General features: G+C 62.6%; 51 protein-coding genes (1 of these 51 cut by a window edge). 39 read left to right on the top strand and 12 right to left on the bottom strand.

Going from position 1 to position 57671, the window contains the following annotated elements; all coding sequences use genetic code 11:
* The 24 genes from ASD52_RS07660 to ASD52_RS07775 all read left to right on the top strand — a co-directional run.
* Window positions 1-69: the 3' end of an ABC transporter permease gene (locus tag ASD52_RS07660; protein WP_025429657.1), read on the top strand. The gene continues 831 nt to the left of window position 1, outside the view; 69 of the gene's 900 nt are visible here — the last part of the coding sequence; the start codon falls outside the window, past its left edge; the stop codon is at window positions 67-69.
* Between the two features lie 2 nt (window positions 70-71).
* Window positions 72-917 (top strand): ABC transporter permease, encoded by an 846-nt coding sequence (locus ASD52_RS07665; protein WP_025429658.1) that lies wholly within the window; start codon window positions 72-74, stop codon window positions 915-917.
* A complete protein-coding gene (locus tag ASD52_RS07670) occupies window positions 917-1663 on the top strand; it encodes a 3-oxoacyl-ACP reductase family protein (protein WP_057223767.1) in 747 nt (248 codons plus the stop codon). Before ASD52_RS07665 ends, ASD52_RS07670 begins: the two co-directional genes overlap by 1 nt.
* Before the next feature lie 14 nt (window positions 1664-1677).
* On the top strand, window positions 1678-2451 hold the full coding sequence (locus ASD52_RS07675) for an SDR family NAD(P)-dependent oxidoreductase (protein ID WP_057223768.1): 774 nt from the start codon (window positions 1678-1680) through the stop codon (window positions 2449-2451).
* A gap of 80 nt (window positions 2452-2531) precedes the next feature.
* Window positions 2532-3764: an extracellular solute-binding protein gene (locus ASD52_RS07680; protein WP_025429661.1), complete on the top strand. Its 1233-nt coding sequence runs from the start codon at window positions 2532-2534 to the stop codon at window positions 3762-3764.
* 74 nt (window positions 3765-3838) lie between these two features.
* Window positions 3839-4945 (top strand): ABC transporter ATP-binding protein, encoded by a 1107-nt coding sequence (locus ASD52_RS07685; protein WP_057205859.1) that lies wholly within the window; start codon window positions 3839-3841, stop codon window positions 4943-4945.
* A 91-nt stretch (window positions 4946-5036) separates the two neighbouring features.
* Window positions 5037-5918 (top strand): polysaccharide deacetylase, encoded by an 882-nt coding sequence (locus tag ASD52_RS07690; protein ID WP_057223770.1) that lies wholly within the window; start codon window positions 5037-5039, stop codon window positions 5916-5918.
* A 59-nt stretch (window positions 5919-5977) separates the two neighbouring features.
* Window positions 5978-6310 carry a hypothetical protein gene (locus ASD52_RS07695; protein WP_057223772.1) on the top strand — a complete coding sequence of 111 codons (333 nt, stop codon included), beginning with the start codon at window positions 5978-5980 and terminating at the stop codon, window positions 6308-6310.
* Window positions 6303-7382, top strand: coding sequence for a GTP-binding protein (locus ASD52_RS07700; RefSeq protein WP_057205863.1), 1080 nt, complete (start codon window positions 6303-6305; stop codon window positions 7380-7382). Before ASD52_RS07695 ends, ASD52_RS07700 begins: the two co-directional genes overlap by 8 nt.
* A complete protein-coding gene (locus ASD52_RS07705; RefSeq protein WP_057212682.1) occupies window positions 7379-8599 on the top strand; it encodes an extracellular solute-binding protein in 1221 nt (406 codons plus the stop codon). The genes ASD52_RS07700 and ASD52_RS07705 overlap by 4 nt, the downstream gene beginning before the upstream one ends.
* Before the next feature lie 11 nt (window positions 8600-8610).
* Window positions 8611-9978 carry an amidase gene (locus ASD52_RS07710; RefSeq protein ID WP_057212684.1) on the top strand — a complete coding sequence of 456 codons (1368 nt, stop codon included), beginning with the start codon at window positions 8611-8613 and terminating at the stop codon, window positions 9976-9978.
* A 240-nt stretch (window positions 9979-10218) separates the two neighbouring features.
* A complete protein-coding gene (locus tag ASD52_RS07715; RefSeq protein WP_057205869.1) occupies window positions 10219-11190 on the top strand; it encodes a helix-turn-helix domain-containing protein in 972 nt (323 codons plus the stop codon).
* A gap of 125 nt (window positions 11191-11315) precedes the next feature.
* Window positions 11316-13355, top strand: a complete 2040-nt coding sequence (locus ASD52_RS07720; RefSeq protein ID WP_057205871.1) for a hydantoinase/oxoprolinase family protein — start codon at window positions 11316-11318, stop codon at window positions 13353-13355.
* The gene (locus tag ASD52_RS07725) at window positions 13348-15303 is read left to right on the top strand and encodes a hydantoinase B/oxoprolinase family protein (RefSeq protein WP_057205873.1); all 1956 of its coding nucleotides are present in this window, start codon (window positions 13348-13350) and stop codon (window positions 15301-15303) included. Before ASD52_RS07720 ends, ASD52_RS07725 begins: the two co-directional genes overlap by 8 nt.
* Before the next feature lie 55 nt (window positions 15304-15358).
* Window positions 15359-15802 carry a GNAT family N-acetyltransferase gene (locus ASD52_RS07730; RefSeq protein WP_057223775.1) on the top strand — a complete coding sequence of 148 codons (444 nt, stop codon included), beginning with the start codon at window positions 15359-15361 and terminating at the stop codon, window positions 15800-15802.
* A gap of 41 nt (window positions 15803-15843) precedes the next feature.
* Entirely contained in the window at window positions 15844-17205 is a 1362-nt protein-coding gene (locus ASD52_RS07735; RefSeq protein ID WP_057223777.1) for an aspartate aminotransferase family protein, read from the top strand.
* Window positions 17206-17750: 545 nt separating this feature from the next.
* A complete protein-coding gene (locus ASD52_RS07740) occupies window positions 17751-19379 on the top strand; it encodes an ABC transporter substrate-binding protein (RefSeq protein ID WP_244497439.1) in 1629 nt (542 codons plus the stop codon).
* 20 nt (window positions 19380-19399) lie between these two features.
* On the top strand, window positions 19400-20383 hold the full coding sequence (locus ASD52_RS07745; RefSeq protein ID WP_025429674.1) for an ABC transporter permease: 984 nt from the start codon (window positions 19400-19402) through the stop codon (window positions 20381-20383).
* On the top strand, window positions 20380-21282 hold the full coding sequence (locus ASD52_RS07750; RefSeq protein WP_025429675.1) for an ABC transporter permease: 903 nt from the start codon (window positions 20380-20382) through the stop codon (window positions 21280-21282). The genes ASD52_RS07745 and ASD52_RS07750 overlap by 4 nt, the downstream gene beginning before the upstream one ends.
* Window positions 21279-22094, top strand: a complete 816-nt coding sequence (locus ASD52_RS07755; protein WP_025429676.1) for an ABC transporter ATP-binding protein — start codon at window positions 21279-21281, stop codon at window positions 22092-22094. Before ASD52_RS07750 ends, ASD52_RS07755 begins: the two co-directional genes overlap by 4 nt.
* A 5-nt stretch (window positions 22095-22099) precedes the next feature.
* On the top strand, window positions 22100-23029 hold the full coding sequence (locus ASD52_RS07760; protein ID WP_025429677.1) for an ABC transporter ATP-binding protein: 930 nt from the start codon (window positions 22100-22102) through the stop codon (window positions 23027-23029).
* Window positions 23030-23051: 22 nt separating this feature from the next.
* Entirely contained in the window at window positions 23052-23528 is a 477-nt protein-coding gene (locus ASD52_RS07765; protein ID WP_025429678.1) for a GNAT family N-acetyltransferase, read from the top strand.
* A gap of 17 nt (window positions 23529-23545) precedes the next feature.
* Window positions 23546-25570: a beta-N-acetylhexosaminidase gene (locus ASD52_RS07770; protein ID WP_057223779.1), complete on the top strand. Its 2025-nt coding sequence runs from the start codon at window positions 23546-23548 to the stop codon at window positions 25568-25570.
* A gap of 143 nt (window positions 25571-25713) precedes the next feature.
* Window positions 25714-27336 (top strand): ABC-F family ATP-binding cassette domain-containing protein, encoded by a 1623-nt coding sequence (locus ASD52_RS07775; protein ID WP_025429680.1) that lies wholly within the window; start codon window positions 25714-25716, stop codon window positions 27334-27336.
* A 134-nt stretch (window positions 27337-27470) separates the two neighbouring features.
* Here the strand turns inward: ASD52_RS07775 and pepT are convergent, their stop codons facing one another.
* The gene (gene pepT, locus ASD52_RS07780; RefSeq protein WP_057223782.1) at window positions 27471-28703 is read right to left on the bottom strand and encodes a peptidase T; all 1233 of its coding nucleotides are present in this window, start codon (window positions 28701-28703) and stop codon (window positions 27471-27473) included.
* Window positions 28704-28911: 208 nt separating this feature from the next.
* Window positions 28912-30447 carry an MFS transporter gene (locus ASD52_RS07785; protein ID WP_051509261.1) on the bottom strand — a complete coding sequence of 512 codons (1536 nt, stop codon included), beginning with the start codon at window positions 30445-30447 and terminating at the stop codon, window positions 28912-28914.
* Window positions 30448-30618: 171 nt separating this feature from the next.
* Here ASD52_RS07785 and ASD52_RS07790 point away from each other — a divergent pair, with 171 nt between their 5' ends.
* Window positions 30619-31527, top strand: coding sequence for a LysR family transcriptional regulator (locus ASD52_RS07790; protein WP_025429683.1), 909 nt, complete (start codon window positions 30619-30621; stop codon window positions 31525-31527).
* A 133-nt stretch (window positions 31528-31660) separates the two neighbouring features.
* On the opposite strand, the gene ASD52_RS07795 is transcribed toward ASD52_RS07790, so the two are convergent.
* The 4 genes from ASD52_RS07795 to ASD52_RS07810 all read right to left on the bottom strand — a co-directional run bounded on the left by ASD52_RS07795 (window position 31661) and on the right by ASD52_RS07810 (window position 35632).
* The gene (locus ASD52_RS07795; protein WP_156612943.1) at window positions 31661-32053 is read right to left on the bottom strand and encodes a hypothetical protein; all 393 of its coding nucleotides are present in this window, start codon (window positions 32051-32053) and stop codon (window positions 31661-31663) included.
* Between the two features lie 200 nt (window positions 32054-32253).
* Entirely contained in the window at window positions 32254-33522 is a 1269-nt protein-coding gene (locus tag ASD52_RS07800) for a saccharopine dehydrogenase family protein (protein ID WP_057223785.1), read from the bottom strand.
* Between the two features lie 143 nt (window positions 33523-33665).
* The gene (nspC, locus tag ASD52_RS07805; protein WP_057223786.1) at window positions 33666-34763 is read right to left on the bottom strand and encodes a carboxynorspermidine decarboxylase; all 1098 of its coding nucleotides are present in this window, start codon (window positions 34761-34763) and stop codon (window positions 33666-33668) included.
* Between the two features lie 50 nt (window positions 34764-34813).
* The gene (locus ASD52_RS07810; protein ID WP_057223788.1) at window positions 34814-35632 is read right to left on the bottom strand and encodes a hypothetical protein; all 819 of its coding nucleotides are present in this window, start codon (window positions 35630-35632) and stop codon (window positions 34814-34816) included.
* Window positions 35633-36393: 761 nt separating this feature from the next.
* Here ASD52_RS07810 and ASD52_RS07815 point away from each other — a divergent pair.
* The 8 genes from ASD52_RS07815 (at window position 36394) to ASD52_RS07850 (ending at window position 46435) form a co-directional block, all read left to right on the top strand.
* Window positions 36394-37440 carry a LacI family DNA-binding transcriptional regulator gene (locus tag ASD52_RS07815; RefSeq protein WP_057223790.1) on the top strand — a complete coding sequence of 349 codons (1047 nt, stop codon included), beginning with the start codon at window positions 36394-36396 and terminating at the stop codon, window positions 37438-37440.
* Between the two features lie 2 nt (window positions 37441-37442).
* On the top strand, window positions 37443-38420 hold the full coding sequence (locus tag ASD52_RS07820; protein WP_057212705.1) for an ABC transporter permease subunit: 978 nt from the start codon (window positions 37443-37445) through the stop codon (window positions 38418-38420).
* Entirely contained in the window at window positions 38420-39316 is an 897-nt protein-coding gene (locus ASD52_RS07825) for a carbohydrate ABC transporter permease (protein ID WP_057223792.1), read from the top strand. The genes ASD52_RS07820 and ASD52_RS07825 overlap by 1 nt, the downstream gene beginning before the upstream one ends.
* Before the next feature lie 49 nt (window positions 39317-39365).
* A complete protein-coding gene (locus ASD52_RS07830; RefSeq protein WP_244497437.1) occupies window positions 39366-40790 on the top strand; it encodes an extracellular solute-binding protein in 1425 nt (474 codons plus the stop codon).
* On the top strand, window positions 40777-41961 hold the full coding sequence (locus ASD52_RS07835; protein ID WP_057223797.1) for an ADP-ribosylglycohydrolase family protein: 1185 nt from the start codon (window positions 40777-40779) through the stop codon (window positions 41959-41961). Before ASD52_RS07830 ends, ASD52_RS07835 begins: the two co-directional genes overlap by 14 nt.
* Before the next feature lie 17 nt (window positions 41962-41978).
* Window positions 41979-44087 carry an ADP-ribosylglycohydrolase family protein gene (locus ASD52_RS07840; RefSeq protein WP_244497438.1) on the top strand — a complete coding sequence of 703 codons (2109 nt, stop codon included), beginning with the start codon at window positions 41979-41981 and terminating at the stop codon, window positions 44085-44087.
* Between the two features lie 78 nt (window positions 44088-44165).
* Window positions 44166-45221, top strand: coding sequence for a sn-glycerol-3-phosphate ABC transporter ATP-binding protein UgpC (ugpC, locus tag ASD52_RS07845; RefSeq protein ID WP_057223799.1), 1056 nt, complete (start codon window positions 44166-44168; stop codon window positions 45219-45221).
* Window positions 45218-46435 (top strand): CoA transferase, encoded by a 1218-nt coding sequence (locus ASD52_RS07850; protein ID WP_057223800.1) that lies wholly within the window; start codon window positions 45218-45220, stop codon window positions 46433-46435. Before ugpC ends, ASD52_RS07850 begins: the two co-directional genes overlap by 4 nt.
* A gap of 38 nt (window positions 46436-46473) precedes the next feature.
* On the opposite strand, the gene ASD52_RS07855 is transcribed toward ASD52_RS07850, so the two are convergent.
* The gene (locus ASD52_RS07855; RefSeq protein ID WP_057223847.1) at window positions 46474-46884 is read right to left on the bottom strand and encodes a VOC family protein; all 411 of its coding nucleotides are present in this window, start codon (window positions 46882-46884) and stop codon (window positions 46474-46476) included.
* Window positions 46885-46886: 2 nt separating this feature from the next.
* Window positions 46887-47903, bottom strand: coding sequence for a threonine/serine dehydratase (locus ASD52_RS07860; protein ID WP_057223803.1), 1017 nt, complete (start codon window positions 47901-47903; stop codon window positions 46887-46889).
* Window positions 47904-47989: 86 nt separating this feature from the next.
* Between ASD52_RS07860 and ASD52_RS07865 the strand changes: the two genes are divergently transcribed.
* Window positions 47990-49324: a PLP-dependent aminotransferase family protein gene (locus ASD52_RS07865; protein ID WP_057223805.1), complete on the top strand. Its 1335-nt coding sequence runs from the start codon at window positions 47990-47992 to the stop codon at window positions 49322-49324.
* A gap of 119 nt (window positions 49325-49443) precedes the next feature.
* On the opposite strand, the gene ASD52_RS07870 is transcribed toward ASD52_RS07865, so the two are convergent.
* Window positions 49444-49881, bottom strand: a complete 438-nt coding sequence (locus ASD52_RS07870) for a hypothetical protein (RefSeq protein ID WP_057212715.1) — start codon at window positions 49879-49881, stop codon at window positions 49444-49446.
* A 223-nt stretch (window positions 49882-50104) separates the two neighbouring features.
* On the opposite strand from ASD52_RS07870, the gene ASD52_RS07875 reads away from it, so the two are divergent.
* The 3 genes from ASD52_RS07875 to ASD52_RS07885 all read left to right on the top strand — a co-directional run bounded on the left by ASD52_RS07875 (window position 50105) and on the right by ASD52_RS07885 (window position 53154).
* Window positions 50105-50440, top strand: coding sequence for a hypothetical protein (locus tag ASD52_RS07875; protein ID WP_025429700.1), 336 nt, complete (start codon window positions 50105-50107; stop codon window positions 50438-50440).
* 509 nt (window positions 50441-50949) lie between these two features.
* Complete coding sequence (locus tag ASD52_RS07880) at window positions 50950-52902, top strand: hypothetical protein (protein WP_057223807.1); 1953 nt, start codon at window positions 50950-50952, stop codon at window positions 52900-52902.
* A 33-nt stretch (window positions 52903-52935) separates the two neighbouring features.
* On the top strand, window positions 52936-53154 hold the full coding sequence (locus ASD52_RS07885; protein ID WP_057205904.1) for a hypothetical protein: 219 nt from the start codon (window positions 52936-52938) through the stop codon (window positions 53152-53154).
* Between the two features lie 213 nt (window positions 53155-53367).
* On the opposite strand, the gene ASD52_RS07890 is transcribed toward ASD52_RS07885, so the two are convergent.
* Window positions 53368-53835, bottom strand: a complete 468-nt coding sequence (locus ASD52_RS07890; protein ID WP_057223809.1) for a GNAT family N-acetyltransferase — start codon at window positions 53833-53835, stop codon at window positions 53368-53370.
* A gap of 480 nt (window positions 53836-54315) precedes the next feature.
* Window positions 54316-55674 carry a dicarboxylate/amino acid:cation symporter gene (locus ASD52_RS07895; RefSeq protein ID WP_025429704.1) on the bottom strand — a complete coding sequence of 453 codons (1359 nt, stop codon included), beginning with the start codon at window positions 55672-55674 and terminating at the stop codon, window positions 54316-54318.
* Here ASD52_RS07895 and ASD52_RS38210 point away from each other — a divergent pair.
* The gene (locus ASD52_RS38210) at window positions 55631-55924 is read left to right on the top strand and encodes a hypothetical protein (RefSeq protein WP_107027870.1); all 294 of its coding nucleotides are present in this window, start codon (window positions 55631-55633) and stop codon (window positions 55922-55924) included. The two genes, ASD52_RS07895 and ASD52_RS38210, sit on opposite strands and share 44 nt — an antisense overlap.
* 72 nt (window positions 55925-55996) lie before the next feature.
* On the top strand, window positions 55997-56428 hold the full coding sequence (locus ASD52_RS07900; RefSeq protein WP_025429705.1) for an OsmC family protein: 432 nt from the start codon (window positions 55997-55999) through the stop codon (window positions 56426-56428).
* A gap of 192 nt (window positions 56429-56620) precedes the next feature.
* On the opposite strand, the gene ASD52_RS07905 is transcribed toward ASD52_RS07900, so the two are convergent.
* Window positions 56621-57643, bottom strand: a complete 1023-nt coding sequence (locus ASD52_RS07905; protein WP_057223811.1) for an LLM class flavin-dependent oxidoreductase — start codon at window positions 57641-57643, stop codon at window positions 56621-56623.
* Window positions 57644-57671 lie beyond the last annotated feature (28 nt).

A 57671-nucleotide genomic window follows, 5' to 3' on the forward strand; every position in this document is an offset into this window, starting at 1 on the left:
CTTACCATCCTGATGGGCGCGGTCGTGGCCGCGCTGCTCAGGGTCGTCGATCTCAGGAAGGAGCTCTGATCATGAATGCCAGCGGCATGAAACTCAGCCTTGGCGCCTACACAGCGCTCTTCCTCGTCTTCCTCTATGGCCCACTCGTCGTGCTTGCCATCCTGTCCTTCCAGACGGGGCCGGAAGGCGGGCCGCAGTTTCCGATCATCGAATGGTCGACCTATTGGTACAAGCACCTCTTCGGCCTGACGCCGCCGTCGCGCATCGCACCGTTGCCGATCGAGCAGGCGCTGGTCCGCTCGCTGGGGCTGGCGGTGATGACCATGATCGTCTCGACGGTGTTGGGGGTCTCGGCGGCCCAGGCCTTCCGCCGCAAGTTCCGCGGCTCGGGCGTGGTCTTCTACCTCATCGTTCTCGGCATGATGGTGCCCGGCGTGCTGGTCGGTCTCGGCATGGCGCTCGTCGCCAATACGCTCGGCGTCGACCGCCACTGGTGGAGCACCGCTTTCGTTCTGCACGTGGTCTACACCTTTCCCTTCGCCTTCCTGGTGATGCTGGCGATCTTCAACCGCTTCGATCCGAGCATGGAGGAGGCGTCCTGGTCGCTCGGGGTCACGCCGGCGCGCACCTTCCGCAAGGTGACGTTCCCGCTGATCTTCCCCGGTGTGCTCTCCGCCATGCTCTTTGCGTTCACGCTCTCCTATGACGAGTTCTCGCGCACGCTCTTCGCTTCCGGCCGCGACTTGACGCTGCCGCTGGCAATTTACGGCACCTTCTCCGTCGAAGTGCATCCGAACGTCTTTGCCTTCGGCGTGTTGACGACGCTGTTCTCCTTCGCGCTGCTCGGCACCTATGCGGCGCTGATGATGCTTTCGGTGCGCCGCGCCAAGCGTATGGCGATCCAGGAGGAGGCGTGATGGCCAGCTCGGCTCTTGGTTCGGCAATCGTCACGGGTGCCGGTTCCGGCATCGGTCGCGCCATCGCGCTTCGGTTGGCGGCCGACGGTTATGCCGTCGTCGTCAATGATCTGTCGCCGGAGCGCTGCGAAGCGGTTGCAGACGAGATCGCTGCTGCCGGCGGAGTGGCGCTCGCGATATCAGGCGACGTCTCAAATGAAGCCGACGTCGCCGCGACGGCCGAGAAGGCAGCGCAATTCCACGGCCCCGTGGCGCTGCTCGTCAACAATGCCGGCATCGCCCATCAGGCGCTGTTCGAGAATCTCGAGGTCGCCGATTTCGACCGGATGTTTGCGGTGCATGTGCGCGGCACCTTCCTGATGACCAAGGCGGTGCTGCCGGCCATGCTTGCCCGCGGCGAGGGCGTTATCGTCAACATGGCCTCGCAGCTCGGCCAGATCGGCGGCGTCGAGCTCGTGCATTACTCGTCGGCCAAGGCTGCGATCATCGGCATGACCAAGGCGCTCGCGCGCGAAGTTTCGAGCCGCGGCGTGCGCGTCAATGCGGTCGCGCCCGGTCCTATCAACACGCCGCTCGTCATGGGGCTGTCCGAGGATTGGCGGGCCGCCAAGAAGGCGCAGCTGCCGCTCGGGCGTTTCGGCGAGCCGGACGAAATCGCCGCGACGGTCGCGTTTCTGGCCTCGCCGTCGGCGAGCCTGTTCGTCGGCCAGACGCTCGGACCGAACTCCGGCGACGTGATGCTCTGACAGGAAAGATGAAAATGCAAAATCCTCCCAAGACGTCCCGCATTGTCATCGTCACCGGTGCCGGCATCGGCATTGGCCAGGCGACCGCCAGAGCTTTTGCCGCCAAAGGCGACCATGTCGTCGTGACCGATATTCTCGAGCGTGAGGCATCGGCCACGGTCGACGCCATCCGGCATGCCGGCGGCTCCGCCGAGTTCGCCTACTACGACGTCCGCTCGACGTCGGCGACCGACGCGCTGGTCACTGATCTGGAAAAACGCCACGGTCGCATCGATGTCGTCGTCGCCAATGCCGGCATTGCCCATCGCACCCCGCTTGCCAGGCTGACCGACGACAAGTGGGATCTGACCTTCGACATCGACCTCAAGGGCATCTTCCGACTGGCGCGTGCCGTCGCACCCGGCATGCGCCAGCGCGGCGAGGGCAGCATCGTCGCGCTCTCCTCGATCATGGGCGTTGCCTATGGCTGGGACGAGCACGTGCATTACTCCGCCGCCAAGTCCGGCGTCGTCGGTCTAGTGCGTGGGCTTGCCGTTGAGCTTGCCGGCGACGGGGTTCGCGTCAACGGCGTTGCGCCTGGCTACATCCGCACAGCCCAGCTGCTTTCGGAGGAAAACTCGCTCGGGCCTGACGGCGCGGAAGCCGCTGCCGCCTTCATCCCGATGAAAAGGCTCGGAACGCCTGAGGATATCGCCGACGTGATCGCGTTCCTGGCATCCGACGGCGCGAGATACATGACCGGCCAGGTGCTGGTCGTGGATGGGGGCCTCCTGGTGGGGCGTTACTGAAACGCCGCGCACCGCGGCGAATGAACAAGGGGCGCGTGGCAAACGGGCTCCGGGGAACAACAACAACTGGAGAAGAGACAATGCCAAATATGGAACTCAATCGCCGCTCCCTCCTCAAACGGTCCGCCGGGATGATGGCGCTGGCGATGGGCGGCGGCACGCCGTTCCTGTCGTCGCGCGCCGCCTTCGCGCAGGCCGCCGATCTGGCGGGCCAGCAGCTGCGCACCATCGGTCTTTCGGTCACCGTTCAGGAGCGCATCCTCGAGCAGTTCAAGGCTGCTGCCGGCGTCGGCGGCACCTCCGGTACGGCGGCGACCTTTCCGGACGCCCAGACGAAGATCCTCTCCGGCTCCAAGGACTATGATTGCTGGGAGATCATCGCCGAGCGTCTGCCGTCGATCGTCATGACCAACAATGTCGAGCCCATCCCGGCTTCGGCGCTGAAGAACTGGGCCAACATCCGCGATACGTTCACGACGGCCAGCGACAAGTGGGATCGCTCCGCCCAGATCATCGGCCAGATCTGGACCGATGAAAGCCAGACGGCGCTGAACATGGTGCCCGCCGTCTATAATTACGATTCGATCGGCTACAATCCCGATGTGCTGTCGGCCGAGGAGGCCAACAGCTGGACCGCGATCTTCGATCCGAAGTGGAAGGGCAAGTCCGGCATCAACACCGACCCGCTGATCGCGATCGGCCAGGCGATGATGGCGATGAACTCGCTCGGCCTTTCCGACGTCAAGAACCCGGGCAATGCGACCGCAGCCGAAATCGACGAGGCTGCCGCCTTCCTGATTTCCAAGAAGAAGGAAGGCCAGTTCCGCGCGCTCTGGGGCGATTTCGGTGAACTCGTCAACCTCATGGCGTCGGGCGAAATGGTCGTCTGCGACGCCTGGCAGCCGGCGGTCATGGCGGTCAAGGCGCAGGGCAAGCCCTGCCGCTACGCCGTGCCGAAGGAAGGCTATCGCGGTTGGGCGATTGGTCCGGCGATGATTGCTGGCACTGCCAACAAGGAGGCGGTCATTGCCTATGCCGACTATTGGCTTTCGGGCGAGCCGGGCATCACCGTCTCCGAGCAGGGCTACTACTCGCCGTCGACCAACATCAAGAACGTCATGGCGCCGGAGAAATATGCCTTCTGGTACGAGGGCAAACCCTGGGTCGGCGCCGAGGAGCGCGGCATCAAGGAAGGCGACCTGCGCGACGGCGGCTCGCTCGAAGAACGCGCCAAGAACGTCGCCTACTGGCACCAGTGGCCGGACGAATACGACCACCTGATCCAGAAGTGGGACGAATTCCTCAACGCCTGATGAAGGACGGCCGGGGCGCAAACCCGCCCCGGCCTTTCCCCCAACGCATCCGCTATTAGAACCGGAGAACGACCGTGATCTTCGACCTCGAACTCAACAATGTCGGCAAGGTCTACGACAACGGCACCCCCGCCGTGATCGATTTCAACCTGTCGGTTTCCAAGGGCGAGTTCATCGCGTTCCTCGGCCCGTCCGGCTGCGGAAAGACGACGACGCTGCGCATGATCGCCGGCTTCGAGCAGATCTCTTCCGGCGAGATGCTGATCAAGGGCAAGCGTATGAACGACATCCGGCCGGAACACCGGCCGACGTCGATGATCTTTCAGAGCTACGCGCTCTTTCCGCACATGACCGTGCGCCGCAATGTCGGCTACGGGCTCGACGTCAAGGGCATGGCCAAAGCCGAACGCGACGCCAAGGTCGATCGTATCCTGGCAACGCTTGGGCTCGAGGACATCGCCGAGAAGAAGCCGGACCGGCTCTCCGGCGGCCAGCGCCAGCGCATCGCGCTTGCCCGCGGTCTTGTCGTTGAACCGGATATTCTGCTTCTCGACGAGCCGCTGGGCGCGCTCGACGCCAATCTGCGCAAGGCGATCCAGAACGAACTGAAGCTGCTGCAGAAAACGCTCGGCGTCACCTTCGTCTTCGTCACCCATGCGCAGTCCGAGGCGCTCGCGCTTTCCGACCGTATCGTGGTGATGAACCAGGGCAGGGTCGAGCAGATCAGCCCGCCACACCAGCTCTACACCCGGCCAAACACCGCCTTCGTTGCCCAGTTCATCGGCAACAACACGATCTTCCAGGGCGAAGTCGAAGGCGCATCGGACGACCGGACGCTGGTTTCGACGCCGCTCGGGCAGCTTTCCGGCCGGCCGAACGGGGCCCTTTCCAAGCGGTCACGGGTCAATGTCGTCATCCCGGCCGAAGCGATCGAGGTGCATCCGGCGGCCCTGGTTTCGCGTGACCAGATTGCCCATGCGGTCGGCGGCAACGTCGTCAGCGCCAGTGTGCGCCGCTTCGACGTGGTCGGCCATGTATCCCACCTGACGGCGGGACTTGCGGACGGACGCACCGTTTCGCTCGAAGCCCATGTCGACAAGTACCAGCCCGACGCCTTCCCCGTAGGCGCGGACATTCTTTTGAGCTGGCAGCCGGGCGAAGCCACGGTCATCCCAGCCTGATCACGCGAGCGGGATGAGGAACAATGTGTGCGGTTTTCCGCCCGCATCCCGCTCTGACTTACGAGAAGAGAAAACACGAAGGAGACATACCATGGCCAAGGAAATCCTCTGCAGCTTCGGCGTCGACGTCGACGCGGTCGCCGGCTGGCTCGGGTCCTACGGGGGCGAGGATTCGCCCGACGATATCTCGCGCGGCCTTTTTGCCGGCGAGGTCGGCAGCCCGCGACTGTTGAAACTGTTCGAACGCTTCGGCATCAAGACCACCTGGTTCATTCCCGGCCACTCGATCGAGACATTCCCGGAACAGATGCAGGCTGTGGCGGACGCCGGCCACGAAATCGGCATTCACGGCTACACCCATGAAAACCCGATCGCCATGACGCGCGAGCAGGAGACCGAAGTCCTCGACAAGAGCATCGATCTCGTCACCAAGCTCTCGGGCAAGTGCCCGACCGGCTATGTCGCGCCATGGTGGGAGTTCTCCAACGTCACCAACGAGCTGCTGCTGGAACGCGGGATCAAGTACGATCACTCGCTGATGCATGACGACTTCACGCCCTATTATGTCCGCGTCGGCGACAAGTGGACGAAGATCGACTACTCCAAGAAGCCGTCCGAATGGATGGTGCCGCTGCAGCGCGGCAAGGAGACCGATCTCATCGAAATTCCGGCCTCCTGGTATCTCGATGACCTGCCGCCGATGATGTTCATGAAGAAGGCCCCGAACAGCCACGGCTTCGTCAATCCGCGCGACATCGAGCAGATGTGGCGTGATCAGTTCGACTGGGTCTATCGCGAGATGGACTATGCGGTTTTTCCGATTACGATCCATCCTGATGTTGCCGGGCGGCCGCAGGTGCTGATGATGCTGGAGCGGCTCTATGCCCACATGATCAAGCATCCGGGCGTGAAGTTCGTGACCATGAACGAGATCGCCGACGATTTCGCCAAGCGCTTCCCGCGCAAGAAGTGAGCGACTGACGGGGGCGGTCCGAGCGCCGTCCCCGCTTTTTACACCGATTGGATCAAACGATGTGCTCTCTCTGCGGCGTCCTTGGAGGCAACGAACACTGGGCCGATGCGGTGGCGCGGCCAGGCGTCTATACCCGCAATGTCGAGCGCATCGATCGAAGGCGCGAGCGCGCCAACCGGGTGCGCATCGCCAACACAATGCTGGCGCGCTTCGGTCTGACAATCTCGGATTGGCAGGGCGCGTCCTTCGTGTTGTCCACACGGACGGGCAAGACTGAGATCATCGAGGATCTCGGTCATCTCTGGCCGGCCGCCGAACGGCTTTGCGGCCGTCCCTGCGATCCGCTCGATGTGGCCCTGGTTACTGCTGCTGAGGCCGCGATCGATGACTGAGCCGCAGATCCCGCTGCTGACCCCGATCAACCTGCTCACGGGCTTCCTCGGCTCCGGCAAGACGACTCTGCTTGCGCGACTGCTCGCCGATCCGGCTCTTTCGGATGCAGCGGTCCTCATCAACGAATTCGGAGAGGTCGGGCTCGACCATCATCTTGTCGAGCGCATCGACGATACCATGGTGCTCTTACAATCGGGCTGTCTCTGCTGCACGGTGCGCGGCGAGCTTGCCGATGCCATCAAGGATCTGCATTCGAAGCGGGAGCGCGGGCTGGTTCCGCCTTTCCGCCGCATCGTCGTCGAAAGCACCGGGCTTGCCGATCCGTTCCCGGTGCTGTCGACGATCAAATCCGACCCGGTGCTGCGCCACCATTTCCGCCCGGGCAACGTCATCACCACCGTCGATGCCGTCAACGGGCTCGGCCAACTCGGCACCTATGTCGAATCCAACCGGCAGGCTGCTGTTGCAGACCGGCTGGTCGTCACCAAGGCCGATCTGGCGCTGCCGGCCGATGTCGCCCGTCTTGTCGAGAAATTGCGCAACATCAATCCGGACGCGCCGCTGCTGATGGCGACCGATCTGTCCTTCGCCGTTGCCGAGCTTGTCGACGAGAACCTCGGCCTGCGCGCCGCCGCGCTGCAATCGACCAGCGGTTTCTATTGCGAGGCGCCGGTTCAATTGGCAACGGCGGAAGGCTCCGTGCACCAGTCCGCGGTGACCTCCTTCGTCATGACCGTGGAGCGCGCCATCGACTGGACGGCTTTCGGCCTCTGGCTGACAATGCTGCTCAACCGTCACGGCGAGAAGGTGCTGCGGGTGAAGGGCATTCTCAACATCGCAGGCGAGGAGCGCCCTGTCGCCATTCATGGCGTTCAGCATTTGGTCCACACGCCTGTTCATATGGAGCGCTGGCCGGACGAAGATCGCCGCTCGCGCATCGTGTTTATTGTTGACGGTCTGGATGTCGAACTGCTGAAACGGTCGTTCGAGGCTTTTGCCCTCGACCGGTCCTCCGTCGAGGATGCGGCCGTCCCGAAACGCAGTCTTCAGGAACGTCAGTCGTCTTCATGAACAAGCACCTGCCTGACCAAGCGACGATGGCGACGCCATCCCTCCATCTCTCCGGTCGCCCACGCCTGCGCGTGCTTGGCACGGCGATTTCTCTGCTCGAGGAGTTGCGGGTTCGCGCCGAGGCCGATCTCGGCATCGAGGTCGTATTCGACAACAACGACTTCCTGACCACTCAGCACAAGGCGGCGCAGGAGCCGGATAGTTACGACATCTACGACCAGTGTTTCCATAATCTGGATATCGTCTGGTACTGGCGGGCGATCCAGCCGATCGAGATTGGCCGCATCGCGCTCTGGGACCAGATCAACGATCTGACGAAGACCGGCCATATCGGCCCGAATGCCAGGCTGGGGCAGGGGGATGCGCCGGTCAAGAAGCTGTTCGTGCAGCCCAATCTCGAACTGGGCGACACGCCGTCGAGCACGATCTCGATGCTGCCGACGACGCATAATTTCGACAGCTTCGCCTACAGGACCGACGTTGCCCCCAATACGGTTTCGATGAACAGCTGGGCGGCGCTGCTCGACGAGCGCTGGGCCGGACGCGCAGCCCTCGTCGACGAGCCGGCGATCGGTATCTTCGATGCAGCCCTTGCCGCGCAGGCATCCGGCCTGATGTCGTTCGACAATATCGGCGCCATGACTGTTGACGAGATCGACCGGCTGATCGGGCTCCTGGAAGAGCGCAAGAAGAATGGTTACTTCCGCGCCTTCTGGCGGACGGCCGAGGATGCAGCGCGGCTGATGGTGCGCGGCGAGACCGATATCCAGAGCATGTGGTCGACGGGCATCAGCATCCTCAACGGCCAGGGCGTTCCGGTGGAACAGGCGGTGCCGGCTGAGGGATATCGTGCCTGGCATGGCGGCCTGTGTCTCGCACGCCATCTGTCGGGCCGCATGCGCGACGTCGCCTATGAGTATCTCAACTGGTGGATATCCGGCTGGCCGGGCTCGGTCGTGGCGCGGCAAGGCTACTACATCTCGACGCCGGAGCGTTCGAGGCAATTCATGTCGGTGGCCGAATGGGACTACTGGTACGGCGGCCTGCCGGCGGCATGCGACCTGCCGGGCCCGGACGGCACCATACGCATTCGGGCAGGATCGGTCAGGAGCGGCGGCTCCTACTGGCAGCGCGCCAACTGCATCGCGGTCTGGAATACCACCATGGACGAGCACAATTATCTGGTTCGCCGCTGGATGCAGCTGGTCGAACGATAGAGGGAAACGGGATGACGCAGGACTTCAGTGGACGGTCGATCGCGCAGCTGTCAGTGCTGCTGCAGTCCGGTGCGCTCGATCCGCGTGAGCTGACACGCTGGACGCTTGAGCGGATCCGCAGTCACGACGACCAAGCGATCTTCACCACGATTCTGCCGGAGCGGGCGATGCGGGAGGCGGAGGCCTCCGCCCGGCGCATCGCCGCCGGCCGTTCATTTGGGTTGCTCGACGGAATTCCCGTTGCGTGGAAAGACCTGTTTGCCATCAAAGGCGTGGCGACGACGGCGGGATCGGTGGTGCTGAAGGACGCGCCGGCGGCACAAGAGGACGCGGCGATGGTGACCGCGCTCGGCCATGCCGGCATGGTCAGCGTTGGTCGCGTCAACATGAGCGAATTTGCCTTCTCCGGGCTCGGCATCAACCCGCATTACGGCACGCCGCGCAATCCGCGGGCGCGCGATGTCGACCGCCTGCCGGGCGGTTCGTCCTCCGGCTCCGGTGCCGCCGTAGCCGCCGACCTCGTGCCGGTTTCGATCGGCACGGATACGGGCGGATCCATCCGCATTCCGGCCGCCTTCAACGGTATCGTCGGCTACAAGGCGACGCGCGGCCGCTATTCCATGCGTGGCGTCTTTCCGCTCGCCAAGAGCCTCGATTCGCTCGGTCCCCTCTGCCGGACGGTGCAGGACGCCGTCTGGGTCGATGCGGCGATGCGAGGTCTGCCCGCGCCGGAAATCCGGCGGGGCAGTCTCGATGGCCTGTCGCTCGTGGTGCCGACAACGGTGGTTTTCGACGGTGCCGAAGACGGTGTCGTTTCCGCTTTCGAAGCCGGACTCGGGCGGCTGGAGCGCGCCGGCGCCCGTGTGCGCCGCCAGCCGTTTCCGGCATTCGAGCGCATTTTCGAGACCATGGCGCGGCACGGACCGCTGGTCACGGCCGAGGCCTTCGCGCTCCATCGCGACCGGCTCGAAGGGTCGCAGGCGGCATCGATGGACCAGCGCGTCGTGGCACGGGCCCGGCTCGGGCAAAACATAAGCCTCTCCGATTATGTCGAGACGCTAAACACGCGGGAGGCGCTGATCGCCGAGATCGCCGCCCATATTGGGTCGAACGAGCTTGTCGCTTATCCCACCGTTGCCCATGTGGCGCCACCCACGGCGCCGCTTCTCAATGACGACGCCCTGTTCGTCGAAACCAACGCCCGGACCCTGCGCAACACCTCGATCGGCAATTTCCTTGACTGGTGCGGCGTCTCACTACCGTGCGGCATTGGCGCCGCCGGTATGCCGGTCGGCCTGCTGCTTTCCGCCCAGCCGCATCACGATGCGCATCTGTTGTCGATGGCGCTTGCGGCCGAGGCAATCGTTCGTGCCGATTGAGGGGCAGGTCGCTCGGAAACTACGCCTACCGACAAGAGCGAGCGCACTTTGCGACTAGCCGGGGCGGGAAAGAGATAGTCTACTGCTTGACGACCTTCCGGAAACGCCGGTCGCAAAGGCCCTGAAGAGGCCGCGACATTCAAGGCAGCCGGTCAGGAAGAATAGGCCGCGATCGGCCGTCGCCTTGGCAACACGGGAACAGCTGAAGCAGACGGACGGCGGACTGGATGGGAGCTTCGCATGGACGTGAGTTATTCCACGGCAGGCACGGTTGCGTTCGAGCGCAAGCGCTATTGGGACGAGGCGGTATCGAGCACCTACTTCCCGCTCGATCTGCGCTTCCAGAACTCGGCGGAGTTTTCCGGCGAGTTGAACGTCTGGGATCTCGGCGCGGTATCGCTGTCGCGGCTTGAATCCGACGGGCTGCTCTATCGCCGACAGAAACGGCACCTGCTGCATGAGCGCGAAGAAAGCTATCTGATCACCGTGCCGGAGACGGCGGAGATCAGCTTCGAGCAGGCCGGTAAGGCAGTGCGCTGCAAGCCGGGGGCCTTCCTCGTCGAGCGCAGCCATCTGCCGTACGAATTCAGCTATACGGCCAAGAACACGCTCTGGGTGCTGAAGGTGCCGATTGCCACGCTGCGTCCGCGTGTCGGCCTTCCCGAACGTATCGCGTCGCTCAGCTTCGATTCCACCCGTGGCACCGGCGCATTGTTCGTCGACATGATCCGGCTTGTTGCGCCGCGGCTTGTCGAGATGGATGCGCCCGCCCGCGACATGACCGGCAAGCACCTGGTCGATATCCTCGCGATGTCGCTGATCTCCGACGAACGCATGCTGACGTCGGACGCAGGCTCGGTTCAGGTCGGCCACCTGCATCGCGTCGAGAGCTACATTCGCGCCAATCTCGCCCGGGCCGATCTCGGTCCGCAGGTGATCGCCGATGCCTGCGGCATCTCGGTGCGCTACCTGCACCAACTGATGAAGAGGCAGGGCACGTCCGTGTGCCATTGGATCCGGGTCCAGCGGCTTCTGCGCTGCGACGAGATGCTGCGCGATCCCACCTGCCGCAAGCTGGTTTCGGAAATCGCCTATGCACTCGGCTTCAGCGACCACGCGCAGTTGAGCCGCCACTTCAAGGCGCATTTCGGCTACAGCCCGAGCGAAGCGCGCGAGCGCTCCCATCTGACGAGCCCGAGCAGCCCCGGCTGAGCCGGACGGCGACAAACCCCAGACAGACGTGAGGCGGTCGCACGCCCGACCGGGCGAAGGGCGAAGCCTTGCCCGATTTTCAACGGATGCCCGCTTTTAAACGGATGAAAGACAGGAGACGGATTTTGCAGAACCTTCGAGTTGCGGTCGATGTCGGTGGCACCTTTACCGACATCTGCATCATGGACGAGACCACGGGCCGGATCCGGGTCGAAAAGACGTCGTCCTCCGCCGATCCGATCGACGGGATCATGTCTGGCGTCGAAAAAGCCGGCATCGACCTGTCGAAGGTGGCGCTGTTTTCGCATGGCACCACCGTTGCCACCAACGCCCTGATCACGCGGCGCCTGCCGCGCACGGCGATGGTTTGCACGAGAGGTTTCCGCGACGTCATCGAGATCCGCCGCGCCAACAAGGAAGACCTCTGGGATACCTACAAGGACGTAGTGCCGCCCTATGTGCCGCGGCGCGACCGGTTGGTGGTGACGGAGCGTGTCGACGCGCAGGGCGGGATCGTCGCCACGCTCGACGAAGACGAGGCCCGGGAGGTCGCACGCATTCTCAAGCGCCGCAATGTCGCGGCCGTCGCCGTCTGCTTCATGAACGCCTTCATGAACGGCGCCAACGAGCGCCGCATGAAGGAAATCTTGATGGAGGTGATGCCCGGCGTGCCGGTGTCGACCTCGTCGGAAGTCCTGCCCGAGATCTTCGAGCATGAGCGGTTCTCCACGACCGTCGCCAATGCGGCCTTAAGCCCCGTTGTCGTCGACTATACATCGCGGCTCGGCAAGCGGCTGCAGCAGGAAGGCTATGAACGCGATCTTCTGCTTTTGCACACAGGCGGTGGGGTAATGACCCCGAAGAGCGTCGAGGACTTTGCCGCACGGCTTGCCGGTTCCGGCATTGCTGCCGGTGCTATCGCCAGCAAATACATCGCCGAGCTCTGCGGCTTCCGCAATTCGATCGGGCTCGACATGGGCGGCACATCGACCGACGTGTCGCTCGCCTATGACGGCCAGTCGCGCATCACCAAGGACTGGTTCATCGAATTCGGCTATCCGATCCGCTTCTCCTCGATCGAGGTTCTGACGATCGGTGCCGGCGGCGGGTCGCTCGCCTGGACCGACGAGGCGGGATCGCTGCGCAACGGTCCGCAATCGGCCGGCGCCAGTCCGGGCCCTGCCTGCTACGCCAAGGGCAACCGCCAGCCGACCAACACCGACGCCAATGTCGTGCTCGGTCGCCTCGGTACCAGCCTTGCCGGCGGCAAGATCACGCTTGACGCGAACCTTGCCCTCGAGGCCGTCCGCGAAGGGGTCGCCGAGCCGTTCGGGCTAGAGCCGCATGCGGCCGCCGATGCGATCATCCGTGTTGCCAATGCCAATATGTCGGACGCGGTGCGGCTGATCTCGATCAGCCGTGGGTACGATCCACGCGATTTTGCGCTCGTCGCCTTCGGCGGTGCCGGAGCCCTGCATGGCGCGGCGATCGCTCGCGAACTGTCGATCCCCGCGGTCATCGTTCCGCCGAACCCCGGCGTCACTTCGGCGCTCGGCTGCCTGCTCGTCGACATGCAGCACGATTTTTCCGAAAGCTACCTGAAGGCGGCCGCCGACGCCGACGCAACGGCGATCGAAGAGGCCTTCCTCCGCCTCGAACAGGAAGCATCGGAGCGGCTTGCCCATGAAGGTGTCGCGGCTAAGGACGTGGTGCTCCAGCGCAGCATCGACATGATGTATCTCGGGCAGTGGCGTTCGCTCTCCGTCACCGCACCAGCGCCGGTCACCGACATCGCGCCGCTGGTCGAAGCCTTCCACCGTGAGCATCAGCGCGAATACAATTTCCGTCGCGACGAAACGCCGGTCAGCCTGTTCCGCATCAACTTGAAGGCCGTCGGCATGGTGCCGAAGGCGTCGCTGGCACGCCACGAGCCGACGGGAGTGATCCCCGAGCCGAAGACGCGGCGGAGCGTATGGTTTGAAGCCGAGGCCGCGCTCAATACGCCCGTTTACGATCGCGAAACCTTGCCCGCAGGGTTCGTCTTCAAGGGCCCTGCCATCGTCGAGCAACTCGATTCGACCGTCGTCGTCCCGCCGGGAACGACCGCGGAAGTGGACACCTATCTCAACATCATCATCCGCATCGAAGGTGAAGCGAATGTCTGAACAGCAAAACCTTGACCCGGTGACCTTCGAGGTCCTGAAGAACTCCTTCATCACCAGCGTCGATCAGATGGCCGAGCAGATCCTGAGAACCTGCTATTCCTTTGTCATCTACAACCGCGACTTCTCCAGTGCCCTTCACGATGCCGAAGGCAATTCGGCCGCTCAGGGCAACCAAGACATCGCGGTGCATGTCGGCACCCTGCATTTCACCTGCAAGGACGTCATCCGCGCCTTCGATGGCGACATGCATCCCGGCGACGTCTACGCCATCAACGATCCCTATGCCGGCGGCACGCATTTCAACGACGTCCGGCTGATCCGGCCGATCTTCGTCGACGGCAGGATCATCGCCTTCAGCCAGTCGAACGGACACTGGTCGGATCTCGGCGGCAGCGTCCCAGGCTCCTTTGATGTCGCCGCCAAGGAGATGTTCAGGGAGGGGATGCGCATCACCCCGATCCGCCTGTTCGACAAGGGGCGGTTCTGCAAGGATGTCGCCCACCTCATCGCTTCCAACACCCGCGACCCCGCCTCGATCATCGGCGACATCCATGCCCAGGCGCAGGCGACCCAGGTCTGCGAGCGCGAGATCCTGCGGCTGGTCGGCAAATACGGCGAGGGCACGGTGAAACAGGGGCTCGGCGCCGTGCAGGACTATGTCGAGCGCGCCATGCGCCAGCGGATCGCCGCACTGCCGGACGGCGAATGGGAAACGCAGGACTTCATCGACCGTGATCCGGCGGGCAACGAGGGCATGATCCCGATCAAGGTCAAGCTGACGATTAGGGGTGACCGGGCGATCTACGACTTCACCGGCAGCCACCCGACCATCGGCTCGATCTACAATTCCGCCTTCGGCGCGACCTTCTCGGCGGTCGCCGCGGGGATGAAGACCTTCTTCCCCGACCTGCCGCTCAACAGCGGCTTCTACCGGGTGTTCGAAATCATCGCGCCCGAAGGCTCGATCGTCGATGCGAAGTGGCCGGTGGCCGTCACCGGCTTCCTCATGCCCTTCGAGAAGATCATGAACGCGATCTACGAGATCTGGTCGAAGATCATCCCGGAGCGCGCCATCGCCTGTGCCTTCAACCTCGAATACCTGCTGACCGGCGGGCGTGATGCACGCGCCGCGGAAAAGCCGATCTTCATGTTCTACGACTGGCTTCCCGGCGGTTGGGGCGGGCGCAACGGCATGGACGGCTGCAATGTGACGACGGCCTGCTTCGGAACCGGCCTGATGGCCCAGCCGGTCGAGGGACAGGAACGGGCAAATCCGATCCTGACCACCGAGTTCGAGGTGCTGACGGATTCTGCCGGCCCCGGAAAGTGGCGCGGCGGTGCCGGTGTGCTCAAGACTTCCCGCATGCTCGAAGCCGAAAATACCGTCATTTCCTATATCTGCGACCGCGAGCGCGCCATCGTTTGGGGCATCGAGGGCGGGCTGCCGTCGATGCCGCACGGGCTAACGCTGACCCGTGAAAAGACCGGCAAGACGGAATGGCTCGGCGCTACTTTCTCCGATGTGGCAATCGAGGCGGGGGACGTCTTCTCGCGCCCGACCGCGGGCGGCGGCGGCTTCGGCGATCCGCTCGAGCGCGATCCGCAACGGGTGCTGGCCGATGTCATCGACGACTACGTCTCGGTCGAGCGGGCGGCGAAGGATTATGGCGTCGTCATCGATCCCGTCGATCCGGAAATCTGCGCCTACGAGATCGATGCCACCGCGACGGCCGAACTGCGGCGACAGATCCGGGCAGACCGGTTGGGTTGGCTGGGCGCAGATCCGGCCGAGGTCTCGGCAAAGTTCAAGGCGGGGGAAATCAATGCGCTCGACGCGGTGCGCCGCTATGCCGTGATCCTCGACTGGGATACGGGCGATCTGCTACCCGTCTCCACCGAACAGTTTCGCAACATGTATCGCAAACGCTCAGTGGCTGCCTGGCAGTAGCAACGCAAATGCTTGGTGGGTGGGCGGTTCGCCTACCCGAATACGGGGGGATGTCATGGCGGGTGTTACGATCGTTGCGGCCGCTGAGGCCGATAGGTCCGCATGGAACGAGCTTCATGCGGGATTTGCCGCCTTCTACGGGGTTGATCAGACCGACGAGATGCGGGATCGGGTGTGGAGCTGGATCCGCGACGGCCAGCTCGAATGCCGGCTGGCGCTCGATGGCTCGGGTCGCCCGATCGGGTTGACCCATTTTCGCGAATATATCCGGCCGCTGATGGCGGCGCGCGGGGGTTTTCTCGACGATCTCTTCGTTGCGCCCGAGGCGCGCGGCAGCGGCGCAGCACCGGCGCTGATCCGCGCCGTTGCCGATATCGGGCGAGAGCGCGGCTGGTCCGTCATCCGCTGGATCACGCGCGACAACAACTACCGGGCTCGCGGCCTTTATGATCAGCTGGCCACCAGAACGGATTGGCTGACCTATGATATCGCCTTGTAACCACGCACCAGAGTGATCATGCATCAAAACGGGAGACGCCGATGACCGCACAGCCTAATTCCACCGAAGCGCGGGACATGGCCTACCATCTCCATTCCTACACCAATCCGCGCAAGCTGGAGCGGGAAGGGCCGCTGATCATCGACCGCGGCGAGGGCATCCACGTCTTCGACAGCAGCGGCAAGCGCTATATCGAGGGCATGGCCGGGCTTTGGAGCGTGGCCGTCGGCTTCGGCGAGAAACGGCTGGTCGAAGCCGCGCGCAGCCAGATGGCGAGGCTACCCTACTATCATACCTTCTCGCAGAAATCGCACGGGCCGGTGGCGGATCTGGCGGAGAAGCTGGTCGGCATGGCGCCGGTGCCGATGCCGATGTCCAAGGTTTACTTCGCCAACTCCGGATCCGAGGCGAACGATACAGCGATCAAGCTGGTCTGGTATCGCTCCAACGCGCTAGGCAAACCGGAAAAGAAAAAGATCATCTCGCGCATCAAGGGTTACCACGGCGTGACGGCGCTGAGCGCCAGCCTGACGGGCCTCCCCAACAACCATCGATCGTTCGATCTGCCGTTTCCCAACATCCTGCACACGACCTGCCCGCATTATCGCACCGGTGCGGAGCCGGGGCAGGATGAGCTTGCCTTTTCGCGCTGCTGTGCAGAAGAGCTGGAGGCGCTCATCCTCGAGGAGGGGCCGGAGACGATCGCCGCCTTCATCGGCGAGCCGGTTATGGGGGCCGGCGGCGTCATCGTTCCGCCGGAGGGCTATTGGGCGGCCATCCAGGACGTGCTGCGGAAATACGATATCCTGCTGATTGCCGACGAGGTGATCTGCGGTTTCGGGCGCACCGGCAACATGTTCGGATCCGAGACCTTCGGCATGCGGCCGGATATCATGACGCTCTCCAAGCAGCTGTCATCGTCCTATCAGCCGATCGCGGCTCTCATGATCAACGACAACGTCTACGAGCCGATCGCCAATGAGGCAGATCGGATCGGTGCGCTCGGGCATGGATTTACCGCCAGCGGCCATCCGGTCGCCGCTGCAGTCTCGCTCGAAAACCTGGCGATCATCGAGGAGAAGGACCTGGTCGGCAATGTCCGCCGTCTTGCGCCGCATTTCCTCGGTCGGCTCAATGCGCTCGAACGGCATCCGCTGGCTGTCGAAGCGCGCGGCGTCGGCCTCATCGGTGCGCTCGAACTCGAGGCGGCGGATGGGGCGGCCGCAGGCGCAACGGGCGCGCGGGTTGGTGCGATCCTGCAGAGGAACGGCCTGATCTGCCGCAACATCGGCGATTCCATCGCCTTCTGCCCGCCGATGATCATCACCGCCGCCGAGATCGACGAGATGTTCGATATCGTCGAGGCGAGCCTTGAGCAACTCGGTAGGCAGGCGGCGGCATAAGCATCCCGGCATCGGGCCCGCATCATAGTGCGGGCTCACGGTACGCCGGGCTGCGGGCGTCTTCACGACGACGAAATCAGGAACGCCAGAGGCCGCCATGACGTGGCGACCATACCTGTGAGCCATCGCCCTTCGATCAGAACCGATATCCGACGAACAGCGACCCGGTCGGCTGCAGCTCGCGCTCGACAGTCCCGTTTGCCGTACCCCCAAGTCGCTGCAATCGCAGAGATCTTGATGGCTGCGATGCCTTCATTGAGCCGGCTTCCAGCCATTGGCATCCGCGCCGCCGGCGATCGAAGCCTCAGCAATGATGCCTGTCCTCGACCGCTTCTTCATCCTTAGTCGTAGCGAAAAGACGCAGATTGACACGCGTTCAATCCTGGACATATCATTAAGTCAAATTACTTGACTTATTAAATGCGTCATCGAAACCTGGAGGGGAGTTCGTCATGCCGGCAGTCGAGGAAATGCGGTCCAGACCAATTGTAACGGGGACCGGAAACATCATCAGCAGAGTTTCGGCAAGGGTGTTCGGCGGGGTCATGGCCGCGTCATTCGCCATGCTTGCAGCGGGCCAGGCGCAGGCCGAGTCCGTTCTGACCATGCATATCGAAGAGCAGACGAGCTGGGTGCAGAACTTCAACCCGTTCGACCTGGGCGGGCGGCGCCAAAGCACCATGGACTTCGTCTATGAGCCGCTCGTGATCTTCAACGACTATGACAGCGGCAAGCCGGTCTGGCGGCTGGCAACCGGCTACAAGTTTGCCGACGATCTGAAGTCGATCACCTATACGCTGCGCGATGGCGTCAAGTGGTCGGATGGCAAGCCGCTGACATCGGCCGACATGAAATTCACCCTCGAACTGATGCTCAAGAACCCGGCGGTCGACATCGTCGGCGTCGGCGAGAGTGTCGCTTCGGTCGAGGCGGTGTCGCCCACGGAGGTCAAGATCAACCTCAAGGGCGTCGATACACATTTCCCGGAATCGCTCGCCGACTTTCCTGTCGTGCCCGAGCATATCTGGAAGGATGTTGCCGATCCGCTCGCCTTCAAGAACGAGAAGCCTGTTGGTTCCGGCCCGATGACCGAGATCCGCCGCTTCACGCCGCAGGTCTACGAGCAATGCCGCAATCCCAACTACTGGGACGCAGCGACCCTGAAGGTCGATTGCCTGAAACTGCCGCAGATTGCCGGCAATGACCAGATGCTGGCGCTTCTGCCCGAGGGGGGCCTTGACTGGTTCGGCTCGTTCCTGCCGCAGATCGACAAGACCTATGTCGGCCTCGACCCGGAGCACAATGCCTATTGGCAGCCACCGGCCGAAACGGTTTCCTTCCAGATGAACCTCAAGTCGGCCAATGCCGGCAACGCCGAAGCCTTCAACGACATGACCTTCCGCCGCGCCTTCAGCCTGGCGATGGATCGCGTTTCCATGGTCGACATTGCCGGCTTCGGCTATCCCGTCGTCAATGCGCATGCGAGCGGCCTGCCGCCTCGCTTTGATAGCTGGCGCAACAAGGCGGCCGAGGGCGCCCAGGACGAATGGCTCGCCTACGACATCGACAGGGCCAACAAGCTGCTCGACGATGCCGGCTACAAGAAGGACGGCGAAGGGTTCCGCACGACGCCGAGCGGCAAACCCATCACCTTCCCGATCATCGTCCCCAACGGCTGGACCGACTGGATCGATGCGGTCCAGATCGCCACCGAAGGCCTGCGCAAGATCGGGATCAATGCTTCGGTGGCCACGCCCGAATACGAGCAATGGCAGAAGCAGATCCTCGACGGCTCATTCGAGGCCGTGATGAATTCGCGCGCCGACGGGCCGACCCCCTTCCGCGGCTATTTCCAATCGCTGTCGACCGCCTTCGGCGGACGGATCACCAGCGCGCCTTCGCGCTACTCCAATCCGGAACTCGACGAGGTGTTTGACGCATATCGCCGGGCGACGACGGACGAGGACCGCAAGAAGCTGTTCGACCAGGTGCAGCTGATCGTTGCCGACAATCTGCCCGTCGTTCCCGTCTTCAACGGTCCGACCTGGTACCAGTTCTCGACCAAGCGCTTCACCGGATGGGTCTCGAAGGAAGAGCCCGCGATGAACCCCGAGGATCACGACAACAACCGCATGCGGTTGATGCATCTGTTGCGGCTGAAGCCGGCCGAATAGGCTCAGGGAAGGGCTGACTGATGCGACTTCCTCGCCGACGGCTTGCCGTCTACTGCGTCGCGTTCCTGTTTGCGATCGTGATGAACTTTGCGGTTCCCCGGTTGATGCCGGGTAGCCCCGTCGACAGCATGATCGCCCAGCTCGGACCGCGGGCAACGCCCGCGGCGATCGAGGCGATCAAGGCGCGGTTCGGCGCCATCGAACAGCCGATGTGGCAACAGTTCGTCGACTACATAGTCGGGCTGGCGCATTTCGATCTCGGCGTATCGGTGAAGTACTACCCGCAAACGGTGCTCGAGGTTCTCGGGCGGTCGGCCGGCTGGACGGCGTTCCTGGTGGTAACCGCAATCGTCTTTTCGCTGTCGATCGGGGTCTCGCTTGGAGCCTTGGCAGCCTGGCGTCGCGGCGGCCGGTTCGACAGCTTCGTCTCGCCGTTCTCGGTGGTGATGATCGCTGTGCCGCCCGTGATCATCGCGCTGGCGACGCTGTTCATCTTCGGCGTCACCCTTCGCCTGCTGCCGGTCGGCTATGCCTACGATCCGAGCCTCGATCCGGGGTTCAATTTCACTTACTTCGGCAGTGTCTTTCTGCATGCGATCATGCCGGTGCTGACGCTCTCTCCCTACCTGATCGGCGAGTTCCAGACGACCATGCGCTCCAGCATGATCTCCGTGCTCGGCGAGGATTATGTCACCATGGGTCGCGCCAAGGGGCTGTCCGAATCCGCTGTCATGTTCGGCTATGCCGCCCGCAATGCCATGCTGCCGGTGCTGACCAACCTCGCGCTGATGCTCGGCGCCGTGTTCGGCGGATCGATCGTGACCGAAATCGTCTTCAATTATCCCGGCCTCGGCCTCACGCTCTATACCGCCAGCGTCGCGCGCGACTATCCCGTCATCCAGGGGCAGCTGCTGTTAATGACGATGGCCACGCTCGGGGCAAACCTGCTTGTCGACATTCTCTACGGCGTCGTCGACCCGCGTATCCGGGAGGGGCGCGCATGACCTCGGGTCTTACATTGTTATGGCGGCAGAAGAAGGCCGTTGCCGGTCTCGCCATCATCGTCGCGCTTTGCCTGATGGCGCTTCTGGCGCCGCTGATCGCCCCCGGCGATCCCGGCGAACGGGTCGGGCGCTCGCATCAGCCGCCAACGGTCGAGCATGTCTTCGGCACCACCAAGATGGGGCGCGACGTCTATTCCCAATTCGTCTGGGGTGCACGTCCGTCGCTCGCCGTCGGTTTTGCGACCGGCCTTGCGATCACAGCACTCGGCACGATCGTCGGGCTGGTGGCCGGCTATTTCGGCGGGCGCACCGATGCCACGCTCGATCTCGCGACCAACGCCGTGCTGGTCATTCCCAACATACCGCTGCTGATCCTGCTCGCGTCCTTCGCCGGCACGGTCGGGCCGCTGGCGATCATGGCGATCATCGCGCTCACCTCCTGGCCTTGGGGCGCCCGCATGACCCGCTCGCAGACTTTGGCGCTGCGCAACCGCGAATTCGTCGTTGCCGCCCGCATGGTCGGCGAGCCGCACTGGCGGGTGATCTTTGTCGAGATCCTGCCCAACCTCGTGCCGTTGATCGGCATCAACGTCGTCGGCAGCATCATCTACGCCATCGTCGCCCAGACGACGCTCGAATATCTCGGCTTCGGCGATCCGCTGCGCGTCACCTGGGGCACGATGCTCTACAACGCCCAGAACTCGTCGGCGATCATCATCGGCGCCTGGTGGGATATCGGTGCGCCGGCGGCCGGCATCGCGCTGGTCGGGCTCGGCCTCGCGCTTCTCAATTTCACTTTCGACGAGATTGCCAATCCGCAGCTTCGTTCCGGCCCTGCGCTCAGCCGTTGGCTGCGGCTCAACAGGCGGCGTAACCGCGCGCTGGAGGTGGGACGATGAGCGAGCCGCTGCTGCAGGTCCGCAATCTCGATGTCGATTACCTGCTCGACGACGGCGCCTTTCGTGCGGTCAGGAACGTTTCCTTCGACATCAACCGCGGTGAGCTGTTCGGACTTGCCGGCGAGTCCGGTTGCGGCAAGAGCACGATTGCCTACGCGATCACCCGCCTGTCGAAACCGCCGGCCTGGGTGGCCGGCGGCGAAATCCTGCTCGAGGGCCGCAACCTGCTGCAGATGCCGGAGACGGCCTTGCAGGACGTACGCTGGCGGCGCATCGGCATGGTGTTCCAAAGCGCGATGAACTCGCTCAACCCGCTGATGCGGGTCGAGGCGCAGTTCCATGACGTGCTGCACCGGCACACCGGCGCGACCCGGGCACAATCACGGGCGCGGGCCGAGGAGATGTTTCGCCTGGTCGGCATCCCGGCCAGCCGGCTCGATGACTATCCGCACCAGTTCAGCGGCGGCATGCGACAGCGCATCGTCATTGCCATCTGCCTTGCGCTCCGGCCCCAGTTGATCATCATGGACGAGCCGACGACGGCGCTCGATGTGGTGGTGCAGCGCGAAATCCTGGAGCAGGTCGTTGATCTTCAGAGCACCCATGGCTTCTCTGTCCTGTTCATCACCCACGACCTGCATCTGATGGCGCAGCTCTGCCATCGCATCGGTGTGATGCTGAAAGGCGAACTGGTCGAGGTCGGCGACGTCCGTCAGATCAGCCGTGCGCCGGCTCACGACTATACCCGCAAGCTCTGGGGCGCCATTCCGCAGCTGCCTGCTTCCGTCAAGAGAGTGGGGGCCGTAGAATGAACGTCATGCCCGTTGCTTCCCCTCTTGCGCCCGTGCCGACGGACGCCATCGTCCAGCTCGATGCGATCACCCGCAGCTTTGGTCACGTCGAGGCGCTGCGCGGTATCTCGCTGGCGTTGAGACCGGGGCGGGCGCTGGCGCTGGTTGGCGAATCCGGCTGCGGCAAGACGACATGCGCCCGCATCATTGCGCGCATGGACGCCCCGACGGCGGGGTCGATGCAATTTCGTGGCCGCGATATCACCGCCACCGGTAGTGCGGCTGCAGAGAAGGCCTATCGCCGCGCGGTGCAGATGGTGTTTCAGGACCCATTCGCCTCACTCAACCCGGTGTTCACGGTCTATCATCATCTGGCAAGACCGCTCGCCCTTCACGGGCATGCCAGGGGCAGGGCGCAATTGCGCGAAGCGGTCGACACGCTCTTGAGCGATGTCGGCCTCGATCCCGGCTTGACCGCACACAAGTTTCCGCACGCGCTTTCCGGCGGACAGCGCCAGCGCGTCAACATCGCCCGGGCGCTTGCGGTTCGGCCCGACGTTCTGGTTGCCGACGAGCCGACATCGATGCTCGACGTCTCGATCCGCCTCGACATCCTCGAACTCTTGGCCGGCATCAAGCGCGATCGCGATCTCGCCATGCTCTACATCACCCACGATATCGCCACCGCCGCGCATATTGCCGAAGACGTCGTCGTCATGTTTGCGGGCCAGATGGTCGAGTGGGGCGCGACGGAAGCCGTGATCGGTGATGCGCGCCACCCCTATACGCAGCTGCTGCTCTCCGCCGTGCCCGACCCGGATCGCCCGTTCGTGCCCGGCGCCAGCGCCCGCTTTCTCGGTCACGCCGAAGAGGTTCGCCGCATCAGCCGGCCGGTCTCGAGCGTGGTCGAACAGGTCGGTCCCAACCACTTCGTGCGCGCACTCGGCGTCGCCTAATTCCAACATCACAGGTTTGCTCATGGATTATCTCGTCAATCTGTCTCTGCTTCGCCCAAAGCCCGACCTCGACCAGCGGATGGATGCGGCAGGGGTGACGATCAGGCGTGCCCTGGCACCCGAGTTCGAGCTGGTGATCGCGTGGGTCCGGGAAAAATTCGGATCGGGCTGGGCCGGCGAGACCGCCGTCGCGCTCACCCGCCAGCCGCCAACCTGCCTTCTCGCCACGCGTGATGGAAAGCTCATCGGCTTTGCCTGTCACGAGGCGATCGCGCGCGGGTTCTTCGGCCCGACCGGCGTCGATGAAGCAGCACGCGGCGAAGGAATAGGCCACGCGTTGCTGCTTGCTTCTTTGCTCGATTTGAAGACGATGGGCTACGCCTATGCCATCATCGGCGATGTTGGTCCGTCGGCGTTTTACGAGCGGACCGTCGGCGCCATGCCAATCCCGAATTCCGCGCCCGGCATTTATGCCGGCATGCTCAAGATCGACGACTAACCCTTCTGGAGATGATGATGACGATCGCTACGAAACCGGTATTCCGTCTGGAAACGCTCTGGACGCCGGCAAAGACGGACACCCCAGCGGTTTATTCGCTGACACTGACGAACGCCTCCGATCGCCCGCTTCGGGATTTTCGACTTTGCGTTTCGGGACCTGCACGCATCGACCCTGCCGCCGCCGTCGAAGGCGGAGAGTTGTTGAGCCGGCTTTCCAACTATTCCGAGTTCGCGCCGCCGGCTGACCTGGTGCTTCAGCCGGGAAGCGTGTGGATCGTGAAGGCGCACGGTATGAGCTTCGAGCCGCAGCACTGGACCGACGGAGCCAACTCCGCCTATCTCGTCCTTGCCGACGGCAGCACCGCGCCGATCTCGGTCGTGCCGTCGCGCGCCCACGGCGACAACGCCGAGCTGAAACGTGGCGCGGTCATCTATCCCGTGCCAAAGGTAGCACCGGTTGCCGTTTCGGTCGTGCCCTGGCCGCAGGACGTATCCGTCTCCGGCCGCCTGACGCCGCCATCAGGGCTCGACCTTGCGCCGGAAGGGGCAGAAGCCGAAGCCGCAGCACGCGCATTTGCCGAGCTGACGGGGAGCCTGTTTCCGGTCGAAGGACTTGTTCGGCCGGTAGCGGAAGGCGGCCTTCCGGCCGCGCTATCGCTTTCGGGCGACCTTGCGGAGGAAGCCTATGTCATCCGCTTCTCGCTAGCTGGCGTCGCTGTGACCGGCGGCACGCGCACCGGTCTCCTCTATGGCCTGATCACGCTCGGGCAGATCCTGCGGGGTGCTAAGCTTCATCCCGGCACATTCCTGTTTCCGGCAGGCGGCGAGATTCGGGACGAGCCGGCGCTCGGCTGGCGCGGCACGCATCTCGACGTTGCCCGCCAGTTCTACAGCACCGCCGAGGTCTCGCGGTTCCTGCGGCTGATGGCCTGGAACAAGCTCAACCGCTTCCACTGGCACCTCTCGGACGACGAGGCCTGGCGGATCGAGATCGACGCCTATCCGGCGCTGACCGAGGTCGGTGCCTGGCGCGGCCATGGCCGCAAGATCCCGCCGTTGCTCGGCTCCGGCCCGCAGGTGACGGGCGGTTACTACACCAAGGCAGCCGTTCGCGAGATCGTTGCATTGGCGGAAACCTTGGGGATCGAGGTGATGCCGGAGATCGACGTGCCCGGACACTCCTTCGCGATGCTGCAGGCCATTCCGGAGCTGCGCGATCCCAACGAAGCCGGCAGCTATTATTCCGTGCAGGGCTTCCCGGACAATTGCCTCAACCCGGCGCGCGAAGAAACCTATCGTGTGCTCGAAGTCGTCTTCGACGAACTGATCGAACTCTTCCCGTCGAAGATCATCCATGTCGGTGCCGATGAGGTGCCGCTCGGCGCCTGGTCGGGCTCGCCAGAGGCACTTGAGCGGTTGCGGGCGGTGGCTGGCGAAGAGGTGGCGACGACCCACGCCAAGCGGCTCAATGTCGTCACCAACACCCACGGGGCCGACGAGATCGACGGATCGGGTGCCGCCGTGCTGCAGGCGGAGTTCCTGGCGCGCGTCCAGGGGTTCCTCGCAAGCCGTGGCTGCGTTACCGGCGGCTGGCAGGAGGCGGCCCATGGCAACGTCATCGACAAGCAGAAGTCGCTGCTCTTCGGCTGGCGAACGGTCGAAGCCAATGCCGAGCTTGCCGGCGAAGGCTACGACATCGTCGTTTGCCCGGGACAGGTCTACTATCTCGACATGGCCAACAGCCCGGCCTGGTCAGAGCCCGGCGGCAGCTGGGCCGGCTGGTCGGACCCGGAAAAACTCTACCTGTTCGACCCGATCGAAGGCTGGACCGACGCCCAGAAGAAACATCTGCGCGGGCTGCAATGCTGCATCTGGTCAGAGCCGATGACCGACCGCGGTGTGTTCGACCGCCTGGTGTTCCCGCGGCTGTCGGCGCTGGCCGAAACCGGCTGGACCCGCCCGGAGCGCAAGAATTTCAAACGCTTCGAGGTGCTGGTCGGGCTGATGCCGGTTCTCTACGGCTTTTACTCCGACCAGTAATCCTGTGGCTGAACGGGGTGTCAAAGCCGTTTGATGCCCCGTTTCCCGTGCGTTTTTGGGTGGGCAGACGTCGCGAATCAACGTTTGCGGCGCGACTGTCACCCGTGACATAAGGGCGCCGCAACGTTTCGGGCCCCTAAAATATGATTCGTATCGAGAATATCAGCAAGCAGCTCAGCCACCGGATCCTCTTCATCGAGGCATCCGCAGCCCTCAACAAGGGCGAGAAGGTCGGCCTCGTCGGCCCCAATGGTGCGGGCAAGACGTCGCTCTTCCGGATGATCACCGGAGAAGAGATGCCGGACGAAGGCCAGGTCGCCGTCGATAAGGGCGTGACGATCGGCTACTTCAACCAGGATGTCGGTGAGATGTCGGGGGGCAGCGCTGTTGCCGAGGTGATGAACGGTGCCGGGCCGGTGAGCACGGTTGCCGCCGAGCTGCACGCGCTTGAAGCCGCCATGGTCGACCCCGACCGTCTCGACGAGATGGATGCGATCATCGAGCGCTACGGCGAGGTGCAGGCACGCTATGAAGAACTCGACGGCTACGCGCTGGAAGGCCGTGCACGCGAAGTGCTGGCGGGCCTCAGCTTCTCCCAGGAGATGATGGACGGCGACGTCGGCGCGCTTTCTGGCGGTTGGAAGATGCGCGTCGCGCTCGCCCGCATTCTGCTCATGCGCCCTGACGTGATGCTGCTCGACGAACCGAGCAACCACCTGGATCTGGAAAGCCTGATCTGGCTTGAGGCCTTCCTCAAGGGCTACGAAGGGGCGCTGCTGATGACCTCGCACGATCGCGAGTTCATGAACCGGATCATCACCAAGGTGATCGAGATCGATGGCGGCTCGCTCAACAGCTATTCCGGCGACTATGCCTTCTACGAGCAGCAGCGGGCGCAGAACGAAAAGCACCAGCTGGCGCAGTTCGAGCGTCAGCAGGCGATGCTCGCCAAGGAGATCAAGTTTATCGAGCGCTTCAAGGCGCGCGCCTCGCATGCAGCCCAGGTGCAGAGCCGGGTCAAGAAGCTCGAAAAGATCGACCGGGTCGAACCGCCCAAGCGCCGTCAGACCGTGACGTTCGAGTTCCGGCCGGCGCCGCGCTCAGGCGAAGACGTGGTCAACCTCAAGAACGTGCACAAGAAATATGGCGAGCGCTGCATCTATGAGGGTCTGGACTTCATGGTGCGTCGTCGCGAGCGCTGGTGCATCATGGGCATCAACGGGGCCGGCAAGTCCACGCTTTTGAAGCTGGTGACAGGCTCGACCGATCCGGACGAGGGCAGTGTGGCGCTCGGCGCCAGCGTCAAGTTGGGCTATTTCGCCCAGCACGCGATGGATCTGCTCGATGGCGAGCGCACGGTCTTCCAGTCGCTGGAAGATGCATTCCCGCAGGCAGGGCAAGGTCCGCTCAGGGCGCTGGCCGGTTGCTTCGGCTTTTCAGGCGACGACGTCGAGAAGAGATGCCGGGTGCTTTCGGGCGGCGAGAAGGCGCGGCTGGTGATGGCGATGATGCTGTTCGATCCGCCGAACCTGCTGGTGCTCGACGAGCCCACCAACCACCTCGATCTCGACACCAAGGAAATGCTGATCAAGGCGTTGGCGCAGTACGAGGGCACGATGCTGTTCGTCTCGCACGACCGCCATTTCCTGGCGGCGCTGTCAAACCGCGTTTTGGAGCTGACGCCGGACGGCGTGCATCAATATGGCGGCGGTTACACCGAATATGTCGCCCGCACCGGCCAGGAAGCGCCGGGTCTGCGCAGCTGACTTCGCTGTGTCGCGGCGTCGCCGTGACGACTCTCCGAAACGACAAGAGCCGAAGCACGTTGCGCGTGCTTCGGCTCTTTTTGCTTCCGACGATCCTATCTCGAAAAAAGCTGCGCTCGTTCGGATGACCAGCCTCAGGCGCGCTCTTCCCAGACCTTTGCCAGCTCGACCAATGTCTTGACCGCCCGTTCCATGTCCTGGCGGCTCACCCATTCCAGCGGCGAGTGGAAGGCATGGCCGCCGGCGAAGATGTTGGGGCAGGGCAGGCCCATGAACGACAGGCGCGAGCCGTCGGTACCGCCGCGAATGCTGCCGCGCACCGGCGTCATGCCCGCACGTCGCACCGCTTCGAGCGCATTGTCGGCGATCTCGGGGTTGCGGGCGAGAATGGCCTTCATGTTGCGGTACTGCTGCTTGACCTCGAAGGTGTAGGATGACCCCGGATAGGCGGCGATCACGTCCTTGACGATGCCTTCGAGCATGGCTTCCTTGGTCGCCAGGCCCTCGTCCTCGAAATCGCGGACGATCAGGCTGAGGCTGGCCTTTTCCATCGTGCCGGTGACGCCGGTCGGGTGAATGAAGCCTTCGCGGCCTTCCGTGCTTTCAGGGGCGATGTCCTTTGGCAGGCGATCGATGATGGCGCCGGCGATCTTGATGGCATTCTCCATCTTGCCCTTGGCAAAGCCCGGATGGATGGCAACGCCTGAAATGGCGATCTCGACACCGTCGGCGGAGAAGGTCTCGTCTTCGATATGGCCGGCGGTTTCGCCGTCGATGGTATAGCCGAACTGGGCGCCGAGCTTCTTCAGGTCGACCTTGTCGGCACCGCGGCCGACTTCTTCGTCGGGGGTGAACAGGATGCGGATGGTGCCGTGCCTGACGTCGGGATTGTCCATCAGGAACTGTGCTGCCGACATGATTTCGGCAACGCCGGCCTTGTCGTCGGCACCCAGGAGCGTCGTGCCATCGGTGGTGATGATGTCATTGCCGATCTGGTCGAGCAGCACAGGATGCTCGCTGACGCGAATGACCTGCTGCGGGTCGCCCGTTAGCCGGATGTCGCCGCCCTGGTAATTCCTAACGATCTGCGGCTTGACGTTGGTACCGGTGAAATCCGGTGCCGTGTCCATATGAGAACAGAAGCAGATGACCGGAACCGGCTTGTCGACGTTTGAGGGAATTGTTGCGTAGACATAGCCGTGTTCGTCGAGATGCGCGTCCGATACGCCCATTGCCAGCAGCTCTTCGACCAGCAGTCGGCCGAGCGTCTTCTGTTTCTCGGTGGTGGGCGTGGTCTTCGACTTGGCATCCGATTGAGTGTCGATAACGACGTAACGAAGGAAGCGATCGATAACAGTGTCGGTCATAAGCAACGTGTCCAATATATCTGCGTCAACGATGGTCACGATATAACCGTCGCCGGCGTGCCCGTGAATGGACTTTTCGCCGCGCCGACGCGTTTTGTCGGCGAGGCAGAGGTCGGATTACGGCGCGGACCGCCATCCATGGTCCATCAGGCCAGTCTATCTGGCCCGATGCGCTGCCTTGCCCTCGGTGACTAGTCGGCTACGTGTGTTACGACGATTTCGCCGTCGAACACGCAAGCACCGCTTCCGTCTTGGCGCGGAGACCGAAGACGAGCAGGCTTGCGGCGGCCGACAGCCAGACACCGATGGCGCCATAGAGCATGACCCAGCCGAAACCCTCGCCGAGCGCCGTATGGATGACCGTCTCCGACAGGCCATAGTCCGAAGTCAGCATGCCGCCGGCCGAGATCTTCTCGGCGAGCGTACGCAGCTCGGTGTCGGTCACTCGCCCGAAAAGCGAGCTTTGCAGCGAAGACAGCACGCCTTCGACCAGGATCAGCCCCATCAGCGCGATGTTGATCGCCAGCGAGATCATCCGCGCGCTGGTGTCGATGCCCGAGGCCATGCCGGCGCGCTCCGCGGCGACCGCGCCGGTCGCGGCGTTGGTCACCGTGGTATTGGTGAAGCCGAGGCCAATGCCGGCCAGCACGCACCCCGGCAGCATCGTTAGCCAGCTGGCATTCTCAACGCTGCTGCCGATCTTCATCATGAGGAAGCCGAGACCGATCGTGAACAGGCCGGCCGGGATGACGATCCCTGGACGAAAGCGAAGCATCAGCCGTTCGGCAAACGGCGGGACGATAAGCGGGGGCAGCGTGTAGGCGAGCAAGGCGATGCTGGCGGTCACACCGTCATAGCCGAGGCCCGCCTGGAACCAGATCGGCAGATAGATCATGAACGGCCAGAAGCTGATGTTCATGCCCACCGAACCGAACAGCGCACCTGAGAAGCTGCGGATGCGGAACACCGAAAAGTCGAACATCGGCCGGGCGCTGACTTTTTCGGCAATCACGAAGCCGATCAGGCTGACGATGGCAATGCCGAGGATTGACAGTGCGGTCGGGCTGGCAAAACCGAGTTCGGGGCCTTGGGTAATGAAATAGGCGATGCAGAAGACCGCGGCCGACAACGTCACGATGCCGGCGACGTCGAGGCTCTCGGCGCCAGGATCGCGCGATTCCTTGACGCCTGCGAGCGCAAGCGCCACCGTCACGCCTGAAAGCAGGACGTGGACGAGAAACACCCATTCCCAGCTCAAGAGCGCGACCGTCGCGCCGCCGACGATCGGACCAAAACCGAGGCCGATCCCGAAGATGATGCCCCACCAGCTAAACGCGATCCCGCGCTGGCGGCCGGACTGGAACTGCTGCGATAGGACGGCGATCTGGCAGATGAGCATCACGCCGCCGGCCATACCCTGGAGGAAGCGGGCGACGATCAATACTGATATGTTGTCGGTCAGCCCGCAGATCAGCGAGGCGATGCCGAAGGCGATGATGCCGGCGACGAAGATGCGCTTGCGGCCGTAGCGATCGGCCAATGTGCCTGCTCCCATCAGAACCGCCGTGACGGCGATGGTGTAGGCGTTCATGATCCATTGCAGCTGCTTGAAATCTGCGCCGAGCACCTGCTCCAGCGTCGGCAGGATTGCTGGAATACTGGAAATCTCCAGGCCGAACATCAGCGAGGAGAGGCAGACGGCTGCCAGTGCCAGCGCACTGCGGCGGGTTATGGGTTGGTTCATGCTCACGGTCTTTCGATGCTTTGGCGGGCATCGCGGAAAACCGGTTCCGGCCTTTCCACACGCTCCGCCCGAATTGAAATCGCTTGGGGACCGGGGCACCATAGTCTGGCCTTGATCACAACTGAATTGGATGGTTAGGTATTTCAGAGATAACAAAATCGGATGGTTGCAATGACGACGCTGGATGTGGATGCGGTGCAGGCCTTCGTCGCGATCGCCGATTTTCAAAGCTTTACCCGCGCTGCGGAGTTCCTCGGCAGCACGCAAGGGGCAATCAGCGTCAAGCTGAAGCGGCTCGAAGATCGGCTCGGCGTCAGGCTGCTGGAGCGTACACCAAGGCAGGTTCGGCTCTCGGCGCAGGGCGCTGTCTTCATCGAGGGCGCGCGCGAATTCCTCGCCGCCCATGAGCGCGCGCTGGCAGGGCTGTCGTCGACACGTCGCCGCTTCGGCCTCGGCATTGCTGCCCACGTCGCCGGCCCGGAAGTGCCGACATTGCTGGCGCGGCTCTATGCCCATGACCCCGGCCTGTGCATCGAGGTCAGGCTCGAGACATCGCGAAACCTGCTTGGCGCGTTCGACCGCGGAGAGCTCGATGCCGTCATCATCCGGCGCGACGAAGACCGGCGCGATGGCGAGACGCTTGGGCCGGAACATTTCGGCTGGTTCGCCTCACCCGGCTTCAAGCGCGGACCGGGTGAGCCGCTGCGACTGGCAGCGCTGGCGCCGCTCTGCGGCGTGCGCGACATCGCCACGCGCGCGCTCGACGCGGCCGGCGTTCCCTGGGTGGAGGTGTTCGTCGGCGTGTCGACCGCTGTCAACGCTGCAGTCTCGGCGGGGCTCGCCGTCGGCCCATTCTCCTGTCGCCTTGCGCCCTCCGACACGATCGAAGTCAGCAAACAGTTTGGCCTGCCGCCGCTTCCGTCCTCGGAGATCGTTCTGCATTCGACCCTGACCGACGCGCGATCCCGCAAGGCCCTGCAAACCCTTGCTGCCGCCTTCCGCGAGCGGCATTCGGTAGCGATCGAGACCGACCCATCGGTCCAAAAGACCTGGCCGAAGATCGAGCTGTCGGCATCCTGAGTGCCGCGGGCGAGACTGATCGTGGAGGCCCTGCCCGCTGCCGTTATGTAACGATTCTAAAAGCTGCAGCGCTGAAGTCTGCAGCGTCCCGGCCTGAATCAAAAGCGATTTCGGGGACGCCATGGGCGGAAAATTACCGCGTGGTGGCGAAACGCCGTTGCTCCAAGCCGATCCTGCGCGCCGGTGCCGCAGGCGCCTTGACCCAGCCCTGGGCGGCCGGCGTCTTTCTGTCGGGCTTGCTGGCGCTCGGGCCCTTCAGCCAGCGAATGATGGCCTCGAAGCCGTGCTTGGCCAGGCGCTTGGTGATTCGCAGGCTGTCGTCGTCGAGATCGCAGGCAAGGCCGATTTCCTTCCAGTCGAGCTTGTTGCCGGTCTGCGGCGGCATTGCCCGCCGGTTAACGAAATCAAGCATGTAGTGACGGAGGTTGTCGTAGTCGTGCTTGGGAAGGGCGCGGGCAAGCCGGAGCTCGCAAAACGATGCAATCTTTTGATGAAAACTGTGAACCGGGGCAGTCAATGGGGGCATGTCAGTTGGAACTCATACGTGGTTGGCCGGCGAGACGCCGGGGTACGGGCAGCTAAGTGAATCGCGTTAACGAAGCGTTTCGCTCGCCGGGTGGATTCATCGACGTGCGCGTCGAGAAATCTGTAGAAACGTTGGAAGCCCAATCACCTGGCGATGACTGGGCTTCGTCCATATGCCAGCCGGCCGCGCTAAATGACGACCTACCGGAGGTGGTTCGGTTTATGGTCTCTGGAGAACGTCAACGCGCGGTCGCCGTCCGCATCCTTGATGCGGGTGGGAAGTCCGATCCGGTTGAGGATGTCTAGGAACGGGCGCGGCGGCAGTTCTTCAACGTTGACCATCTGCTTCACATCCCACTCGCCCGAGGCAATCAGCATGGCGGCGGCAACCGGCGGCACGCCGGCGGTGTAGGAGATGCCCTGCGATCCGACTTCTTCGAAAGCGTCCTTGTGGTCGGCGACGTTGTAGATGAAGACTTCGCGTTCCTGCCCGTCCTTGAGGCCCTTGACGAAATCGCCAATGCAGGTCTTGCCCTGATAGTTCGGTGCCAGCGACGACGGATCCGGCAGCACCGCCTTGACCACCTTCAACGGGACGACCTCGAGGCCCTCGGCCGTCTTCACCGGCTGTTCCGACAGGAGGCCGAGATTCTTCAAGACGGTGAAGACGTTGATGTAGTGATCGCCAAAGCCCATCCAGAAGCGGACGTCGGCGCCGTCCATATGCTTTGCCAGCGAATGAACCTCGTCATGGCCGGTCATGTAGGCCTTGCATTTGCCGACCACCGGCAGGTCGTATTCCTTGCCGACCTCGAACATCGAATTGGTCTGCCACTGGCCGTTCTGCCAGGAATAGACGACGCCGGTGAATTCGCGGAAGTTGATCTCCGGATCGAAGTTGGTGGCGAAATATTTGCCGTGGCTGCCGGCATTGATGTCGACGATATCGACGGCGGTGACCTTGTCGAAATACTCATCCTTGGCGAGGCGCGCATAGGCGTTGACCACGCCCGGGTCGAAGCCGACGCCGAGGATGGCGGTGATGCCCTTTTCCTTGCATTCTTCCGCACGCTTCCATTCGTAGTTTCCGTACCACGGCGGCGTCTCGCAGATCTTCTTCGGATCTTCGTGGATCGCGGTGTCCATGTAGGCAGCCCCGGTATCCATGCAGGCGCGCAGGACCGACATGTTGACGAAGGCGGAGCCGACATTGATGACGATGCCGGCCCTGGTCTTTTCGATCAGCGCCTTTGTCGCCTCGACATCCATGGCGTCGAGCGCGTGCGCCTCGAGCGTCACTTCGGTTTTCAGGCTCTTTTTCTCGCGCACGGAATCGACGATCGCGCGGCACTTTTCGACCGTTCTGGATGCGATATGGATGTCTCCCAGTACATCGCAGTTCTGTGCGCATTTGTGCGCCACGACCTGAGCCACGCCACCGGCGCCGATGATGAGAACGTTCTTTTTCATTTCGGGGGATGTCTCCTTTTCCCTTGGGGATATGACGAGCCTAGAGCGCCGTGCGTTCAGAAGAACGCGCTAAGGGCGCTATAGCCCTTTGATTCTAAAGCATCTTATCCGCCTTAAGTGATTCCACTTAAAGGCGGGATGCTTTAGGAAAGGCTCTGTTCGTAGTCGGCGAAGGTGAATTCGCGGACAAGCCTGACGCTGCCGTCAAGATCTCTGATGGCGATTGACGGCATGCCGACGCCGTTGAACCAGTTCTTCTTGACCATGGTGTAGCCGGCCGCATCCTGGAACGAGACGCGGTCGCCGACCTTCAATGGCTCGGGAAAGCGGAACTCGCCGAAGATATCGCCGGCAAGGCAGGATTTGCCGCAGATCATGACGCTGTGTGGGCCAGCATTGGGCTCGACCTTTGCGCTTTCGCGGTAGATCAAGAGGTCCAGCATATGCGCCTCGATCGAGCTGTCGACGACGGCGAGATCCTTGCCGTTGTTGAGTGTGTCGAGAACGGTGGTCTCGAGCGTCGTGCTCCGGGTGATCGACGCTTCTCCGGGCTCGAGATAGATCTGGACGCCATGGCGGCCGGAAAAGGCCTTCAGGCGCTCGCAGAAGGCATCGACCGGATAATCGTCGCCGGTGAAGTGAATACCGCCGCCAAGGCTGATCCACTCGGCGCGGGAAAGTAGCGCGCCGAACTTTTCCTCGATCTCCGACAGCATCCGGTCGAACAGGCCGAAATCCTTGTTCTCGCAGTTGTTGTGGATCATGAAGCCGCTGATGCGATCCATGACGGCCTCGACCTTGGCCGCATCCCATTCGCCGAGCCGGCTGAAGGGGCGGGCGGGATCGGCAAGGTCGAAACTGGATGAGCTCATTCCCGGATTGAGGCGCAGGCCGCGGGCGATGCCGGATGCCTTGTCCGCGAAACGGTCCAGCTGGCCGATCGAGTTGAAGATGATCTTGTCGGCATGGCCGATCACCTCTTCGATTTCGTTGTCGCCATAGGCGACGCTGTAGGCATGGGTTTCGCCGCCGAATTTCTCGCGCCCGAGCCGTACCTCATAGAGCGACGAAGAGGTCGTGCCATCCAAGTATTCGCGCATCAGATCGAAGACCGACCAGGTGGCGAAACACTTGAGCGCGAGTAGCGCCTTGGCCCCCGATTTGTCGCGCACGTAAGCGATCTTCTCCATGTTTCGAAGCAGCTTCGCCTTGTCGATCAAGTAATAGGGGGTCTGGATCATGATGTGCCTTGTGTCTTCAAAAGCTCGCGGTGTCGGTGAAAGGAGTAGGGCTATCTGATGTGCAGCCCGAGTGCCCGTCGTTTCATGGCGCGGGCGGCAAGCGAGATATTGACCGAGCGCTTCGAGAGATAATTCGTGGCCAATGTCGCCGCCCTGCCTGCGTCGCCCAACAGGATGGAGGTGGGCAAGCGCTCGGGAGCGTGAGAACCGCTTGGCGCCGACGTCGGTTGGAACACTTCGTCTCCCGTCGAACCCAACCAGATCAGCTCGTGCTCGGCGGGGCGCCGGAGAAAGGCCGCGGCCTCAAGAAAGTCGGCTTGAGCGGCCGCATCCTGCGGGTCGAGAAGAAGGCGTTCCTGGCTGGCGTGGATCGCCGTCCCGATCCTGTGCGGATCGTCCTTCGGTTTGCGCCACAGCAGATATCGTCCGTCGATCAGGTCGATATATTCGTCGATCCTGCCGACGGGCAGAGGCTCTTCGGCAAACGGCCCGAAGAACTGGAAGGGATCTGCGGCGGATGCCGGTTCGCGGCTTGCGCATCTGTCCTCCCAAGCTTCGCGCTCGAAGTCGACAATACGTGCGACCGAGACCGCGATTTGCGGCCAGTTCGAAAGCGCTTGCTCGGCTACGCAAAGCGGCAGACCAGCGGCGCGCCAGAGGGCGTGGAGGATGGCAAGGCTGACACGCGCCGTTGCCGACAGGTCGAAGCACTCCGGATCGCCTGCGTCGGCCGGGCGTCGCGCGCCCCTCAGCATGTCGCAATCGAAAAGTTCGCCGAGCGCTGCTCGACTTTCGCCGAATGCGGTGACGATTTCGAGCTCGGTGAACAGGCCCGAGTGCCAGCTGTCAATTTGCGGGATGTTTTTCATATACGCTGTCGAGAACTAAGGGCCTGCTCGCTATCAGGAAGTCCGCTCAAGGCGGCACGAGCCGGCGATCGATTTCATCGTCTCAGCCAAAAGAGAGATAGCTGGGATGGAGTGACATACCCCGGTCGCGTACGACAAAAGCCGCGGCCGGGTTACGATCCCGTTTTCAGGCGCGCGGGTTCTCGAAGGGCATATGAAGTCACGATCAGCATGCCACTATCGTAATTGCGACGGCGCGTATGTCAAGGCGATGTGCCGGATGTGCGGAACCGCCGCACTTTCCCCATGCCCTTCCGCCCAATGGTGCCAGCCGCCCCCGTCCGGTCTCAGCCCAGCACGGTTGCTGACTGCGGCGCAGCGGCCGAATTGAACGGAAATACGGTGGACGCTGGTTTGGCCGTGCTCGGATCTGAAGGTGAGACGGGAGCCTCACGAGATGGAACAAAATCGCGGCCGCCGTGCGAATATTGGAAGAGCGATCCCGCTCTGGCTTCCGTTCTGGTTTTGCATTGATTGAGAACCGGCGCCCGAGCTGTCACATTATCAGGGTCGCTTGACGTGCAGCCATCCTCCCGGCTGCGATAGCGATGTTCCCTCTGGAGGTTATACACCTCTCAATTTGAGGCCGCCGTCTGAACGGTGGCCTTTTTCTTTTTCTGTGTTCGACCGCTGGCAAAGCCGCATCTGAAGGGGTGGACTTGCGGACTCGAAATCTCCGTGGTAACGTTCCCATGAGTTCATGCCATGGGAGGGCGTGTTTGATGCAGCGGAGGCGGCCGACGATCATTGACGTCGCGCGCAAGGCGGGGGTGTCCAAGAGCACCGCCGGCCGGGCACTCTCCGGCGCGTCCAATGTCACGGACGAGGCGCGCGAGCGGGTTCTCGATGCGGCCCGTGCCGTCGGCTATGAGCGCAACGATCTCGCCGTCGGCATGCGGTCCGGCCGCACCGGTTTGCTTGGTCTCGTCATCCCTGACATTACCAACCCGTTCTGGGCCGAGGTGGCGCGCGGCGCGCAGGATCGCGCGGTCGAAAACGGGGCCTCGCTGCTGGTGTTTTCTTCCGATTGGGATCACAGCCGCGAAGCCAGCCATCTCCGGGCCCTGCGGCAGGCGCGGGTCGATGGCGCGATTATCAATCCGGTCGCCGACAATTTCGACGATCTCGACAGGTTCGGGCTGCCCTTCGTCTTGATCGGCTCGAGTGCCGAGCGTTTTCCGTCCACCTCCAGTGTCGGTTCCGATATCGCCCAGGCGGTACGGCTCGGCATGGACCATCTGGTTTCCAAGGGGCATCATGCGCCGGCACTGATCCTGGGGCCGAAGTCGCGTATCGCGCGTGCACGGTTTCTGCGGACCTTCCACGAGCATTGCGTCGATCGCGACATCGACCCGGCGGCTTTGCCGATGGAAGATGGCGAGTACACCGTCGAAGGCGGGCGCACGGCGATGATGCGGCTGCTGCAACGCGACCGGGTCGGGCATCTCGCGGTTTTCGCCGCCAACGATCTGATGGCGCTCGGCGCCATGGTCGCCGTCCGCGAAGCCGGGCTTCGCTGCCCGGAGGATGTCTCGATCCTCGGTTTCGACGGCATTCCCGCAGGCGCATTTTCCTGGCCGGGACTGACGACGGTTGCCAAGCCCGGGCGTGAGATCGGCGTGCGCGCCGTCGACTGCCTGTTCGATGAAATCGCCGGCCGTCCCGAGCATGGCCGGGTGTTCATGCCATGCCGGCTGATCGAGCGCGGCTCGTTGGCCGATCTGTCGCTTGACCAGCCCAGACGCGCAGCAAGCTCCGGGAGGGGGTAGGAATGACCAATCGTGACGAGGCGGTGATCTCGCCTAAGTTTGGGAACGTTCCCAAATCAAGCGCACGCCGCAGGACGGGACGCGTTGCGCTCGCCGCCGACGGCTGGCGGCGCTGGTGGCCCTATTACGTCATGATGGCGCCGGGCATCCTGTTCTTCCTCGTCTTCCATTACCTGCCGATCTGGGAGGCGCGCATCGCCTTCGAACAGGTCCGGATCGTGCCGCCCAACATCTGGGTGGGCATCAAGCATTTCCAGGTGCTGTTCTCCTCGCCGGTGTTCTGGCAGGTGCTCGCCAACACGCTGATCATCTCCGCGATGAAGATGGTATTCTTCCTGCCGGTGCCGATCATCGTCGCGCTGCTCCTGAACGAGGTTCGCGGCGGGTCGCTGCGCAAGTTCATCCAGTCGGCGATCTACCTGCCGCATTTCCTGTCCTGGGTGGTGATCGCCGGCATCTTCATCGCGGCGCTGTCGCCGACCGACGGTGCCGTCAACAATCTCATGGGCATGGCCGGCATGGCGCCCCGATCGTTCATGACCGATACCGGCGCTATCCGCTGGGTACTCGTCTTCACGGAAATCTGGCGTTCGGCAGGTTGGGACAGCCTGCTCTATCTCGCCGCCATCATCGCTATCGACCAGCAGCTCTATGACGCAGCCGAGATCGACGGCGCCAACCGCTGGCAGAAGATCAGGCATGTCACCCTGCCGGGCATCGTGCCGACGATCGCGACGCTGTTCATCCTCAACGCCGGCATGTTCCTCAACGCCGACCTCAACCAGGTGATCAACCTCTCCAACGATGTGGTGCGCAGCAAGATCGATATCGTCGACACCTATGTCTACCGCATCGGTTTGCAGACCGGCGAATACTCGCTGGCAACGGCCGCCGGCCTGTTCAAGGCCGTGCTCGGCACGATGATGATCGTGATTGCCCACTTCGTTTCCAAACGCCTGACCGGGAAGGGAGTCTGGTAATGGCCCTGTCACGCAAGACCCCGATCGAACGCATCGAATATGCGATCATCGTTTCGACGCTGCTGTTGCTCGCCGTCGTCACGGTCCAGCCGATCCTCAACCTGCTCGCTGTCTCGCTGTCCGAGCCGGCAAAGGTGCCGGGCATGAGCGGGCTGACCATCATACCCAGGGGCTTCTCCTTCGAGGTCTGGAGCGTTCTCCTGCAGCACCCCAATGTGCAACGCGGCATCTTCAACTCGATCTTCATCACCGCCGTCAGCACCGTGATCGGCGTCGTCGGCACCGCGTTGATGGCCTGGGGCCTTTCGCGGCCCGGCCTGCCTGGCCGCAAGGCGCTGTTCATCCTCGTTCTCGTCACCATCGTATTCGAGCCGGGCATCATTCCCGATTACTTCGTCAACAAGCGCCTCGGCCTTCTCGACAGCTACTGGTCTGTCATCCTCTTCAAGGCGGTCAATGCCTGGTACCTGATCATCCTCATCCGCTTCTTCGAGGAAATCCCGAAGGAGCTGCTGGAAGCCGCCGAACTCGATGGCGCCAACCCTTTCCAGGTGTTCTGGCATCTGGTGCTTCCGCTCGCCAAGCCGGCGCTCGCGACGATCTCGCTGTTTTATCTCGTCTTTCACTGGAACGAGTTCTTCCGCGCGATGATCTATCTGAACGATCAGGGCAAATGGCCGCTGCAGGTGGTGCTGCGCCAGTTCGTGATCGACGGCGACAAGGTTGCGATCGTCGGCGCCAACAACGCCAGCAACAACACCGGCGCCAGCCAGATCGATCTGAGGTCGCTCAAGGCCGGCATGATCCTTCTGACCATCGTGCCGATCCTGGCGATCTACCCGCTGATCCTGAAATTCTTCACCAAGGGAACCATGAGCGGCGCGCTCAAGGGCTGAACACGACACGAGATCCAACAAAGAAGCCTATCCAAACGGAGGAGACGAAATGCTTAGAAAAATGGTCCTGCTGGCATCGACAGCCCTGGCGCTCAGCCTTGGTGCTGCCGCCCCGACAATGGCCGAACCGGTCAAGATCCGGGTCGTGTCCAAGGACTTCACCCCGTCCAACCCCGACGACGTCAAGCACCTGCAGCGCATTGAGGAAGCGCTCCGGGCGCAGGGCACCGATCTCGACATCGAACTCGTCGACCTGCCGTCTTCCGGCTATGCCGACAAGCTATCGGTCATGCTGCTTTCCGGCGATATCCCGGACCTGATCTACTTCCAGGGCGGCGACGCCAAGATGGTCGAGCAGGGCGTGCTTGAAGACCTCGGCCCGATGCTGGCCGATACGAAATATCTCAAGGATGCGCTGTGGCCGCACAATGTCGAGCGGCTGAAGAACTACCCCTACCTGCTCTACGTCTATCCGGTGCGCGGACCCCAGCCGGTGATCCGCAAGGACTGGCTGGAAAAGACCGGCCTCAAGGCGCCGGAAACCGTCGAAGACTATGTGACCTTGTTCAAGGCCATCAAGGACGGTGACCTCGACGGCAATGGCGTCGCCGACAGCTACGGCGTGACCACGGCCGACAACACCAACGAGCTCGATTCGATCTTCAACCAGGCCTTCGGCATCACCGGAACCTGGATGAAGAACGCAGGCGGTGAGTGGGTGCAGTCGCGCATCACCTCCCAAGAGAAGGATAAGATCGCCTTCTACGCCTCGCTGCGCGAGCAGGGCCTCTACGATCCCGAATACATCACCACCAAGTTCGACGTGAAGGAAGACAAGTTCTACACCGGCCGGGCGGGCGTGATCTTCGGCTCCTCCGGCGAAGTCATCGACATCTATGGCGGCAAGATGCGCCAGGTCCATCCGGGTACCGAACTGGTGCTTCTGGCGCCACCGAAGGGACCGGGCGGGCAGGGCCTTGCAGCGGTCGACGTCTCCAAGGAATCGCGCGGGCTGGCGATTTCCGCCATCTCCGAGCACAAGGCCGAAGTGATGAAGCTGCTCGACTTCATGGCGAGCCCCGAAGGCCAGATGTTCGATCGCTTCGGCTTCGAGGGTCAGGAATACACCAAGGACGGCGACAGCTACAAAGTCACCGACAAGATCGCGACCTGGTACGCCCGTTTCATGGTTGCGGCCAACTGGACCCCGCCCGTCGTTTGGCAGTCCGAAGCGGCGCAGCAGTCGCTGGCGACGATCCAGAAGGACTTCAAGCCGGACAACACCTTCGTCTGGCCGGCAGACTACGCGGCCGATCTCGACGCGACCGAAAACGTCTATCGGTCCTGGGTCTACAAGTTCATCTCCGGCGCCGCCAAGATGGATCAGTGGGACCAGTATGTCGCGGAGTGGGAAGCGGCAGGGGGAAAACGTCTCAACGAGTATGCAAGGACGGTTCTAGATGCAGAAAAGTAGCGTTCAAGGGCTCTCCCTGAAGGGGAGGGTCCGCGCGCTCATCCATGGCGTCGCGCTCGGCGACGCCATGGGGGCGCCGGTCGAAAAGCTGCCGGCCGCGGAGATCGCGGTCAAGTATGGGCGGGTGACGTCGCTTAACACCGAGTGGCACAAGATGTCGCTGGATGCCACGGCCCGCAACGGCCGGGTGCGCGGCAACGGCATCGTCACCGACGACACGCTGATGACGCTCTGCCTGATGGATATCTATGGCGAGGTCCGCAGGCATCTCGATGCCTGGGACATGGCCGACGGCATGGTCAAGCAGATCGCCTGGGTGCCGCGCTACGTACCGGAACTGCAGCGCGAAGCGATGCTGATCGAGCGGCTGTTCTATCCCGAGAAGTGGATATTCCAGCGCCACCAGCTCACCTCGTGCGATCCGCGCCAAGGTGGCATCGGCAACATGGTCAATTGCGGCGCGGCGATGTATGTGGCGCCGATCGGCGTCGTCAATGCCTGCGATCCGAATGCCGCCTATGACGAGGCGATCGCATTCGCCTCCGGCCACCAGGAAAGCTTCGGGCTTGAAGCTGCCGGCGCGTTTGCCGCCGCAGTCGCCGCGGCCTTCATCTCGGGAACGGATATCGAAGGCGTGATCGAAGCGGTTCTGGCACTGGCCAAGGACGGCACGCGCAACGCCATTGCTGACATCGCCGAAGTTGCCCGCAAGCTCAAGGCGCAGGGTGCTGACTATCAGACCGTCGTTGCCGCGTTTCATGCGGCCATCGCGCCCTATTCTCCCATGGGCGACGACGTCAACCACACGCCCGCCAAGGCAGGGCGGCTGACTGCCGCCTATCAGCCAAGCCGCCTCGGCTCGATCGAGGAACTGCCTTTGGCACTTGGATTCTGCCTGTTCAACGACGGCGATTTCCGCCGGTCGATCGAGGATGGCATCAATTCCGGCCGCGATACCGACTCCATCGGCGTCATGGCCGGCGCGATTCTTGGCGCGATGCACGGCGAAGGCGTCATCGACGTTGCCGACCACGCCCTGCTCGATCAGGTCAATAAGTTGAACCTCACCGCCGCCGCCGATCGGTTCACCGAAACGGCGACCATCATCCAGGCCGCCGACCAGGCGGTAGCCGACCGGCGGACCAGCTTCCGCGCCGCCCTTACATTCTGATTGATAACGAAAGACGCATGATGCCCAAGCTCAGCAAAGAGACGATTTACGAGAAGATCTATGCCGGTTTCATCGGCAAGGCCATTGGCGTTCGCCTTGGTGCGCCGGTCGAACCGACGATCTGGAGCTATGAGCGCGTCCAGAAGACCTATGGCGAAGTTACCCAGTACCTGCGCGATTTCAAGAATTTTGCCGCCGACGATGACACCAACGGCCCGGTCTATTTCATCCGCGCGTTGCGGGATTATGGTCTCAAGGCCAGCGCGGCCGATGTCGGCAAGACCTGGGTGAACTATGCCGCCGAAGAGCATGGCATGTACTGGTGGGGCGGTTTCGGCGTCTCGACCGAACACACCGCCTACCGCAACCTGCGCGCCGGCATCCCCGCGCCGCAGTCCGGATCGATCGCCCAGAACGGCGCAACCGTTGCCGAACAGATCGGCGGCCAGATCTTCATCGACAGCTGGGGCTGGGTGCATCCGGGCGAGCCGCAGAAGGCGGCTGACGCTTCTGCCCGTGCGGCAAGCGTCGCCCATGACGGCGACGGCCTGAATGGCGCCCGCTTCTGCGCCGCCGCAATCGCCAAGGCATTCGAGGCGACGTCGATCGCCGAGGTGATCGACGCTGCCATGGCAACCATCGACGCGAATTCGACCTATGCCCAGGTAGTGCAGGCCGTGATCGACTTTCACAAAGCCAACCCCGGCAACTGGCGCGCCTGCCGTGACATGCTGACAGCCGAATGGGGTTATGATCGCTATCCCGGCGTCTGCCACATCATCCCGAACGCCGGTGTCACCGTCATGGCGATCCTCTACGGTGAAGGCGATCTGCCGCGCACCGCCGAGATCGCGACCATGGCCGGCTGGGATACCGACTGCAATGCCGGCAATGCCGGCGCCATCGTCGGCACGTTCCAGGGGCTTCAGCCGAACTGGGACAAGTACCGGAAGCCAATCAACGACTTCATCGTCGCCTCGGGCGTCGTCGGCTCGATCAACATCGTCGATATTCCCTCCTTCGCCCGGGAATTGACCGTGCTGGCGCTGCAACTGCGCGAAGACGATGTGCCGGCCCTGTGGCTCGAGGACTTTACCCGCCGCGGCGTTCGCTTCGATTTCGATCTGCCGGGTTCGACCCATGGTTTCCGCACCGAGGGCTTCAACCAGATCAGCCTCAAGGGCTCGACCGAAAGGCAGGCCGAAGGTTCGCGCGGCTCGCTCGAAATCCAGCTCGATCGGCTCGAGCGCGGCCAGGGCGGACGCATCTTCTGGAAACCCTTCTATAGCCGGTCCGATTTCGACGACGAGCGCTATCGTCCGATGTTCTCGCCGCTGGTCGATGCCGGCCAGAAAGTGTCGTTCAAGCTGTGGCTCGATCCGTGGAACGGTGACGGCAACCTGCGCGTCGCGCCCTATATCCGCCGGGCGATTTCAGGCGCGATCGAGGAGACCGGTGCGTGGCACGTCCCCAACCACGAAGGTTGGCAGGACTACGCATTCACCGTGCCGGAGGGTGCCGAAGCGATCGACGAGATCGGCATCCAGGTCGAGTATTTCGGCCGTCTGAAATTCCTCGGCCGCCTGTTCCTCGCCGATTTCAAGGTTGAGGGCGCTGGCCATACGGCGATCGATCCCAAGGGTGAAGTGCAGGAATGGGGCGCGATCTCGCGCTTCACCTGGAACCGCGGTCACTGGACGCTGCAGGACGGCCGCATTCACGCCCATACGGCCAGTGACGCCGACATGTGGACGGGCCATTATTACGCCCGCGACGTCAAGGTCCTAGCGGATGTCAAGCCGCTCGCCGGGCCGTCGCAACTGGTAACGGCCCGCGTGCAGGGCACGAGCCGGTTCTATGCCGCGGGCTTCGACGGCGACGACGTCGTCATCCTCAAGGAGGATTTCGGCACCACCGTTCTCGCGCGCGCCCCGTTCAAGCGTGAGCTCGGCAAGAGCTACGGTTTCGCGTTTTCGGTAAAGGGCGATGCGCTGTCCTTTGCCATCGACGGCAAGCCGTTGATCGAGGCGAGCGATGACCAGTTTGCCTATGGTATGGCCGGCCTTCGCCTCGGCGCGCTCGGTCGCATGAGCGTCGGAACGTTCGAGATTATCGAGTCCGCCTGAGCGGGTTTGATCCTGCCTGCCGGTCCAACGGGCCGGCGGGCCAGAACCGCATCGGCCTATCAATTGGGAGGAGAAACCATGTCCGAGATCGAACTGCGGAATGTGGGAAAGAGCTACGGCAGCCTGCCGGTGCTCGATAATATTTCGCTGGACATGGGCAGCGGCGAATTCGTGGTCCTGGTCGGCCCGTCCGGTTGCGGAAAGTCGACGCTGCTGCGGATGATCGCGGGGCTGGAAGACATCAGCGCCGGCGAAATCACCATCGGCGGCCGCATCGTCAACGACATGCCGGCCAAGGAGCGCGACCTTGCCATGGTGTTCCAGAGCTATGCGCTCTATCCGCACATGAAGGTAGCAGACAACATGAGCTTCGCGCTGAAGCTTGCCGGCGTGTCGAAGAGCGAGATCAAGCGTCGCGTCGATGAAGCAGCCGACATCCTTGGCCTTGGGCATCTGCTCGAACGGCTTCCGCGCGAACTGTCGGGCGGTCAGCGTCAGCGGGTGGCCATGGGGCGCGCCATCGTGCGCGATCCGCGTGCATTTCTCTTCGACGAGCCGCTTTCCAACCTCGACGCCAAGCTCCGGGTTAAGATGCGCGGCGAGATCAAGAAGCTGCACCAGCGCCTGGGCAAGACGACGATCTACGTCACCCACGACCAGACGGAAGCCATGACCATGGCCGACAAGATCGTCGTTCTGAACGGCGGCAAGATCGAGCAGATGGGACCGCCGCTGGAGCTTTACAAAAACCCGCAGAACCTGTTCGTGGCCAGCTTCATCGGCTCGCCCGAGATCAACCTTTTGCGCGGCGAAGTGGACGGTGAGATGCTGCGGCTTGCCGATGGCGCCCGCCTGCCATTGCCTTCGGGCCATGGCCTCGTGCAGGGCCGCAAGCTCGTCTACGGCATTCGCCCGCAACACATCCAGCTTGCCGACAGCGGCATCGCCGCCGAGGTTGTGCTGGTCGAGCCGACCGGTGAGGCGCAGGAAGTGATGCTGCGGCTCGAGACCACCGATATCACCGTGGTTCTCGGGGAAAGCGCATTGCTGCAATCGGGCGCGAACGTGACGATCGGCTTCGACACCGCCAATATCCTGTTGTTCGACGACAAGACCGGCGGGCGCATCCAGTGAGCGAATTTGCGAGGAAACACTGGGATCCGACCGCCGAGGGTCCTCTCGAAGGGATCAAGGTTCTCGACCTTTCGCGTCTGGTCGCCGGCAACATGCTGTCGCTGCAGCTTGCCGATTTTGGCGCCGACGTGATCAAGATCGAACCGCCGGCCGGCGATCCGCTGCGCGAATGGAAGGACGAAGGCCTGTCGCTGTTCTGGAAGACCTATGGGCGCAACAAGCGCTCTGTCGTCCTGAATTTGCGCGAAACGGCTGACCGCGAGGCACTCTGGGCGCTTGTTGCGAGCGCCGACGTCTTCATCGAGAATTTTCGCCCGGGAACCCTGGAACAGATGGGCTTTGGCCCGGAAGCGCTGCTCGCGCGCAATCCCGATCTCGTCGTCGTGCGCGTTTCCGGTTTCGGGCAGACAGGCCCCTATGCGGAATTTCCCGGCTTCGGCACCATCGTCGAAGGCATGAGCGGCTATGCCTACCGCACCGGCTTTCCCGACCGCGAACCTGTGCTGCCGCCGCTCGCGCTCGCCGACATGATCGCCGGTGTCTACGGCATGTCGGCGACGATGACGGCGCTGTTTGCCCGCGAAAAGGGCAGAGCGCGCGGACAGGTCATCGACCTGTCGCTGCTGGAGCCGATCTTCTCGGTGCTTGGTCCAGAAGCTGCCATCTACGCACTCAACGGCACGGTCAAGGAACGCATCGGCAGCGCCTCGAACACCGCATGCCCGCGCAACGTCTACCGCTGCGCCGATGGCAAATACGTCGCGCTCTCCGGTTCGACGCCGGCGGTCGCCCGGCGGATATTCGAGATCATCGGCCGGGCCGACATGAACGATGATCCGCGCTTCCGCTCCAACAGCGAACGCCTCAAGCATCGCGATCTGGTCGATGACGCCATCGGGGCCTGGTTTGCCGTGCGCTCGCATGACGAAGCCCTTGCCACCATGCGCGACAGTGGCGCAACGGTCGGGCCGATCTACAACATTGCCGATGCCACCGATGACGCCCATTTTGCCGAGCGCGAGGTGATCGTGTCGCTGGATGATGCGGAGCACGGTGCGCTGCCCATGCACAACATCGTGCCGCGCATGTCCGAAACACCGGGACGCTTCCGGCGTCCGGCACCGGCGCTTGGTGAACATACGGCCGAGGTGCTGGCAGAAGTGGGGTTTAATGCGACGATAGCGGCGGCGATCGTTGCCGGAGCAGGCCGATAAGGCTGCGTCCCGCTTTACGCGCCGGCGCATTCGGACCGTTACGTTAAAAGGTGCATGTCGTCTCTACAGACGACATGCACCTTGTTGCCGTCGGGGTCGCGCAGATATGCACCGTAGTAGCCATCTCCATAGTGCTGCCTCGGACCGGGAACGCCCTCGTCCGTACCGCCGGCCGCTAGGCCCGCAGTATGGGCCTGGTCGACCGCCGCAGGTGTCGGCGCGAGAAATGCGACCATGCTACCGTTTCCCACACTGGCAGGCTTCCTGTCGAACGGCTCATAGACATAAAAGCGCGGCAATGCCTGACCTGGTGCGATCCAGCACGCTCCAGCCGGTCCGCCATCCGGAGTGATTGTTCGCCTGACAAGACCAAGAGGCGCGAGAACGGCGTCGTAGAAGACGGAGGCACGATCAAGGTCGCTGCAACCAACGGTGACGTGGCTGAACATGTTCATGCCCTGCCGACCGTTGGCTCTCCACTCGCCAGGATGGCGCCGGCAAGGTCCAAATCGACGTTCCGGCCGGATAGCGTGACGGCAAACGTACGTCCCTCGAGCGGTATCTTGCGGGCGAGCACGGCCGCCAACGCGACAGCGCTTCCAGGCTCGAGAGCCAAGCCGAATTCGCTGAAGGCCACGCGCATGGCCTCCTTTGCTTCGTCATCCGTGACAGCAAGCGTACCGGCCAGATCAGGTCTGATGATCTCGAAGGGAATCTCTGCCATGTAGAGCCCGCTGATGGCATCGCAGATCGAATGGCCGCCTGGTGCCAGGTTGATGCGTTTGCCGGCTGCGAGCGATTTCGCCATCTTCTCGAACCCAACGGCCTCGACGCCATAAACCTTGGTGGACGGAGACGCCTTGCTCAACCCCAGCAGGCAGCCGGCGGTCAGTCCTCCGCCGGAGCAGCAGGTCAGCAATACATCGATCTGGGCATTCAGCCTCGCGGCCTGTTCTGCCATTTCAAGCGCGACGGTGCCGGCACCGGCAACCACCCAGAAATCGTCGGCCGGCGGTATAAGGACCCGATCCTCGCGTTGCGTGATTTCGGCGGCCACGTCGGCGAGGTCCTTCATCGCAACCTTTACGACGCGTGCCCCATAGGCGGCAATCCGTTCGGCCTTTGCCGCCGGTGCGGTCTCCGGTACGACGACCACGGCTGATGTGCCCATCAGGCCGGCGCAATAGGCAATCGCAAGGCCGTGATTGCCGGAAGACCGGGCGACGACGCCACGCCGCCGTTCGTCGTCGGTCAGCGACCCTACCCTGTTGACCGCGCCACGCAGCTTGAACGAACCCGTGACCTGCAGGCTTTCAGCCTTGAGCAGCAACCGGCCACCATATTTCTGATTGAGATATGGCGATTCCAGCAGGGGCGTCTCGATGCAGTATTTGCCGATACGGCGGGCGGCCGCTTCGACATCGTGTAGAGTTGGCAGGGAAGTTGTGGGGACGGTGGCGAAGGGCATGACATTGATCCGGCGCTGCAATTTGTTTTACAAATGCACCGATGTCATAAGAGTTCAATTGGTGTATTGCCCTCGGAGCATTTGAGATGTTGGATTACCGCGCCGTCGCCGACGTTGTCGCCAGCGAGATCGCCTCTGGAAAGCTGCCCCCCGGTACGCGGCTGCAGCCGCAAAGAACCTTTGCCTATGAGAGAGGAATAGCGGTCTCGACCGCCAGCCGTGTTTATGCCGAACTCGTTCGCCGCGGTCTGGTTGTCGGCGAAGTCGGGCGTGGGACCTTCGTCGGGACGCCGGACCGGCTGCAATCCGCGCGGATCAGCGAGATCGCCGACGCGCCGATCGATCTGCAACTGGCGACATCGGGCTCCCTGCAGCAGGCGGCCCTGATGGCGCCGGCGTTCAAGGACATGGCCAACCCGGCAACACTCTTTGACGCCATGGACGCTCTCGGTCCCTTCGGGCCAAAGGGCGCTGGCGAGATCGTTGCGCGCTATCTCGCGCACGATCATTGGTCCCCGAGGCCTGACGGCATCCTTCTTGCCGGTGGAGGACGCCAAGCGATTGCATGCGCCATGGCAGCTGTCTGCAAGCCTGGCGATCGCATCGGCGTCGAGCCGTTGACCTATCCCTCGGTCATCCGCATGGCGGCTCGGCTCGGCTTGCAGCTCGTGCCGCTTGAGATCGACGGTGACGGCGTCGACGTTGCGGCGCTTATCAGGGTGCATCGCGCGAAGCCGCTCGATGCGATCTACATCCAGCCGACCATCCATAACCCGCTCGGTTTTTCGATGTCGCACGCACGACGAACTGCCCTCGCCGAGGCGCTCGAGGAGAGCGGGCTGCTCTGCATCGAGGACGCTGCCTTTGCATTCCTTTCCGACGCGGCACCGCTTGCGGCCTATGCGCCGGAGCGTGTCGTCTACGTCAACAGCATGCAGAAGCGGCTTGGTCCGGGCGTTGGCGTTGGCATTGTCGTCGCGCCGCCGCAGGTCAAGGTTCGCATTGCCGCGGTGATGCGTGCCGGGGGCTGGATGGCGTCGTCTCTATCAATGCACCTGGTGCTATCCTGGATCTCTGACGGCACAGCCGCCCATGTTTCTGAGCTGAAGCGGAAGGATGGGCGCGATCGGCAGTTGCTGACGGCGCGCATTCTCGGCCATGTGTCGCCGTCGGCGGAAAGCAACGCCTTTCATATCTGGCTCGAACTGCCGGAGATCTGGAGTGCCGGGGCGTTCGTTTCGGCGGCCGCTGTACAAGGCGTCGCCATCACGCCTGCGGGCGTGTTTAGTGCCATCCCAGGGCGTGCACCAAACGCGGTGCGCGTCGCGATCTCCGCTCCGCCGCTCAAGGACCTGGAGCGCGGGCTTCACGTGATCCGATCCCTGCTGGCCTCGGTGCCTGGCGACGCCGAGATCGAGTGACGAAGACTTGAAGCAAGCGGGGGCATGGCCCGGCGCTTTTAATCTCGCCAACATCTCTACATCGGCGAACTACCATCCTGCCGCGCAGCATCTCACAACATGGTGAAATGCGGCTCGCGTCAGCCGACGAACAGCGCGCGCAGCCGGGCGAATAGGCCGCTGCGTTCGCCAGTCGAGATCGACCTGACGAGTTCTGCGGCCGTCTGCGCGTTCACCGTTGCACCGAAGTGGCAGTAGCAGATCACGCCGTGCAGCTGCCAGTCGCGCAACTCGAAGAACCTGAGGGCCTCGCCGTAGGTGTCGTTTTCCATGCCTGCGGCACGCAGTACGGTATCTTCGAACGCGACGGAGATCGGCGAGCCGTCGCTGCGCAATGTATCGCGCACGGCAGCGGACTGGTGTTCGGTTTCATACAATGTCGCCAGGTGTCGGGACGGGCTCTGCTCGAGAACCTCCGCCCAACGTTCGAGGCGTTCCCTGCGAGACATGCTCAGCGGCCGGTATTCCGGTTCGATTTGTGCAAAGACCTGCAATTGCTCGCGTGTGTGGTGCTTCATTGTCGCCTCCATTTAGACGATAGATGCTCTGCGCCAGCCCATTTTACCCCACCGAAAGCGTGACTCTTGTTGGGCGCGAAGTCCAATCACGATGATGCTTCGTAACCCACTGCCAATCCGGCGCCGCGACAATCCGTCCACAGGCAACACGCCCGCATGGGCGAAGTACCCAGATTTTGACATCTTGTGGGATCACTCAGGCTGCGTTTTGAGGGAGGCTTCCATGAAGACAAAGGCACGCGACCGCGAACTCATCGACGTGATGAGACGATATTTCGCGGCAAAAGCCGAGCTATCCGAGCTACGAGCGCAGCTGGAGCAGGCCAGACGCGCCGCCGGTGCGGACATCGGTAGCTTTTACGATCCGCGCACCAATACCAGCCATGCAGACGACGTCATGCGTTCGCATGCTCTCAACAGCGAGATGCGCTCGCTGATGGATCGAGCCGAAGCCTGGGGCAGACAAGAGATTGCGACATTGAGACGAGATTTGCCGGCGGAGGAGTTGCAATCCGAACCGGATCCAACGGATGAGCCGGCTGCATCCGGTATCGAATAAGCGCCGTCCAACCCTGAGGTCGTGCCGAGAGCCTTGACGCGTGCCCGGATACAGGGACATGCCGCCGGCATGACAACCGTAACTGCGCAAGCGCGATAGGCTCGGAGCGCCAAGTCACCCTGAGCGTGCATTGGCGGTCTTCGGTCAAGCCGTGGCGCCAAGCAGCCAAGCCCCGCTGCAGCATTGGTGCTTTCGATGAACGCAGAGAGCGATCAGGGCCTTCGCCGCGGGACATCGGCCGCGATTCCCTGTCGTTGCGTCAAAAAGTGGAATAAAACCTGGAGTGGAACGTAGAATAGACCGCCTGTCGATTACCCATTGGTGCTCGTAAGCTATGGAAACTCCCTTCTCCCACAGTAAATTCCCGGTTGAATTGTGTGAGGTATTAAGACAAACTCTGTCGCGCAATCGTTTGTCCAATCGCTTCCTAGATTAGTGGCCGACTGCTGTTGAATTTTTTTCGGCACGCGGATGCCAATCAATATTGGCGGAACGGCTTAAAGGTACAAATGGCTTTCTTGCTGCAAACCTTTGGGGGCTTGAGGCTCGTCGATTCAGAGGGAAGGCAAATTGCCTATCCCGAGAAAGGTTTGTTACTTCTCGCTTATTTGCTCACGACCAAAGATGGAGCCGAACACCGAACGGTGATGGCCGCATTCTTGTGGGGCAACGAAGACAGTGCCGTTCCGCTCGTGAACATGCGCAAGTTGATTTCCAGGATAAAGGTCCGCCAGGACGAAATTGGAGCGCAATTCCTCTCCTTTACCAGTAGCATGATCCATATGGATCGCGCGTCGTTGTCATCGGACATGGATCCGGCGACCGATAGCGAAATAGCCGATCCCTTGCCCCAGCTCCGCAGCCTTGCAACGCTGATGCATCGGTCATTCCTGGGGGCGGTCGGCTGTCAGAGCCGCGCTTTTTATGGCTGGCTCGCGGAACAGAAAGACCGCCAAAATACCCTTCTCAAAGCTTTGTTGCGAAAAGCGGCGCGCGCGCCGCGTTCGGAGGAAGAGGCTGACGTTCTCAAGGATGCGGGGATATTGCTCATCGAGGCGGAATACGCGGATCCGAATCCCGATACGTTGCAGTTGCTTGTCGAAATCTTTCAAGCCGAAGAGCAAGTCGACCACCTCAGGAAAATTCTCGAGAGGCGACGCGATGCGCTTGCACGAGGTGCCGATCTCGTGAACACCTTGGCGAGCCGGGATGCCGGACCTGGACCGGTCGCACGGCCGTACGCTCGTACCGCCAGCATGTCCGAACCTGATTTTCAGACTGGATCTGGACAAACGCACCGCCACGCAATCCCTCGTCTGGTGCTGTTGCCTCCGAGCGACTACGTCGGGCGCCCGGACTTTGGCTTTATCGCGAGCGCCCTGATCGAGGATATCACCATCGGGTTTTGCGCCTTCAACAGCCTTCAGGTGATCGCCCACCATTCTGCCGTCCGGATCGGGCGCCAGCTTGAGGACCAGGCTGATTTCTTCGAGCGATTTTCCCTGAACTACATCCTCGACAGCCGGATCAGCAGTCAGACAAGCGAAGGAACGTTGTTCGTCCAGCTCATCTTCTTTCCCGACAATGAAGTCGTGTGGGCGGAAAGGTTCAGCCTGAGCCATCCGGAACTCGTCGCCACCCGGCGTGTGATCGCACGAAACATCGCGCTTTCGGTTTCAAGCGAGATCGAGCGGCATGAGGCGGCGCGTCTTTATCGCGAGCTGAATCCGGCGGCGTATCACAGCTATCTCGTGGGACGGCGGCACCTGAACCGGCTGACGCTGCCGGACCTACGGCGCGCTCGAAAGGAGATGAAGACCGCACTCCATGCGAGCGCCGATTTTGCGCCGGCGCTGAGTTCGATCGCCAGGACCTACTCAAAGGAATGGCTGCTGACGGCACGTGGCGACCTCGAACTGCTGAAGGCGGCCGAGGTGTTTGCTACGCGTGCCATCGGGGCCCGCCGGAATCTGGCTGACGGCTATCGCGAGTTCGGCGTGGCCAAGCTGTTGCAGGGGGCTTTCGATGAAAGCGCGGAAGCGATGGAACTGGCGGAGACGCTTGGTCCCCATTATGCCGATATCATTGCCGACCATGCCGATACACTCGTCCATTGCTCGCTTCCCGGCAAGGCGTTGGAAAAGATCGAACATGCGATTGAGCTCAATCCGTTGAGCCCGGACTCCTATCTCTGGACCGCCGCAGGTGCGAACTACGCGTTGAGTGAATTCGAGACATCGCTGGATTACATCGGACGTATGGCCGATCCGAGCCTGGCCGACAGGCTTTCGGCCGCGAACTGGGCGATGTTGGGCCATAGGGACAGAGCGCGTGTCTTTGTTCGCCGGGTGCGCGAAGCCAACCCCAATTTCGACCTGGACACGTGGCTTGCCGCCGTTCCCAGCAAGGAACAATGGCACAAGGACCTCTACAGAGAAGGCTTGAAGAGGGCAGGATTTTAGACCGAGCAGATCCATAGTGAGAGGGGAATACGGATGGCCAAAGTTGTTGTGATAGGTATCGAAGGTGAGGACGGCCTTTGGATTGTCGATCTGAAGGCTCGCAGCGTCGAGCCGCTGGATTCACCGAAGGCCGGGGGACTGAAGACGGTTGCCGATCTACGTGCCGCCGGGGTGAGCGTGATCAAGGGGGCCGACGTGGCGTTGGTCGTCAAGTCGGCTGCCGCCGCGTCGTCGGGGCACTACGAAGGGTAGGGCGCCGGCTTAAAAAACGGCAGCACAAGCCTGGCTGAAGGCGTGGATTGTCTCGGCCATGGAGTCAAGGTGCAGCGCAATGCTGGTGTGAAGCCTCGGCGTGACTTGGTACGCCCCGAGTTTGGACTGCTGGCGCCAGAGCGTATGCAGCGCGGGGGATGCCTAGCAATCATCCAAGCGAACTCAGGCACGGGCCAGTTGCATCACAAATCATCAGCGCGCTGACCCAGGACTCCACTTTAGCGGCTTTGAATAAATCCTGAGCTTCGTAGCCTGATTGTAGCCGCTCGCCTTATAGTATTCGGCAGTGGCGCCCTCACTTTGCGACAAAAGCCACGCGCTCGAAAAGCCGGAACTCAAGGCTTCAGCCTCAAGAAATCTTAGCAACTGCTTGCCGATGCCACGTCCCTGGTGAGAAGGCAGAACCGCGATTTCAGGAATGTACAGGCCCCTGCCGGCCGCCGACGTATGGGGGAGGCCGATCGCAAAGCCAAGCAACGCGCCATTTTCCAATGCCCCGACGCCGAGCCAACCGGGAGTGGTCGACAACTCGCCCATCCGTGCCGTCGCTCTCTCCAAGGTCCACGCCTCGTTCCAAGGCGGCCCGATATATGCCTTCACGATGATGGCCGCCGCCCGCAACGCGTGGTCTTCATTTATCCGTTGGAAGATGACCGGCATTCAAGCTCCGCTTGTCACGTGCTGTTAAGGCAGAAATCACGGCCATTCAGTATTCCAATCGCTGGCAGATAACAACTCTACGGTATTGCTGATAGTAATTCAAACGCGCTGATTGAAGCGCGAGTATTACCGGCAATCCGCCAGTCTTGAGTTCGGAATGATCTGCCACGATTTGGGGTAGCCGACCTTCGGTCCTGCTTCACTGACGCTATCGATGCGAGGCGTTGCAGCCATCTTAGAAGCCGGTGCGTGCGCAGGTTCCTCGAACTGCAACATCGCGGTCGTGCGACAAGCGCTGCTCAACCTCAGGATAATGCAGGCGGTTTGGCTGGCGCGCGCCAAACCGTGCCGGTGGAAGCTTGAACCAGCACTCATGTGAGAACGAGACTGCCGCAAATGATCCGAGGCACCGAGCGGTTTAGCCAGGCAATAGAATCAAGAAGCCGGCGAGATGCCGGCTTCCTCTGGGTGTGAATCCAATCAGGCCGTCTGGAGGCCTACAGCCGGTTCCGGATCCTCTATGGACTTGCCGGCATTGTAGACGGTCTCGTCGAGAATGCCTTCGCGCTTGGAGACGATCGTTGGCACCAACGCCTGTCCGGCGACGTTGACGGCAGTGCGACCCATGTCGAGGATCGGGTCGATGGCAAGCAACAGGCCGACACCTTCGAGCGGAAGGCCAAGCGTCGACAGGGTGAGCGTCAGCATGACGGTCGCCCCCGTCAGGCCGGCAGTCGCGGCCGAGCCGAGCACGGAAACGAAGATGATCAGCACATATTCCTGCAGCCCGAGCGGTACGCCAAAGAATTGCGCGATGAAAATCGCCGAGATTGCCGGGTAGATCGCCGCGCAACCATCCATCTTGGTCGTAGCGCCAAGCGGGACGGCAAAGGCGGCAAACTCGCGCGGCACGCCGAGGCTCTTCTCCGTCACGGTTTCGGTGACAGGCAGGGTGCCGACAGAGGAGCGCGAGACGAACGCGAGCTGGATTGCCGGCCATGCACCGGCAAAGAAGCGCGATGGCTTCAGGCCATGCGCGATCAGCAGCGCGGGATAGACGACGAAGAGCACGATGGCGAGGCCGATATAGACAGCAGCTGCATACCAGCCGAGTTGCGCCAGCGTTCCCCAGCCATATTGCGCCACGGCGCGGCCGAGCAGGCCGATGGTGCCGATCGGCGTCAGGCGAATGACCCACCAGAGGATCTTGCGGACGATCGCGAGAAGCGACTGGTTGAAGGCAAGGAAGGGCTTGGCCGCTTCGCCTGCTTTCAGCGCGGCGGCACCAAAGGCGATGGAAACAACGAGGATCTGCAGCACGTTGAAATTCAACGACGTACTGGCACTTCCTTCCGTCAGCTTGGTGCTTGCCTCCAGGCCCAGCATGTTGCCGGGAACCAGGCCCTTGAGGAAATCAAGCCATGAGCCGGCATAGGACGGCGCCTTGGCAGCCTCCTGCGACACCGCCGAGCCGACGCCTGGCTGGATGATGAGGCCGAGCGCGATGCCGATGATGACAGCGATGAACGAGGTGATCGCGAACCAGAGGAGGGTTTGCCAGACGAGCTTCGCTGCATTCTGAAGCGTCGCCAGATTGGCAATGGAGGCAACGATCGCCGTGAACACGAGCGGCGGGACCAACGCGCGCAGAAGCTGCACGAAGATGGAGCCGATCGTCTGGAGCGTCACGGTCAACCAGTTGGGGTTGCCGGCCGCATCGACGCCCATGTTTCGGGCGATGAGGCCGAGCAGCAGTCCAATGACCATGGCTGCCAGAACTTGGAAACCGAAGGACATGAAAAACGGCTTCGGCGGGGATTTGATAGTGGCTTGGGACACGATTCACACTCGATTGATTGATGGAGCAGAGCGTTCGGGAGGAAACTTCCGCAACGGCGACAAATTAGTCAAGGTTGTGACAGAGGATAAGCAACCGTTTGGCTCGGGACCAATCATAGGTGGAATAATTTTCCCGGTTGAACGCTTGGCCACGGTGCATGGCGGAGGGGCGAAACCGGCAATCCGTTACGTTGCGCCCGTTTGCTGGGCCGCAAGCCGTGTATTCGGGCGCTGGCGGGTAGCAGCGTAAGCTATCCACACATACCAATCCGACGCCACTGCTCTATCTGGTGCCTGTGGATTTCACCTCGAGGAGAAGAGCATGCAGATCAATCGCACAGGATCGGCGAAATGGGCCGGCGGTCTCAAGGACGGTAAGGGTCAGATTTCGACGCAGAGCGGCGCGCTCAAGGAGTATCCGTATGGTTTTGCAGCGCGCTTCGAAGGCGTCGCGGGTACCAACCCGGAGGAACTCATCGGTGCGGCTCACGCCGGTTGCTTTACCATGGCGTTGTCACTGATCCTTGGGGAGGCTGGCCTGACGGCCGACAGCATGGAGACGACCGCCAAGGTCACGCTTGAGTCCGTCGCCGATGGCTTTGCCATCACGGCTATCCACCTGGCGTTGAAGGGCCGTGTGCCGGGCGCGGATCTGGCAAAATTCACTGAGCTGGCAAACAAGGCGAAAGCGGGATGCCCGGTGTCAAAGGCACTTGGTGCGGTTCCGATAACACTCGACGTCAGTTTGGCATGAGAAGCCCGTGTGCGCCGACGACAGCGCCGCGCGTCTTATTGGACGCGCAAAGGTCACTGCAGCACTTTGAATGGCCGCAACTTTATCCTGAAATCGAATTGGATTTAAGGAAACATGCGGTAGGTCGGCGCACGCGGATATCTTCATGCCAGTCGAATTCGATCGCCGGTGCGAACGAACGCGTCTTGTCGCTCAACGCCAGCCGAGTGCGGGCGTCACGTGCTTCAGGATCGCCTCGATGACGTGCGCATTGTAGTCGACGCCGAGCTGGTTCGGCACCGTCAGCAGCAGCGTATCGGCTTCGGCGACGGCCTCATCCCCGGCGAGCTGCTTGATGAGCACATCAGGCTCGGCCGCATAAGACCGGCCGAAGATTGCCCTTGTGTTCTCGTCGATGAAGCCGATCGTATCCTGTTCCTTGCCGCTTCGGCCGAAATATGCGCGGTCGCGATCATCGACGATGGCGAAGATGCTGCGGCTGACGGAAACCCTCGGCGTGCGGGTGTGGCCCGCTTCCTTCCACGCCTCACGGTAGGCGCGGATCTGTGCTGCCTGCTGGACGTGGAACGGCTCGCCGGTCTCATCGTCCTTCAGGGTCGAACTCTGCAGGTTCATGCCGAGCTTTGCCGCCCAGACGGCGGTGGCGTTCGAACTGGAACCCCACCAGATGCGGTCGCGCAACCCTTCGGAATGGGGTTCGAGGCGCAAAAGTCCTGGCGGGTTCGGGAACATCGGCCGTGGGTTGGGTTGGGCGAAACCGTTGCCTTTCAGTGCTTCGAGAAACACTTCGGCGTGGCTGCGGCCCATATCCGCATCCGACGCGCCGTCCTGCGGCTGGTAACCGAAATATCGCCAGCCATCGATCACCTGTTCCGGCGATCCTCGGCTGAGACCGAGCTGCAGGCGTGAGCCGGAGATCAGGTCGGCGGCACCGGCGTCTTCGGCCATGTAAAGCGGGTTCTCGTAGCGCATATCGATGACGGCCGTGCCGATCTCGATGCGCTTCGTCCTTGCGCCGACGGCAGCCAGAAGCGGGAAGGGGGAGGCAAGCTGCCGGGCAAAGTGATGAACACGGAAATAGGCGCCGTCAGCGCCGAGCTCCTCGGCGGCAACTGCAAGGTCGATGGACTGCAGAAGCGCATCGCCTGCCGAGCGGGTTTGCGACTGGGAGGAGGGGGTCCAATGGCCGAAGGAAAGGAATCCGATTTTCTTCACGATAGTGCCGCCTGCGAATATGTCGTTG

The sequence above is a fragment of the Ensifer sp. Root142 genome (genome assembly GCF_001426785.1).
Lineage (GTDB): Bacteria > Pseudomonadota > Alphaproteobacteria > Rhizobiales > Rhizobiaceae > Ensifer > Ensifer canadensis.

What these genes read in the sequence shown, in the direction of transcription:
- ASD52_RS07665 (WP_025429658.1), top strand. Translation starts at nt 72, where the DNA reads ATGAATGCCAGCGGCATGAAACTCAGCCTTGGCGCCTACACAGCGCTC.
- ASD52_RS07670 (WP_057223767.1), top strand. Translation starts at nt 917, where the DNA reads ATGGCCAGCTCGGCTCTTGGTTCGGCAATCGTCACGGGTGCCGGTTCC.
- ASD52_RS07675 (WP_057223768.1), top strand. Translation starts at nt 1,678, where the DNA reads ATGCAAAATCCTCCCAAGACGTCCCGCATTGTCATCGTCACCGGTGCC.
- ASD52_RS07680 (WP_025429661.1), top strand. Translation starts at nt 2,532, where the DNA reads ATGCCAAATATGGAACTCAATCGCCGCTCCCTCCTCAAACGGTCCGCC.
- ASD52_RS07690 (WP_057223770.1), top strand. Translation starts at nt 5,037, where the DNA reads ATGGCCAAGGAAATCCTCTGCAGCTTCGGCGTCGACGTCGACGCGGTC.
- ASD52_RS07695 (WP_057223772.1), top strand. Translation starts at nt 5,978, where the DNA reads ATGTGCTCTCTCTGCGGCGTCCTTGGAGGCAACGAACACTGGGCCGAT.
- ASD52_RS07700 (WP_057205863.1), top strand. Translation starts at nt 6,303, where the DNA reads ATGACTGAGCCGCAGATCCCGCTGCTGACCCCGATCAACCTGCTCACG.
- ASD52_RS07705 (WP_057212682.1), top strand. Translation starts at nt 7,379, where the DNA reads ATGAACAAGCACCTGCCTGACCAAGCGACGATGGCGACGCCATCCCTC.
- ASD52_RS07710 (WP_057212684.1), top strand. Translation starts at nt 8,611, where the DNA reads ATGACGCAGGACTTCAGTGGACGGTCGATCGCGCAGCTGTCAGTGCTG.
- ASD52_RS07715 (WP_057205869.1), top strand. Translation starts at nt 10,219, where the DNA reads ATGGACGTGAGTTATTCCACGGCAGGCACGGTTGCGTTCGAGCGCAAG.
- ASD52_RS07725 (WP_057205873.1), top strand. Translation starts at nt 13,348, where the DNA reads ATGTCTGAACAGCAAAACCTTGACCCGGTGACCTTCGAGGTCCTGAAG.
- ASD52_RS07730 (WP_057223775.1), top strand. Translation starts at nt 15,359, where the DNA reads ATGGCGGGTGTTACGATCGTTGCGGCCGCTGAGGCCGATAGGTCCGCA.
- ASD52_RS07735 (WP_057223777.1), top strand. Translation starts at nt 15,844, where the DNA reads ATGACCGCACAGCCTAATTCCACCGAAGCGCGGGACATGGCCTACCAT.
- ASD52_RS07740 (WP_244497439.1), top strand. Translation starts at nt 17,751, where the DNA reads ATGGCCGCGTCATTCGCCATGCTTGCAGCGGGCCAGGCGCAGGCCGAG.
- ASD52_RS07745 (WP_025429674.1), top strand. Translation starts at nt 19,400, where the DNA reads ATGCGACTTCCTCGCCGACGGCTTGCCGTCTACTGCGTCGCGTTCCTG.
- ASD52_RS07750 (WP_025429675.1), top strand. Translation starts at nt 20,380, where the DNA reads ATGACCTCGGGTCTTACATTGTTATGGCGGCAGAAGAAGGCCGTTGCC.
- ASD52_RS07755 (WP_025429676.1), top strand. Translation starts at nt 21,279, where the DNA reads ATGAGCGAGCCGCTGCTGCAGGTCCGCAATCTCGATGTCGATTACCTG.
- ASD52_RS07760 (WP_025429677.1), top strand. Translation starts at nt 22,100, where the DNA reads ATGCCCGTTGCTTCCCCTCTTGCGCCCGTGCCGACGGACGCCATCGTC.
- ASD52_RS07765 (WP_025429678.1), top strand. Translation starts at nt 23,052, where the DNA reads ATGGATTATCTCGTCAATCTGTCTCTGCTTCGCCCAAAGCCCGACCTC.
- ASD52_RS07770 (WP_057223779.1), top strand. Translation starts at nt 23,546, where the DNA reads ATGACGATCGCTACGAAACCGGTATTCCGTCTGGAAACGCTCTGGACG.
- ASD52_RS07775 (WP_025429680.1), top strand. Translation starts at nt 25,714, where the DNA reads ATGATTCGTATCGAGAATATCAGCAAGCAGCTCAGCCACCGGATCCTC.
- pepT (WP_057223782.1), bottom strand. Translation starts at nt 28,703, where the DNA reads ATGACCGACACTGTTATCGATCGCTTCCTTCGTTACGTCGTTATCGAC.
- ASD52_RS07785 (WP_051509261.1), bottom strand. Translation starts at nt 30,447, where the DNA reads ATGAACCAACCCATAACCCGCCGCAGTGCGCTGGCACTGGCAGCCGTC.
- ASD52_RS07790 (WP_025429683.1), top strand. Translation starts at nt 30,619, where the DNA reads ATGACGACGCTGGATGTGGATGCGGTGCAGGCCTTCGTCGCGATCGCC.
- ASD52_RS07795 (WP_156612943.1), bottom strand. Translation starts at nt 32,053, where the DNA reads ATGCCCCCATTGACTGCCCCGGTTCACAGTTTTCATCAAAAGATTGCA.
- ASD52_RS07800 (WP_057223785.1), bottom strand. Translation starts at nt 33,522, where the DNA reads ATGAAAAAGAACGTTCTCATCATCGGCGCCGGTGGCGTGGCTCAGGTC.
- nspC (WP_057223786.1), bottom strand. Translation starts at nt 34,763, where the DNA reads ATGATCCAGACCCCCTATTACTTGATCGACAAGGCGAAGCTGCTTCGA.
- ASD52_RS07810 (WP_057223788.1), bottom strand. Translation starts at nt 35,632, where the DNA reads ATGAAAAACATCCCGCAAATTGACAGCTGGCACTCGGGCCTGTTCACC.
- ASD52_RS07815 (WP_057223790.1), top strand. Translation starts at nt 36,394, where the DNA reads ATGCAGCGGAGGCGGCCGACGATCATTGACGTCGCGCGCAAGGCGGGG.
- ASD52_RS07820 (WP_057212705.1), top strand. Translation starts at nt 37,443, where the DNA reads ATGACCAATCGTGACGAGGCGGTGATCTCGCCTAAGTTTGGGAACGTT.
- ASD52_RS07825 (WP_057223792.1), top strand. Translation starts at nt 38,420, where the DNA reads ATGGCCCTGTCACGCAAGACCCCGATCGAACGCATCGAATATGCGATC.
- ASD52_RS07830 (WP_244497437.1), top strand. Translation starts at nt 39,366, where the DNA reads ATGCTTAGAAAAATGGTCCTGCTGGCATCGACAGCCCTGGCGCTCAGC.
- ASD52_RS07835 (WP_057223797.1), top strand. Translation starts at nt 40,777, where the DNA reads ATGCAGAAAAGTAGCGTTCAAGGGCTCTCCCTGAAGGGGAGGGTCCGC.
- ASD52_RS07840 (WP_244497438.1), top strand. Translation starts at nt 41,979, where the DNA reads ATGATGCCCAAGCTCAGCAAAGAGACGATTTACGAGAAGATCTATGCC.
- ugpC (WP_057223799.1), top strand. Translation starts at nt 44,166, where the DNA reads ATGTCCGAGATCGAACTGCGGAATGTGGGAAAGAGCTACGGCAGCCTG.
- ASD52_RS07855 (WP_057223847.1), bottom strand. Translation starts at nt 46,884, where the DNA reads ATGTTCAGCCACGTCACCGTTGGTTGCAGCGACCTTGATCGTGCCTCC.
- ASD52_RS07860 (WP_057223803.1), bottom strand. Translation starts at nt 47,903, where the DNA reads ATGCCCTTCGCCACCGTCCCCACAACTTCCCTGCCAACTCTACACGAT.
- ASD52_RS07865 (WP_057223805.1), top strand. Translation starts at nt 47,990, where the DNA reads ATGTTGGATTACCGCGCCGTCGCCGACGTTGTCGCCAGCGAGATCGCC.
- ASD52_RS07870 (WP_057212715.1), bottom strand. Translation starts at nt 49,881, where the DNA reads ATGAAGCACCACACACGCGAGCAATTGCAGGTCTTTGCACAAATCGAA.
- ASD52_RS07875 (WP_025429700.1), top strand. Translation starts at nt 50,105, where the DNA reads ATGAAGACAAAGGCACGCGACCGCGAACTCATCGACGTGATGAGACGA.
- ASD52_RS07880 (WP_057223807.1), top strand. Translation starts at nt 50,950, where the DNA reads ATGGCTTTCTTGCTGCAAACCTTTGGGGGCTTGAGGCTCGTCGATTCA.
- ASD52_RS07885 (WP_057205904.1), top strand. Translation starts at nt 52,936, where the DNA reads ATGGCCAAAGTTGTTGTGATAGGTATCGAAGGTGAGGACGGCCTTTGG.
- ASD52_RS07890 (WP_057223809.1), bottom strand. Translation starts at nt 53,835, where the DNA reads ATGCCGGTCATCTTCCAACGGATAAATGAAGACCACGCGTTGCGGGCG.
- ASD52_RS38210 (WP_107027870.1), top strand. Translation starts at nt 55,631, where the DNA reads ATGAAAAACGGCTTCGGCGGGGATTTGATAGTGGCTTGGGACACGATT.
- ASD52_RS07900 (WP_025429705.1), top strand. Translation starts at nt 55,997, where the DNA reads ATGCAGATCAATCGCACAGGATCGGCGAAATGGGCCGGCGGTCTCAAG.